This window comes from Flavobacterium shii (assembly GCF_025847235.1).
GTDB lineage: Bacteria > Bacteroidota > Bacteroidia > Flavobacteriales > Flavobacteriaceae > Flavobacterium > Flavobacterium shii.
In genome coordinates this window covers 57,672-115,342 of sequence record NZ_JAOZEW010000019.1, presented here as the reverse complement: position 1 = coordinate 115,342, position 57,671 = coordinate 57,672, and the positions used below count along the sequence as shown (strand labels likewise).

General features: G+C 32.6%; 49 protein-coding genes and 1 riboswitch (2 of these 50 cut by a window edge). Of the genes, 22 read left to right on the top strand and 27 right to left on the bottom strand.

The genetic code is table 11. From position 1 onward, the window contains the following. From OIU83_RS17345 to OIU83_RS17330, 4 genes are all read right to left on the bottom strand, one after another. Positions 1-188: the 5' end (the start) of a sulfate adenylyltransferase subunit 1 gene (locus OIU83_RS17345; RefSeq protein WP_264207523.1), read on the bottom strand. The gene continues 1,057 nt to the left of window position 1, outside the view; only the first 188 of its 1,245 coding nucleotides appear in the window; the start codon lies at positions 186-188; the stop codon falls past the left edge of the window. A gap of 122 nt (positions 189-310) precedes the next feature. After that, on the bottom strand, positions 311-1,210 hold the full coding sequence (gene cysD, locus OIU83_RS17340; protein WP_264207522.1) for a sulfate adenylyltransferase subunit CysD: 900 nt from the start codon (positions 1,208-1,210) through the stop codon (positions 311-313). 55 nt (positions 1,211-1,265) lie between these two features. Next, positions 1,266-1,973: a phosphoadenylyl-sulfate reductase gene (locus OIU83_RS17335; RefSeq protein ID WP_264207521.1), complete on the bottom strand. Its 708-nt coding sequence runs from the start codon at positions 1,971-1,973 to the stop codon at positions 1,266-1,268. Positions 1,974-1,997: 24 nt separating this feature from the next. Continuing rightward, a complete protein-coding gene (locus OIU83_RS17330; protein WP_264207520.1) occupies positions 1,998-2,900 on the bottom strand; it encodes a sulfite exporter TauE/SafE family protein in 903 nt (300 codons plus the stop codon). 311 nt (positions 2,901-3,211) lie between these two features. Here OIU83_RS17330 and OIU83_RS17325 point away from each other — a divergent pair, with 311 nt between their 5' ends. Beyond that, complete coding sequence (locus OIU83_RS17325) at positions 3,212-3,994, top strand: sulfite exporter TauE/SafE family protein (RefSeq protein ID WP_264207519.1); 783 nt, start codon at positions 3,212-3,214, stop codon at positions 3,992-3,994. Positions 3,995-4,105: 111 nt separating this feature from the next. Here OIU83_RS17325 and OIU83_RS17320 read toward each other — a convergent pair whose 3' ends face one another. The 11 genes from OIU83_RS17320 to OIU83_RS17270 all read right to left on the bottom strand — a co-directional run bounded on the left by OIU83_RS17320 (position 4,106) and on the right by OIU83_RS17270 (position 18,240). Beyond that, positions 4,106-4,516: an RrF2 family transcriptional regulator gene (locus OIU83_RS17320; protein ID WP_264207518.1), complete on the bottom strand. Its 411-nt coding sequence runs from the start codon at positions 4,514-4,516 to the stop codon at positions 4,106-4,108. A gap of 314 nt (positions 4,517-4,830) precedes the next feature. Further along, positions 4,831-6,003, bottom strand: coding sequence for a trans-sulfuration enzyme family protein (locus OIU83_RS17315; RefSeq protein ID WP_264207517.1), 1,173 nt, complete (start codon positions 6,001-6,003; stop codon positions 4,831-4,833). A 149-nt stretch (positions 6,004-6,152) separates the two neighbouring features. Beyond that, positions 6,153-6,584, bottom strand: a complete 432-nt coding sequence (locus OIU83_RS17310) for an OsmC family protein (RefSeq protein WP_264207516.1) — start codon at positions 6,582-6,584, stop codon at positions 6,153-6,155. Positions 6,585-6,600: 16 nt separating this feature from the next. After that, complete coding sequence (locus tag OIU83_RS17305) at positions 6,601-7,236, bottom strand: LysE family translocator (protein WP_264207515.1); 636 nt, start codon at positions 7,234-7,236, stop codon at positions 6,601-6,603. Positions 7,237-7,330: 94 nt separating this feature from the next. After that, complete coding sequence (gene thrA / locus OIU83_RS17300) at positions 7,331-9,745, bottom strand: bifunctional aspartate kinase/homoserine dehydrogenase I (RefSeq protein ID WP_264207514.1); 2,415 nt, start codon at positions 9,743-9,745, stop codon at positions 7,331-7,333. Positions 9,746-9,772: 27 nt separating this feature from the next. Beyond that, a complete protein-coding gene (locus OIU83_RS17295) occupies positions 9,773-10,735 on the bottom strand; it encodes an alpha/beta fold hydrolase (RefSeq protein ID WP_264207513.1) in 963 nt (320 codons plus the stop codon). Between the two features lie 80 nt (positions 10,736-10,815). Then, a riboswitch (SAM riboswitch) is annotated at positions 10,816-10,923 on the bottom strand. A gap of 188 nt (positions 10,924-11,111) precedes the next feature. After that, positions 11,112-11,315 carry a hypothetical protein gene (locus OIU83_RS17290; protein ID WP_264207512.1) on the bottom strand — a complete coding sequence of 68 codons (204 nt, stop codon included), beginning with the start codon at positions 11,313-11,315 and terminating at the stop codon, positions 11,112-11,114. Positions 11,316-11,962: 647 nt separating this feature from the next. Next, complete coding sequence (locus OIU83_RS17285) at positions 11,963-13,063, bottom strand: homoserine dehydrogenase family protein (protein WP_264207511.1); 1,101 nt, start codon at positions 13,061-13,063, stop codon at positions 11,963-11,965. A gap of 315 nt (positions 13,064-13,378) precedes the next feature. Beyond that, on the bottom strand, positions 13,379-14,671 hold the full coding sequence (locus OIU83_RS17280; protein WP_264207510.1) for an O-acetylhomoserine aminocarboxypropyltransferase/cysteine synthase family protein: 1,293 nt from the start codon (positions 14,669-14,671) through the stop codon (positions 13,379-13,381). A gap of 62 nt (positions 14,672-14,733) precedes the next feature. After that, entirely contained in the window at positions 14,734-14,922 is a 189-nt protein-coding gene (locus OIU83_RS17275; protein ID WP_264207509.1) for a hypothetical protein, read from the bottom strand. Between the two features lie 471 nt (positions 14,923-15,393). Then, the gene (locus OIU83_RS17270; RefSeq protein WP_264207508.1) at positions 15,394-18,240 is read right to left on the bottom strand and encodes a TonB-dependent receptor plug domain-containing protein; all 2,847 of its coding nucleotides are present in this window, start codon (positions 18,238-18,240) and stop codon (positions 15,394-15,396) included. 528 nt (positions 18,241-18,768) lie between these two features. On the opposite strand from OIU83_RS17270, the gene metK reads away from it, so the two are divergent. Further along, positions 18,769-20,019, top strand: a complete 1,251-nt coding sequence (gene metK, locus OIU83_RS17265; protein WP_264207507.1) for a methionine adenosyltransferase — start codon at positions 18,769-18,771, stop codon at positions 20,017-20,019. Between the two features lie 145 nt (positions 20,020-20,164). Further along, on the top strand, positions 20,165-21,934 hold the full coding sequence (locus OIU83_RS17260; RefSeq protein WP_264207506.1) for a DUF4153 domain-containing protein: 1,770 nt from the start codon (positions 20,165-20,167) through the stop codon (positions 21,932-21,934). 41 nt (positions 21,935-21,975) lie between these two features. Here the strand turns inward: OIU83_RS17260 and OIU83_RS17255 are convergent, their stop codons facing one another. The 3 genes from OIU83_RS17255 to OIU83_RS17245 form a co-directional block, all read right to left on the bottom strand. Then, on the bottom strand, positions 21,976-24,204 hold the full coding sequence (locus tag OIU83_RS17255) for a hypothetical protein (protein ID WP_264207505.1): 2,229 nt from the start codon (positions 24,202-24,204) through the stop codon (positions 21,976-21,978). A gap of 80 nt (positions 24,205-24,284) precedes the next feature. Then, a complete protein-coding gene (locus OIU83_RS17250; RefSeq protein ID WP_264207504.1) occupies positions 24,285-26,972 on the bottom strand; it encodes a carboxypeptidase-like regulatory domain-containing protein in 2,688 nt (895 codons plus the stop codon). Between the two features lie 37 nt (positions 26,973-27,009). Then, positions 27,010-27,921: a GLPGLI family protein gene (locus tag OIU83_RS17245; RefSeq protein ID WP_319005359.1), complete on the bottom strand. Its 912-nt coding sequence runs from the start codon at positions 27,919-27,921 to the stop codon at positions 27,010-27,012. A 253-nt stretch (positions 27,922-28,174) separates the two neighbouring features. Here OIU83_RS17245 and OIU83_RS17240 point away from each other — a divergent pair, with 253 nt between their 5' ends. Further along, positions 28,175-28,978, top strand: a complete 804-nt coding sequence (locus tag OIU83_RS17240) for a hypothetical protein (RefSeq protein ID WP_264207503.1) — start codon at positions 28,175-28,177, stop codon at positions 28,976-28,978. Continuing rightward, a complete protein-coding gene (locus OIU83_RS17235) occupies positions 28,978-29,592 on the top strand; it encodes a deoxynucleoside kinase (protein WP_264207502.1) in 615 nt (204 codons plus the stop codon). Before OIU83_RS17240 ends, OIU83_RS17235 begins: the two co-directional genes overlap by 1 nt. A 104-nt stretch (positions 29,593-29,696) precedes the next feature. On the opposite strand, the gene OIU83_RS17230 is transcribed toward OIU83_RS17235, so the two are convergent. The 6 genes from OIU83_RS17230 to OIU83_RS17205 all read right to left on the bottom strand — a co-directional run bounded on the left by OIU83_RS17230 (position 29,697) and on the right by OIU83_RS17205 (position 38,340). Then, positions 29,697-32,285 (bottom strand): sodium-translocating pyrophosphatase, encoded by a 2,589-nt coding sequence (locus tag OIU83_RS17230; protein ID WP_264207501.1) that lies wholly within the window; start codon positions 32,283-32,285, stop codon positions 29,697-29,699. A gap of 111 nt (positions 32,286-32,396) precedes the next feature. Further along, positions 32,397-32,927: an inorganic diphosphatase gene (locus OIU83_RS17225; protein WP_264207500.1), complete on the bottom strand. Its 531-nt coding sequence runs from the start codon at positions 32,925-32,927 to the stop codon at positions 32,397-32,399. 110 nt (positions 32,928-33,037) lie between these two features. Then, a complete protein-coding gene (locus OIU83_RS17220; RefSeq protein WP_264207499.1) occupies positions 33,038-33,637 on the bottom strand; it encodes a DNA-3-methyladenine glycosylase family protein in 600 nt (199 codons plus the stop codon). A 53-nt stretch (positions 33,638-33,690) separates the two neighbouring features. Next, a complete protein-coding gene (locus OIU83_RS17215; RefSeq protein ID WP_264207498.1) occupies positions 33,691-34,746 on the bottom strand; it encodes an acyltransferase in 1,056 nt (351 codons plus the stop codon). A 48-nt stretch (positions 34,747-34,794) separates the two neighbouring features. Beyond that, a complete protein-coding gene (locus OIU83_RS17210) occupies positions 34,795-37,296 on the bottom strand; it encodes a DUF5686 and carboxypeptidase-like regulatory domain-containing protein (protein WP_264207497.1) in 2,502 nt (833 codons plus the stop codon). Between the two features lie 63 nt (positions 37,297-37,359). Beyond that, entirely contained in the window at positions 37,360-38,340 is a 981-nt protein-coding gene (locus OIU83_RS17205) for a pyruvate dehydrogenase complex E1 component subunit beta (RefSeq protein ID WP_264207496.1), read from the bottom strand. A gap of 475 nt (positions 38,341-38,815) precedes the next feature. Between OIU83_RS17205 and OIU83_RS17200 the strand changes: the two genes are divergently transcribed. From OIU83_RS17200 to OIU83_RS17185, 4 genes are all read left to right on the top strand, one after another. After that, a complete protein-coding gene (locus OIU83_RS17200; protein WP_264207495.1) occupies positions 38,816-39,562 on the top strand; it encodes an electron transfer flavoprotein subunit beta/FixA family protein in 747 nt (248 codons plus the stop codon). A 117-nt stretch (positions 39,563-39,679) separates the two neighbouring features. Then, positions 39,680-40,645: an electron transfer flavoprotein subunit alpha/FixB family protein gene (locus tag OIU83_RS17195; protein WP_264207494.1), complete on the top strand. Its 966-nt coding sequence runs from the start codon at positions 39,680-39,682 to the stop codon at positions 40,643-40,645. Between the two features lie 170 nt (positions 40,646-40,815). Further along, positions 40,816-41,445, top strand: a complete 630-nt coding sequence (locus OIU83_RS17190) for a bifunctional nuclease family protein (protein WP_264207493.1) — start codon at positions 40,816-40,818, stop codon at positions 41,443-41,445. Between the two features lie 67 nt (positions 41,446-41,512). Further along, complete coding sequence (locus OIU83_RS17185) at positions 41,513-42,364, top strand: thymidylate synthase (RefSeq protein WP_264207492.1); 852 nt, start codon at positions 41,513-41,515, stop codon at positions 42,362-42,364. Between the two features lie 50 nt (positions 42,365-42,414). Here the strand turns inward: OIU83_RS17185 and OIU83_RS17180 are convergent, their stop codons facing one another. Further along, a complete protein-coding gene (locus OIU83_RS17180) occupies positions 42,415-42,711 on the bottom strand; it encodes an isoamylase early set domain-containing protein (RefSeq protein WP_264207491.1) in 297 nt (98 codons plus the stop codon). Between the two features lie 238 nt (positions 42,712-42,949). Between OIU83_RS17180 and OIU83_RS17175 the strand changes: the two genes are divergently transcribed. From OIU83_RS17175 to porT, 4 genes are all read left to right on the top strand, one after another. Continuing rightward, positions 42,950-43,288, top strand: coding sequence for a 2TM domain-containing protein (locus OIU83_RS17175; RefSeq protein ID WP_264207490.1), 339 nt, complete (start codon positions 42,950-42,952; stop codon positions 43,286-43,288). Between the two features lie 11 nt (positions 43,289-43,299). Then, complete coding sequence (locus OIU83_RS17170; RefSeq protein ID WP_264207489.1) at positions 43,300-43,782, top strand: dihydrofolate reductase; 483 nt, start codon at positions 43,300-43,302, stop codon at positions 43,780-43,782. A 576-nt stretch (positions 43,783-44,358) separates the two neighbouring features. Beyond that, positions 44,359-45,090 (top strand): bifunctional demethylmenaquinone methyltransferase/2-methoxy-6-polyprenyl-1,4-benzoquinol methylase UbiE, encoded by a 732-nt coding sequence (gene ubiE / locus OIU83_RS17165; RefSeq protein WP_264207488.1) that lies wholly within the window; start codon positions 44,359-44,361, stop codon positions 45,088-45,090. Position 45,091: 1 nt separating this feature from the next. Then, positions 45,092-45,802, top strand: coding sequence for a type IX secretion/gliding motility protein PorT/SprT (gene porT / locus OIU83_RS17160; RefSeq protein ID WP_264207487.1), 711 nt, complete (start codon positions 45,092-45,094; stop codon positions 45,800-45,802). Between the two features lie 5 nt (positions 45,803-45,807). Here the strand turns inward: porT and OIU83_RS17155 are convergent, their stop codons facing one another. Beyond that, positions 45,808-46,536, bottom strand: a complete 729-nt coding sequence (locus OIU83_RS17155) for an RNA methyltransferase (protein ID WP_264207486.1) — start codon at positions 46,534-46,536, stop codon at positions 45,808-45,810. 37 nt (positions 46,537-46,573) lie between these two features. On the opposite strand from OIU83_RS17155, the gene tamL reads away from it, so the two are divergent. From tamL to OIU83_RS17135, 4 genes are all read left to right on the top strand, one after another. Then, positions 46,574-49,132 (top strand): translocation and assembly module lipoprotein TamL, encoded by a 2,559-nt coding sequence (gene tamL, locus OIU83_RS17150; protein WP_264207485.1) that lies wholly within the window; start codon positions 46,574-46,576, stop codon positions 49,130-49,132. A gap of 61 nt (positions 49,133-49,193) precedes the next feature. Further along, positions 49,194-50,261 carry a class II fructose-bisphosphate aldolase gene (gene fbaA, locus OIU83_RS17145; protein ID WP_264207484.1) on the top strand — a complete coding sequence of 356 codons (1,068 nt, stop codon included), beginning with the start codon at positions 49,194-49,196 and terminating at the stop codon, positions 50,259-50,261. A 114-nt stretch (positions 50,262-50,375) separates the two neighbouring features. Then, positions 50,376-51,230: an acetyl-CoA carboxylase, carboxyltransferase subunit beta gene (gene accD / locus OIU83_RS17140; protein WP_264207483.1), complete on the top strand. Its 855-nt coding sequence runs from the start codon at positions 50,376-50,378 to the stop codon at positions 51,228-51,230. 80 nt (positions 51,231-51,310) lie between these two features. Further along, entirely contained in the window at positions 51,311-51,688 is a 378-nt protein-coding gene (locus OIU83_RS17135) for a hypothetical protein (protein ID WP_264207482.1), read from the top strand. A gap of 495 nt (positions 51,689-52,183) precedes the next feature. Here the strand turns inward: OIU83_RS17135 and OIU83_RS17130 are convergent, their stop codons facing one another. Next, on the bottom strand, positions 52,184-53,434 hold the full coding sequence (locus OIU83_RS17130) for an ABC transporter permease (RefSeq protein ID WP_264207481.1): 1,251 nt from the start codon (positions 53,432-53,434) through the stop codon (positions 52,184-52,186). A 164-nt stretch (positions 53,435-53,598) separates the two neighbouring features. Between OIU83_RS17130 and purH the strand changes: the two genes are divergently transcribed. The 5 genes from purH to mrdA form a co-directional block, all read left to right on the top strand. Then, entirely contained in the window at positions 53,599-55,125 is a 1,527-nt protein-coding gene (gene purH, locus OIU83_RS17125) for a bifunctional phosphoribosylaminoimidazolecarboxamide formyltransferase/IMP cyclohydrolase (protein ID WP_264207480.1), read from the top strand. Positions 55,126-55,179: 54 nt separating this feature from the next. Next, a complete protein-coding gene (locus OIU83_RS17120; protein ID WP_007804822.1) occupies positions 55,180-56,208 on the top strand; it encodes a rod shape-determining protein in 1,029 nt (342 codons plus the stop codon). A 105-nt stretch (positions 56,209-56,313) separates the two neighbouring features. After that, positions 56,314-57,138 (top strand): rod shape-determining protein MreC, encoded by an 825-nt coding sequence (mreC, locus tag OIU83_RS17115; RefSeq protein WP_264207479.1) that lies wholly within the window; start codon positions 56,314-56,316, stop codon positions 57,136-57,138. Further along, the gene (locus tag OIU83_RS17110; RefSeq protein ID WP_264207478.1) at positions 57,131-57,637 is read left to right on the top strand and encodes a rod shape-determining protein MreD; all 507 of its coding nucleotides are present in this window, start codon (positions 57,131-57,133) and stop codon (positions 57,635-57,637) included. The genes mreC and OIU83_RS17110 overlap by 8 nt, the downstream gene beginning before the upstream one ends. Next, positions 57,634-57,671: the 5' portion of a penicillin-binding protein 2 gene (gene mrdA, locus OIU83_RS17105; RefSeq protein WP_264207477.1), read on the top strand. It continues 1,909 nt past the right edge of the window; only the first 38 of its 1,947 coding nucleotides appear in the window; it begins with the start codon at positions 57,634-57,636; its stop codon lies off the right edge, out of view. Before OIU83_RS17110 ends, mrdA begins: the two co-directional genes overlap by 4 nt.

The following is a 57,671-nucleotide window of genomic DNA, read 5'->3' as shown; positions in this document are numbered from 1 at the left end:
CTTTCTGCTACTAATCCGTCAGTTGCCAATGAAAAATCTAAGTAATCGTATCCTTTTAATTTGCTGCTTTTTTCTATTGCTTCTATTTTATCTGTAGTCAATGACTTTGTATCGTACAATAATCTTCCGATTAAAGTACTCTTTCCATCATCTACACTTCCTGCTGTTGCTATTTTTAAAACTTCCATATTATTTTCCCCTCCCCGACCCTCCCCGAAGGGGAGGGAGCCGAGTTGTTATCTTTTATAAATTAATCTTATTTTTTTGTTCGCTTTTTCTCCCTCCCTTTCGGGGAGGGCTGGGGTGGGGATTAAAAGTACCCTTGTTGTTTTCTTTTCTCCATTGCTGCTTCAGAACGTTTGTCATCAATTCTGGCTCCTCTTTCAGAAATTGTCGATGTTCTAATTTCACCCACAACTTCTTTAATTGTTGCAGCATATGAATCAACAGCTGCAGTACATGTCATATCTCCAACGGTTCTAAAACGAACGATTCTTTCTTCAATTTGTTCGTCTTCTTCTTGATAAACAAATTCTGAATGCGACCATATTAATCCGTCTCTCAAGAAAACTTTACGTTTGTGTGAAAAATAAATAGATGGAATTTCAATTTTTTCTTGTTCGATATAACTCCATACATCTAGTTCTGTCCAGTTAGAAATTGGAAAAACACGTACGTTTTGTCCATTTTCTATTTTTCCGTTTAGTATATCAAATAACTCTGGACGTTGATTTTTTTCATCCCATTGACCGAAATCATCACGAACTGAAAAAATACGTTCTTTTGCTCTTGCTTTTTCTTCATCTCTACGTGCTCCACCAATACAAGCATCAAACTTAAATTCTTCGATAGCGTCTAAAAGTGTAATTGTCTGTAAGCTGTTTCTACTAGAATATTTTCCAGTTTCCTCTACAACTTTTCCTTCATCGATAGCATCCTGAACATTTCTCACGATTAATTCTAATCCTAACTCTGCAACTAATTTATCTCTAAATTCTATTGTTTCAGGAAAGTTATGTCCTGTATCAACATGCAATAGCGGAAAAGGTATTTTTGCAGGAAAGAATGCTTTTTGTGCTAAACGCACTAAAGTAATCGAATCTTTACCTCCTGAAAAAAGTAAAACCGGTTTATCAAACTGAGAAATTACTTCTCTAAAAATGTATATCGCTTCGCTTTCTAAAGCATTTGTTTTTAATACTGAACTCATTATCTGTTTATTTGATTGTCTGTTTATTCGTTTAACCGAATAAACGATTTAACTTTTATTTTTTACTTCCGTGCAAACCACATTCTTTATGGCTTGACTCCCACCACCATCTTCCGGCTCTAATATCTTCGTCTGGCAAAATTGCTCTTGTACATGGTGCACAACCTATACTTACAAATCCTTTTTTATGTAATGCGTTCTGAGGTACACTATGTTCTTGTAAATAATCCTCAACTTCTTGTAATGACCATTTTAATAATGGATTGAATTTTATTATTTCGAAGTTGGCATCGTATTCAAACAATTGTAAATCATTTCTGTTTTCCGATTGTTCGGCTCTTAAACCTGTTATCCAAACTGTATTTCCTGCCAAGGCTTTTCTTAACGGAACTACTTTACGGATAAAGCAGCATTCTTTTCTGTTCTCTACCGAATCATAAAAGCTATTCGGTCCTTTTTCTTTTAATAAATTTTCTACCGCTGTTGCTTCTGGAAAATAAACTTCGATTTGTTTTTTATACTTTTTTAATGTTCTATGAAAAACATCGTATGTTTCCTGAAACAATCTTCCAGTATCTAATGTAAAAATGGTAATTGCGATATTATTTTTAGCAATAAAATCGGTAATAACCTGGTCTTCCTGACCAAATGAGGTCGAGAAAACTACTTTGTCTTTGTATTCATTAGCCAAAAAAGTCAATGTTTCTTCTAAAGAAAAATCTTTTGTTTTAGCTAATAAAGATGTAATGTTTGTTGCACTCATATTCTTGATATTCCTAAATGATTATTACAATAATTTAGATAATGTTTTTAAACTCAAAAGGATAATTAATATTCCTACTGCCACCATCATTGGCTTTCTTTTAATTTTATTCACTAAAAAAGCAGCAAGAGGAGCAGCTATTACACCACCCAAAATTAAACCTACTATAACTTGCCATCCGTGAATTCCTCCAAAAAGCATAAATGTTATCCCACTTGCAAACGATACTGCAAACTCGGCTGCATTTACTGACCCAATTGTATAACGAGGATTTCTTCCTCTTCCTAACAATGTCGAAGTTACAATTGGTCCCCAACCTCCGCCACCAACAGAATCCATAAAACCTCCAAAGGTCGCTAAGATTCCTAATCGTTTCGTTTTCTTTTTAACGATGGTTTTGGCTAATGCTTTTCTGATGATTATTATCGCCAATACAATCATGTAAACTGCAATAAATGGCTTAATAACATCTCCGTCGATTACATCTGATAGTAAATAAGCTCCTGTAATTGACCCTAAAACTCCCGGTATTAATAAATTCTTAACCAATTTTTTATTGATATTCCCAAACTTGTGATGAGATATCGCCGATGCTCCCGTTGTAAACATTTCTGCTACGTGAACGCCTCCGCTACTAACAACCGGAGAAACTCCATAAGCTAACAAAAAGGATGTAGAAGTAGCTCCGTAACCCATTCCCAACGTTCCATCTACCAATTGTGCAAAAGCGCCAATTAAGAAAAATACTAAAAATTCCTGATTAAATCCATCCAAAAGAGCTTTCCAGGAAAATTCAGCATGATGATTATAAACTAATACCAAAATCAAACCCAACAATAACACAGCAGGAATTACAACCCATAATTTTTTCGAGAACGATTCCCCTTGCTTTATTGCTACAGTATTTAATTTCAGCTCTTTTTCCATATTCCTAAATGATACTTTGTTTCAAAAATCTATTACCCTATCGGGCTAATAGATTATTATGCAAAATTAATACTTATTTCTAAATATCAAAACAATATTAGATTTTTTTATACCTCTAATTCCCTTTAAGTTACACCATAACATACTTTTAACAATCTAACAAAATAATTCAATAAACAACAAAACGTATTTCGCTGTATTTCAGTAATATAAAATTACAACAATTTCAATTTTCAAAATACATTCTTAAAGTCTACCATATCCATAGGATAATTATGAAATAGTTGTTATTTTTACCCAAAAAATTATTTATGGATTTCCAAATAGGTCTCGTAATTGCAGGTTTAGTTGTTGGTTTTGTTGTCGGATTAACAGGCGTTGGAGGCGGTTCTTTAATGACTCCAATTTTATTATGGTTCGGCATCCCTCCTACAACAGCAGTTGGTACCGATTTATTATACGCCGCTTTTACCAAGATGGGAGGCGTATTTGTACATCATAAAAAAGGAAACATCAATTGGAAAATTACTGGCTGGCTTACTTTAGGTAGTGTTCCTGCTGCTTTATTGACTTTATGGGTATTAAACAGTATTAAAACTGATATTACAACCATAAATGCGGTTATAAAATATAGTTTAGGCTGGGCATTGCTTTTTACTTCGATTGCAATTTTATTCAAAAAAAAATTATTAATATACTCTCAAAAACACGCTGGCGATAAATTTCACAGTGAAAGCCATACGCAAAATATGCTAACCATTGGGATTGGCGTATTACTTGGAGCAACCGTAACACTTACGTCAATAGGAGCTGGGGCTTTGGGTACGGTTACTTTATTTTTCCTCTATCCGCTTTTACCAACACCTCGCTTGGTAGGAACTGAGATTGCTCACGCTGTTCCTTTAACTTTGGTTGCAGGAATAGGACATGCCTCAATGGGAAATTTGGATTTAACTCTACTAGCACAATTATTAATGGGATCACTTCCCGGGATTTTCATAGGAAGTATGTTAAGCGGAAAAGTGCCTGATTTATTCCTTAGAAATGCTATTGCAGTAATGCTTTTTTTAGCTGGATATAAATTGATTTTTTAATTTCTCCACAATATAAGTGACATAAGTTCATTTAATAAAAGCTTACAAAATTTATATTTTTAAAGCAACACTTGTATTGCCTTACATAGTTTATATAGTTCAAAATTTTCTTTAAAATGCGATATCAGCCAGTGAATTATTCTCCAAAACCTTTAGTGTATTATCTCTAATCTCGGTCATTAAACGTCTTGCTGCACAAGTAGTTTCGTCTGCACAATCATCGCATTTTTCATAAAAATTATGACTGGCACAAGGAAGCAAAGCAATTGGACCTTCGAGGATGCGATATACTTTAGCCATGCTAATATCTTTGGGATCTTTAATCAAGTAGTAACCACCGCCTTTTCCTTTTTTTGCCCCAAGAAAACCAGAGTTACGAAGTAACAATAAAATACTCTCCAAAAATTTTATCGAAATATTTTCACTTCTGGCAATTTCAGCTATTTGCACAGGAGTTTGATCTTCCTGTCTGGCCAAAAAAGTAAGTGCCTTAATTCCGTATTTTGTTTTCTTTGAAAGCATTTATATAAATTTTAGATTGCAAAATGCAAATTCAAGATTTCTATCTAAAATTTACAAGCTGTATGTTTTTCTGCAACAAAAATAGGTTTTTTGTACGAGAAAAATAACAGAATGAACGACTAAGTTCTACGGGACAAGTATAGTTTAATTAATTTAGTCCCAATTTCAGTATTAACAAAAGTAGATTTTTTACCAAAACAACAATTCAAAAAAAATGACGATTTTTAACCGTAATAAATCTACAGTCAAAAATCGTCAATATATTATAATCTATCCCGTCCCGATATTTCAGGATCGGGACTTAAATCTATAATCTAAGAAAGCGCTTGCTCTAAATCGGCAATTACATCTTTTACTGTTTCTAAACCTACCGAAACACGAACTAGACCTTGTGTAATACCAACTGCTAATTGATCTTCTTCAGACAATTTACTGTGTGTAGTCGAAGCTGGATGTGTTACAATTGTTCTGGTATCTCCAATATTAGCAGATAATGAACATAATTTTATTTTATCCAAAAATTTTCTACCAGCTTCTATTCCGCCTTTTATTTCAAAAGCTATAATATTGCCACCTAAAAGCATTTGTTTTTTGGCAATTTCATATTGCGGATGTGACTTTAAGAACGGATATTTAATGCTGTTCACATTTGGGTGCGCTTCTAGAAACTCAGCAACTTTAAGCGCATTCTCGCAATGTTTCTCTACACGTACAGCCAATGTCTCTAAACTTTTTGACAAAATCCAAGCATTAAATGGAGATAAAGCTGGTCCTGTATTTCTCGAGAACAAGTAAATTTGTCTAATTAAATCCGCATTTCCAACTGTTACCCCTCCCAAAACACGACCTTGACCATCGACTAATTTAGTAGCTGAATGTACTACCAAATGAGCACCGTATTTTATAGGCTGCTGAATGTATGGCGTTGCAAAACAGTTATCAATAATTAAAATCAAATTGTGTTTTTTAGCAATCGTTCCTAGCAATTCCAAATCAATTACATCGACACCAGGATTTGTAGGCGACTCGGCATATAATATTTTTGTATTCGGTTTAATAAAACTCTCAATTGTTTCTGGTTTATTAATATCAAAATAAGAAGTTTCAATATTCCATTTTGGAAAATAAGTCACAAACAAAGCATGAGTTGAACCAAAAACACTACTAGCAGATACAATATGATCTCCAGCATTTAATAAAGCTGCAAAAGTAGAATACACTGCAGCCATTCCTGTTGCAAAAGCATAACCAGCTTCTGCTCCTTCCATTTTGCAAATTTTATCTACAAATTCGGTTGTGTTTGGATTACTAAAACGGCTATAAATATTTCTGTCTTTCTCTTCTGTAAATGAAGCACGCATATCTTCGGCATCCTCAAATACAAAACTTGACGATAAGTACAATGGCACTGAGTGTTCTAAATACTGTGTTCTTTCTAATTGTGTTCTTATGGCTTTAGTTTCAAAACCAAATTCTTGATCATTCATTTTGTTTTTTATTTTATTCTTAAAGAGCTATTATGCAAATATTCTCAAACGAAGCACAGAGATTTGCAAAGAAATTTGATATAATCTTAACCAAAACAGTTCTTTTATTTTAATAGTAAAGTCCGAGAGTTATTTAATTATCTCATTGCTTACTTTCCTAATTCTTCATTATTTAAAACCACTTTATATTTTATTGTGGCTGTTGGTTCAACAGTTTTACCAACTGAGCAGTATTTTTCAAAAGAAAGCTGTGCTGCTCGTTGTGCTTTCTCAGGATTAATATCACCCTCTAAATAAAAAACCACAAAGATTTCTTTAAAAGGTTTTGCCTCTCCAACTTGCACACGCTCTCCTTCAACCTCAGCTTTAAATGAGGTTATTTCCTGACGTTGTTTCTTTAAAATCGAAATCATATCAATAGCGCTGCATCCTGCAACTCCCATCAATACTAATTCCATTGGACTTGCACCTAAATCGCTTCCGCCAAATTCGGCTCTGCTATCCACATCAACTACATGACCACGTTCATTTTTGAGCTTAAAATGAAACGCATCGTTTACTCTGTCTAAGGTTACTTTCATGTTTTTTGTTTTTATTTTATTTTGCTTTCGAAAAAGCTATTTTTATTGCCATTGAGGTCAAAACTCCAGCCATAAACCATTTCTGAATTTTTAACCATGTAGGCTTTGTTGCAAAAAATACTGCCATTCTTGATGCTGTTAATACAATTACAAAATTTACAGTAAAACTTATGGTTGCCTGAGTAATTCCTAATTGCAAACTTTGCATCATTATTGAGCCATGTTCTGGTTTTATAAACTGTGGGAAAAATGACAAATAAAACATTGCTATTTTAGGATTTAGAACACTTGTTAAAAAACCAATACCAAACAACTTACCAGGTTTATCGATTGTTAATTTATCATTTACTTCAAACATGTTTTTCCCATTTGGGTTAACTGCCTGAAAAGCCAGATACAAAAGATAGACAACTCCTAACGTTTTTAAAATTAGATATGCAAAAGGAACAGCAAATAAAAGAGCCGTTATTCCAAATGATACTAAAACAATATGAAATAAAAACCCAAAGACTATTCCGGTTAACGAAATTATTCCAGCCTTTTTACCTTGGGTAATAGACCTTGAAATCAAATAAAGCATGTTCGGTCCCGGGGTTAATACCAGAAGAAATGCTGCTAACATAAAACCTATAAGTTCATTAAATGGTACCATTTTTTTTAATTTTAAACTTAAATATTTCGAGTACTATTACTCTATAGTAAAAATAATAAACTTTGGGAAATACGCTTTCAGAAATCTAAAATATCTATTCTTTATCAGACAATCTCAATATATCTCCAAATACACCTCTCGCAGTTACTGCCGAACCAGCACCAGCACCTTGTATTACGATTGGTCTGTCTCCGTAAGATTCTGTGTAAATCTCGAAGAAAGAATCAGATCCTTTTAATCCGCCTAATGCTGTATCTGAAGGCACTGAAACTAATTTCACTTCGAGAACTCCTTTATCATTTTGCAAATCTCCAGATAACTCACCAATATATCTTAAGACGTGATTTGGTTTTTGTTCTTTTTTTATCTTATCATAAATTGGATCAAATTCTTTTAATTTAGTCAAGAAATCAGAAACGTTACCTTCACGTAAATGCTCTGGAATTAAATTCTGAATAGAGATTTCTTCGAATTCATTTTGTAAATCTAGTTCTCTAGCTAAAATCAATAATTTTCTACCAACATCATTACCACATAAATCCTCACGAGGATCTGGTTCTGTATATCCGTTATCAATAGCTTCTTGTAAAATCTGACTAAACGGAGCATCTTTGGCAGAGAAATTATTAAATAAATAGCTCAACGTTCCTGAGAAAACTCCTTTTATCTTAGTGATATTTTCACCCGAAAGGTGTAATAATTTTATTGTATCAATTAATGGCAATCCTGCTCCAACATTGGTTTCATACAAATAGTTCTTTTGATTGTCTGCCAATGCTTTTCTTAGTTCTTTATAAAAGCCATAACTAAGTGTATTTGCCACTTTATTAGATGAAATCAAATCAAAACTACTTTCTATCAATGAAATGTAATTTTCAACAAAAGCTGCACTTGCGGTATTATCAATCGCAATTAAATTCTCCAGATGATGCTCATTTGCATAAGCAATAACATCCTTGATTGTATAAGCAACTCCATTGTTTTCGATATCTTTTTTCCAATCTGTAGTAACGCCTTTCTTATTTAAAAGTACCTTTTTAGAATTGGCAATTGCAAAAACATTCAGCTTAATATCTTTACGTTTTTCGATACTTGCTGCTGAAGCTAAAATTTGATTAATCAAAGTTCCGCCAACCAAACCGTGACCAAAAATGGCAATATTAATTTTCTTAGAAACTCCAAATATCTCACCGTGAATTACATTTAAGGCTTTATGAAGTTCTGATTTTTTAACTACCAAACTCACGTTTTTACCTGTGACGGTATTATTAAACAAAATCGGAACAATTTTATTCTTGATTAAAGCAGTATATGGTTTGTGGAAAGTACTCAAATCTTGTCCGATTATAGAGATAACCGAAACATTATCGGTAACAGTAATTTGGTTAACATCTTTAGAATAAAAGTCATTTTCAAATTCTTTTTCTAATTCTATCATTGCTGTTGTCGCTTTATCTGTAGCAACAACAAGCCCAATTCCTCTTTCAGACGAACCTTGTGAGATAATACTAACACTAATATCATTATCCCCCATTACTTTAAAAATACGGGCATCTACACCAGCTTTACCAAGTAATCCACGACCTTCTAGATTAACCAATGATAAGTTTTCTAATACCGAAAGTGTTTTAATTCCTTCTTTGGCAGAATCTGAAGTGATTAATGTTCCGCGATTTTCGTGATTGAATGTATTTAAAATACGAAGCGGAATATTTTTTTCGATTAATGGAATAATCGTTTTTGCATGTAAAATGGTTGCTCCAAAATTGGCTAACTCATTTGCTTCATTGAATGATAAAAATTCTATTTTTTTAGCATCTCTTACTAAATCCGGGTTTGCAGTATAAATCCCATCTACGTGAGTAAAATTCTGAAGCTCTTCTGCATCAAGATAATTAGCCAATAAAGAAGCAGTATAATTACTACCGTTTCTTCCTAAAGTGGTCGTATCATTATTATTGTTTGAGCCAATAAAACCTGTAACCACATTAACTGTAGAACCGTTATGTTGCTTAAAATAGTTAATTACATTTTTCTTAGATAATTGCTCAAGAAGTTGTGCATCGCCAAATTTAGAATCAGTTTTAAGCAGCTCTCTGGAATCGGCAAAATTTGCAGGAACTCCCTTTTCGATTAAGATTGCAGTCAATAATTTAGCCGAAAGTAACTCTCCTTTTGAAAGAATCTGATCTTTTATCTTCTTACTATAATCACCAATTAAACTAACACCTTCAAAAAGTTTATCTAGAACATTAAACTCTTCAGAAAAATCAACCTCTTTATATTCAGAAACCTGGTATGTTTTAAAACTCTCCAATAATGGTTTGTAATTTCCATTTTTGGAGGCAATAGTTAATATATCTTCTAGTTCATCTGTTGCGTTCCCACGGGCAGAAACAACTACGGCAATTTTCTCGCCTTGGTTTATTTTATCAATAATTATAGAAACTACTTTATTAAGTCCTTCTCCGTTTGATAGAGATTTACCTCCAAATTTTAATATTTTCATTTTATTTGTCTTGTATTTTATGTTGCTCTAAAAAATAGATGCAAGCAATTTATCTAATTGTTTGTACTCGATTAAAAAAGCATCATGTCCGTGAACAGAATCTATTTCATTATAAGAAACATTTTCTTTGAACTTTTTTAATTCCTGATAGGTCTCCTGATTTTCTTTTGCTGTAAAAAACAAGTCCGAATTAATTCCTATGATATGGATATCGGCAGTTGTTTTTGATAATAGCGTTTTAAAATCGGCTGTATTCCTTGTAATATCAATTGTTTTAAGCAACTGATTCATTAATTTATATGATGAAATTTGATACCTTTTTTGCAACTTTTTTCCGTGATGACCCAACCAGCTTTCTACGTTAAAAATAGCTAGTTCTTCATTTTTGGTTCGCTGAAATTTCTCTTTGAAAGAATCTGGCGAGCGATAGCATAACATCGCATGAACACGCGCATCTTCTATTGGCTTCGAAGAATTATTAAGGATTAGCTCTTGCAAATAGCAGTTTGCAATTAACCAATCGGTTGCTTTCCAATCGGTTGCAATCGGTATTAAATGTTTAGTGATTTTAGGCTCTAATGCTAGTATTTCCCATGCAATTCCGCCACCTACAGAACCGCCTATAATTGCATATAATTGATTGATCTTTAAAAACTCAATCCCTTTTATAAAAATTCGGGCAATATCTCTGGCGGTAAAATCTGTATGATTTTCAATCGAGGTTCCGTTATGTCCATTTCCTGGAACATTAAAGGCTAGAATTGTATATTTTGTAGTATTGATGGTTTTATTATCACCAATTAAATCATTCCACCAACCATTTTCGCCCGTAACCTGGGCATTTCCTGTTAATGCATGATTTACCAAAACAATAGGCGCGGTGTGTAACGGTAAACCAAAAAGTTCATAACTTAGGTTAATCGCAGCATACGAAGCGCCACTTTCGGTGACAAAATTGTTTAATATAATCGGGTTGGTTTTATTTTCCAATTTCAAATCTTTTGTAATTTTTGATTTGTACATGGAAATATTAAAAAGAAAAAACTAGGACGAAGCTAGAAAAATTCTTTGTGTTATCTTTCCACGTTGGGCGTGGTAGAATGCAGCACCTTCTTCGATTTATCGAAGGGTTGCTAAGGATTCATCGGGTCTAATCCCTCGTCCTTTCTTTATAACATTTCAATACGTTTTTGAACTTAATGGCACAAATTAACTACTATTTTCTTAAACGACCAAATTTTTTATTCATTTGATTTTGGTTCGTTTACAAAATAGCTCAAACAAAACAATCACGTACAAACAATCGCTGGACACGTATATCCAGAAAATTTCTATTGTTGGCTTGTATTTTATTTAAGGTTTTAATTTAAATAAATAATGTTTCATTCTCTTTTGAATACATCAAGAAAAGCAAAGAATTAGGTACTTTCTTTTCTGTTGTTTCATCTGTTGTTTCCATTCCAAATCTTGGATGTACCAACTCATTTGTAGTTTGGATGATGATCGTTTTTTTGGTTCTAAAAAATTTGAAGAATCCGAACCTTTTTGCGAAGTAGCTTTGTGTTTTCATAACGTGTGTTTTTTATAATTGTTTATTCGTGTTTGTTTTGTTCTTATTAAATGAATCTCGATTCCATAAAAAAACCCTTTTGGATTATGATACCAAAAGGGTTAAGTTATTTAAACTTATTATACTTTTGGAAATCAATAGACGCGTACGCAAATAAGCGCGACATTCTGCATCATCTTAAACTTCGAGTTGTTATTCATTTGTATATTATTATTTATCATTTTAAAAAAAATTTCAATATTTGTAATGTTCAAAAAAAAGCCCCCCAAGATTATTGGGAGGCTTTGCTATATTATTGTATAGATATAATTTTAAGCAATAGACTTCCCTGCGGATTTCTCCGACATGACCTTATTAATTTTACAAATATTAAAATTCATTTTTGGTATCTTTTTGGTTTAACAAATATGCAACCTATTTTCGAATTATCCAAGCTATGACCCGTTTTTTAATGATAAAGTCATGTTAAATTTGCATTTAAAAACAAAAAAACGACGAAATGTTATTTTTTTACGACGAAATGTTACAGAAGTGATTATTATTTTAAAAATCAACTACTTAAAACTTCCTCACTAAACATAAATTTCAAAGAACATCACACATTAAATCAAAAAAAAATTGAATATAAAATTCAATTTCAAAAATTTCTAAGCCCAAATAGCTTCTTTATTTTTCATCTTTTCGGCAACCTTGAGAATATCTGTTATAACTCCTCTTGCTATAGCTTGTTTTCCTGCAGCTGCACTTTGAATAACTATCGGAATGTTTCCGTAAGATTGTGTATAGATTTCAAAAATAGTATCTGATCCTTTTAATTGTCCAATTGCAGTTTTAGTAGATTCAGAAACCAATTTAACTTCTAGTTTGTTTTCCAAAACATTATACTCACCGATATGACGTAAGACATGATTATCAGACTGGGTTATTTTAGCGATTTTAAAAGCTCTGTCCAATATCTCTTTATTGAGTACTCGTTTTGATTTGGCATTAACTTCGTATTGATTATGATCTAAAAGTGGTGTCGTTTTTATGTCTGAGAGTTCAAAATCCTTTCCAATCTCTCTTATCAGAATAAGCAGCTTCTCTGCAGCATCACTTCCCGACAAATCCCCTTCATAATCTGATGTTATTAACTGAAGTTTTTCGGCATCTTTTAAAATAGTAGAGAAACAAGTATCTTCCGATGAAAATCGATTAAAAACATAACTTAATGAATCTGAGAATACACCTCTTATCTTCGTGATTTTCTCTCCCGAGTTATACAAATCCCTAATTGTTTGCAATACTGGAAATCCAGTATCTACAGAGGTTTCATATAAAAACTCCTTATCGTGTTTTTTAAGATTCTCTCGTAATTCCTTATAAAAATCTATTGGCAATGTATTTGCTTTTTTATTTACTGCTACGATATTAAATCCATTTTGGATTAACGGAATATAATGATCCACCAATTCATCACTTGCCGTTGCATCAACCGCTATTAGGTTTTCGAAAGCATTTTCTTTTGCAAAAGCAATAATATCTTCTACTTTAAAAGGAATTGCAAGATGTACAAAATTGGCTTCCCAAGCATTCTCGGCTCCTTCTTTTTCAAAAAAAGCTAACGTAGAATTGGTTATAATTGGAAATCTCAAGTCAATACTTTTGTTTTCACTAAAAAACGTTTGACTTTCAATTATCTGATTTATTAAAGTGCTGCCAATATTTCCTATTCCAAAAAGGATGATATTTATTTTAAGCTTTGACATAATTTTTATTTTTTTAAAACAAATCCAAGAAATTACATTCTACATACAAATATTATAAATCAATTTAAACACGAATTTACTTCGTCTGTTCGACTTTCAGTCTCGAGTCACGAATTCACACAAATCTTAATGGTTAAGTTAGTTTGCGAAATTTGTGTTTATTTTTTTATACTTATGCTGCGAAGTAAACTCAAGAAATATTGTTTTGATTTTTTACTTTGTGCGATTGTTTTTGATACTTTTTATGAAAATCACCTTTAACCGTGCTCACGTGGTTAAAGGCAATTTTTCTAACAAAAAACAAAAAAACCAATCTTAAGCCAATTGAGTACTTTTAATACTCTTAAATACTGATTGTAAATCGGCTATTAAATCATCTATATCTTCGATTCCAACAGAAAGTCGGATCAAATCTTTTGAAACTCCTGTCGAGAATTGTTCCTCTTCTGATAGTTGTTGGTGCGTTGTACTTGCGGGATGAATAATCAATGATTTTGTATCACCGATATTAGCAAGAAGCGAGAATAATTTAGTTTCATCTGCCACTTTTTTTGCAGCTTCAAAGCCTCCTTTTAATCCAAAAGTTATAATTCCGCTTTGTCCTTTTGGCAAATATTTCTGCCCTAAATCATAATATTTATTCGATTTTAAACCCGGATAATTTACCCAAACTACCTCATCTTGTAATTCTAACCATGAAGCTAGTGCCAATGCATTCTCACTATGTTTCTTAATACGGATTGGTAATGTTTCCAATCCCTGAATGATTTGAAAAGCATTAAACGGACTCAATGCCGAGCCAAAATCACGCAATCCTTCTATACGTGCTTTGGCGATAAATGCTGCACTACCTAATGCATCATTATAGATTAAGCCGTGATAACCTGCAGATGGTTCTGTAAATTCAGGGAATTTCCCGTTTGCCCAGTCAAAAGTTCCAGCATCGATAATTGCTCCTCCTAGCGAAGTCCCATTTCCAGAGATATATTTAGTCAAGGAATGAATGACAATATTTGCTCCATACTCAATTGGGTTTAGTAAATACGGTGTTGGAACAGTATTATCTACTATAAATGGTACTTTGAATGCTTTGGCTTCTGCCGAAATTGCTTTCAAATCCAATACATCTAATTTTGGATTCCCTAATGATTCTACAAAAAATACTCTCGTATTTTCCTTAGCAGCTTTAGTGAAATTTTCAGCATTTGATGGATCTACAAATGTGGTTGTGATTCCTAATCTTGGTAAAGTAACTTTTAATAAATTATAGGTTCCTCCATATAAACTATTCGAAGCTACAATATGATCTCCGGCTTTAAGCAAGGTTAACAAGGTTGTTGCAATTGCCGAAGCGCCAGATGCAGTAACAACTGCTCCAATACCACCTTCCAGTGCTGCCAGACGTTGCTCCAGGACATCATTTGTAGGATTATTTAATCGTGTGTAAATAAAACCTGCCTCGGCCAGACCAAATAAATTGGCTGCATGATCGGAATTATTAAATACATAAGAAGACGTTTGGTAAATAGGAACTGCTCTTGTTCCACCATTTTTAGTTACGTCGTGTCCTGCGTGTAATGCGTTTGTTGCGAATTTTTGTGTGCTCATGATATTGTTATTTTTTAGTTAGTTAAAAGATTGTAGGTTTATATTTCTTGATTAATTTTTACTTATATAAAAAGATCTTCGTCTTCGTGTGCATACATTTGAAACAATAATGAATTTGATTCATTGGAATATAATTTCCCTTTTATTTCGGCAGTACTAACACTTTCTTCTTGTATTACTTCTAAGATTCTTTTGGAATCCGTTTTCAATAATGACTGAATTTCTTTTGAAATTTTATTTTGCGTTTTCATGATTTTAATTTTTGTTATAGAATAAAAAAAAGCCCTTTCGGATGGCTACCAAAAGGGCTTATAGTTCTAACTATAACAAAGATTTAATCTTTCACTTTTGGCAATAGCAAATTTGGATGCAGGCGCGCATCATACAACATATCATCATTTTATTTGCTATTGTATTCATTTTTATAAAATTTGTTTTATCTTTTTTTATTAGTTCTACTAATTTGATAGAGTAAATATAATAACTATTATTTTAACCACCAAACTTAAAATCAACTTTTAACACATAAAAGATTTTCTAACTGTATAATCCTTTATAATTGCTACCTAAACACTTGTTTTTTGAATCATATAAGTAATTTAAGAAGATATACCTTTTTCCAGAGTTACTTAAATGTACTTACATTACTTAAATGGTTAGTTTTTTAACAAAATTGCTGGGTGCATCTTTTTTAAATTTCAAAATGGCACCCAGCAATTAAATTATATTTTAAAGCTTAAACGTGCAAAACCAAATCTTCCGTTTAATCCAAATTGTGATACCGCTCTAGAGTAAGCAAACTGATTTGCGTTTGTTAAATCTGTGCTTGGTGCAGGAGATAAAGTTGGTGTTGTATTTGTAAAAGCCGGAGTAGCCGGATTATTTCTATCTGGATAAACATCTCCGATATTGTTAACACCAAGCGTTACTCTTAAATGCTCATTTATCTGATATCCTAAAGATAAATCGGTTACTATTTTTGCGCTATATACCGGATGTTCGTAAACAGAAGAAAAACCATCTAAGTTTACATCTGTTGCTCCTGGATCTGTAACTTTACCAAAGTAGCTGTTTCTTAAATAAATATCCAACTTCTTAATATTGAAAGTTGTCATTAAATTAGCTTTCAACTTAGGAATAGCTTCTTCCAGATAAATTCTGCTTGATTCTGGAAAAAATGAATATACATATGGATCTCCACCAGCATTAATAATAGACTGAGGAACATTTAATTCTCCAACTCTTTTGGTTGTATTATAGCTTAAAGCAAAATCATTTCTGATTGTAAAATCCTGAATAACATTATATTTTTGAGAAATAACTACATCAATACCTTTTGTTTCAGAGTTAATTCCATTTGTCCAGAAAGAAGCTCTCTCAACACCTTTTAAATCAAAAGCTTGTTGAAACAATGTTAATGCATCTTTTTGTTCTGGAGACGTTGCTGCATTTATTTGTGCATCTGTAGGTCTTGCATATTGTCCTGTTAAAACAATTCTGTCGTTTATTCTTGTAAAATAAGCATCTGTTGCAATTGTAATATTTGCTTCAGGAATTTTAAATGTAAATCCTGTACTTATACTTTTAGATTTCTCTGGTTTCAAGTTTTCAACTCCAATACTTTTTGCAGCTTGTGAGTCATTTGTAAAATAACCAACTTGGTACGGCGAACCATTGATAAATTGTGTAGAGCTACTTTCAAAATATTTTTGTTGTAATGATGGCGCTCTAAAACCTGTTTGTCCAGAAATTCTCCAGTTTATAAAATCATTCAATTTTAAAAGAGAAGCTAGTTTAAAAATAACTGTACTTCCAAAATCTGAATAGTTCTCATAACGAACAGCACCATTTATAAGCCAGTTTTTGGTTGCATTTAATTCTAAATCGACATAAGCAGCACCACTTTTTCTATCTTTTTCTTTAGCATCCGAAGGCTGGAATCCAGAGAACCCCTGTGCTCCTGCTCCACGCTTATTACCAAAAAAGTCGGTAACAATTAATGGTGAATTACTTGGCAAAATTCCTGGCACTAGATTTCCATTTACATCGTATAATCCATAAGATTCTACATCTCCTTGTTTTATTTGATAGTTTTCATATCTAAATTCTCCACCAAAAGCAACGTTCAATCCTTCCAGAACATCATACTTTTTACTTAAATCTAAGTTTGTTGTACTTTGCAAAAACGAAACTTTACCAGCATAAAAATTAGTTGCAGAGTCTGTTCCCAAAGTAGCATTGATAGTATTGTTCACATCATATTTAAAAGAGTTTGATCCAAGATTTGTACTGATGTCTGTATCAAAACCAAATAATTGCGTTGTAACTCCTACTGCAGAAGAAAGATCTAAAATATCAGACTGAATTTCTGGTAAAAATCCATTTGCATATACTTGTGTAAATGTTCCGGATCCATTAGGAAGTCTGTTAAAAGCATATGATTTTCCATTTCTATAGGAAGCTCCACCAAAAGAATATAATGATGTAATTTCAGTCAATGGATATTTGGCATTATAATAAAGCTGTCCCGAAGCCAATTCCGATTGACCTACACTCATATTATAATCGCTTCTTTCCTGTCCTCTATAGTTAATCTCGTTATTGGTTACATCAAAATTTAAAGCAGTTTGTAATTGAGTAATATTCGTTGCCGATGAAATTGCTGTTTGTTGTGCTGCTGTAAAATAACCAACTTGTGGTGCATATTGTTGTAACGAACTAATAATCTGTGATGAATTTGGAGTCGTATTAATATTACTGAACAAAGAATTAATACTCACACCATTTTGAGCCGCTCTATACTCCACAGCATTGTAAGCATTAAAAATAGCATTATTTCTAATTCCTGCTCTACTAGTTGCTTGTCTTGTAACTGCACTACCAGTAATATTCAAGAAACTACCTTCTTTACCCAAAGATGTTCCGTAATTCAAATCCACCTGTAAAGCCTGACCATCGGTTCCTCCTTTAAAGTTATTAGATCCCGAAGACATATTTGCACCATATTGCACATCTCCCGAAAAGAAATTAGCATTCTTTTTCAATACTATATTAATTACTCCTGCAATTGCATCCGAACCATATTGAGCTGCAGCACCATCTCTTAAAACCTCAATTCTTTCGATCGCAAATGATGGAATTGCATTTAAATCTGTTCCAACAGAACCTCTACCCGGAGCTCCATTAATATTTACCAAAGCACTTGTATGTCTTCTTTTTCCATTTACAAGTATTAAAACCTGATCTGGTCCTAATCCTCTTAACTGTGCTGGATCGACATGATCTGTTCCATCGGCAGTAGAAGTTGGATTACTTGTAAAAGAAGGCGCTACATAATTTAATATCTGGGTTACACTAGTTTGTGGGGAACCCTTTGTAATTTCAGAAATATTAAATACATCAATTGGAACTGGCACATCGGTTTTTACTCTGTTTTTACTTCTAGAACCAATTATCGTAACCTCTGATAATTCATTATTCTTTAAAGTATCTTTCTCTTTTTTATTTTCCTGGGCATAAATGCCAGAAAATGTCAAAAGACCTAAAGCTAATACTACATTTTTTTTCATCTCTTTTTCTGATTAGTTGTTATTTGGTTAAAAAACGACATTAAATTATGCTTTTCTTTTTAAATAAAAAAACCCCTGCGATTTGCAGAGGTTCTATTTATATATTTTTGAAAAAAAACTACAATAGTATCTCTGCGGAACACTCCGACATCATACAAGACATATTGTTAATTGCTAATTTCATTTTTCTTTTATTTTGGTGAGGCAAATTTGCAAACTATTTTTTAGTCTACCAAACAAAATTCGATTTATTTTCCAAACCCTATAGGACAAGTCGAATATGTTAAATTTCTCATTATTAAATTAAAAAAACGAAAGATTAATTTGCAATTCAAAATGGTTTTATACCTTTGCAACCGAATACAGAGGAAAAATTTGAACTGATTGCAACCTCTTCATAATGAAAACATTCATTATGGGTGCTGAAAGATTTTCATTTCAGTATTTAAAAAATGCTAAAGCAGGAATCCTCCTTTAGCATTTCCAGCAATTATTTTTCCTCGCTTAATTTTTAATTTAATAAATATTATGGCTTATTTATTTACGTCAGAATCTGTTAGCGAAGGACATCCGGACAAAGTTGCGGATCAAATCTCAGACGCATTAATTGATAATTTTTTGGCATTTGATGCTGATTCTAAGGTAGCATGTGAAACTTTAGTAACAACTGGACAAGTAATATTGGCTGGTGAAGTTAAGTCAAATACTTACTTAGATGTTCAGCAAATTGCTCGTGAGGTAATCAGAAAAATTGGTTACACAAAAAGCGAGTATATGTTTGAAGCAAACTCTTGTGGTATTTTATCTGCTATTCACGAACAATCTGCAGATATTAATCAAGGAGTTGACAGAGCTAATCCTGAAGAACAAGGAGCTGGTGATCAAGGTATGATGTTTGGTTATGCAACTAACGAAACAGAAAATTACATGCCATTGGCACTTGATTTATCTCATAAATTATTACAAGAATTAGCGATCTTAAGACGCGAAAATAAGGAGATTACTTATTTACGTCCTGATGCTAAGTCTCAAGTAACATTAGAATACAGTGATGACAACAAGCCTACACGTATTGATGCTATTGTAATATCTACTCAACACGACGATTTTGACGAAGAAGCTACAATGCTTGCTAAAATCAAAAAAGATATTATCGAGATTCTTATCCCAAGAATTATCGCTAAAAACCCAACACACGCACACTTATTCAACGATAAAATTCAATATCATATTAACCCAACAGGAAAATTCGTAATTGGAGGACCTCACGGAGATACTGGATTAACAGGAAGAAAAATCATTGTAGATACTTACGGTGGTAAAGGTGCTCACGGTGGTGGTGCATTCTCTGGAAAAGATCCAAGTAAAGTAGATAGAAGTGCTGCTTATGCTACACGTCATATCGCTAAAAACTTGGTTGCTGCAGGAATTGCCGATGAAATCCTGGTACAAGTTTCTTATGCAATTGGTGTTGCAAAACCAATGGGTATTTTTATTGATACTTACGGAACTTCAAAAGTAAACTTAACAAATGGAGAAATTGCTAAGAAAGTAGAAGCTTTATTTGATATGCGTCCTTACTTTATCGAGCAACGTTTAAAATTAAGAAATCCTATCTATAGCGAAACTGCTGCTTACGGACACATGGGACGTAAACCAGAAGTTGTAACTAAAACTTTTTTCGCTCCAGGCGGAAATGAGAAAACTGTTACTGTAGAATTGTTTACTTGGGAAAAACTTGATTTTGTTGACCAGGTAAAAGCTGCATTTGGAATATAATTGTAACTCTTGGTTCTTTTTAGAATCTTAGAATTAAATCTTACTTATATATTAAACCCCGAAGTTTGTACATTCATACTTCGGGGTTTTTCTTTGGCTATGTCCTGCAATTTTCTTTCCTTCGTAAAATAAACCCTACCAAAACATGGCCAAATTTCCCTCATTACAAAACGTACTTCAAGCAGCATTAAAAACCATTTCCAGATTCCCTCTGGAAACCATAACTACGATTTTCGGGACTATCGTAGCAATTATACTTTCGGAACAGGAATATAATTCACAAAACATATATGAGAAAATGCTCTTGTGTTGCACTTTGTGTTTGGTGTTATTTTTATCTGTGAGTTTATATTTTGCAGCAGCAGAAAAAAAGAACTGGGTACGCTATTCTATAAGTATACTATTAGGAGGGATAGTAACAGCATTTGTATTTAATTTTTCCAAAAGCATAACCTATATTGAAACCTTACAATTTCTGGTACTCAATATTGCTTTACACTTATTGGTTTCGTTTGCCGGATTTATTCCAAAAACTTACCATCAAGATGAATTTTGGGAATTCAACAAGCAACTATTCTTGCGTATTCTAACAGCTGGTTTATACAGCGTTGTTCTTTACTCAGGTTTAGCCTTAGCGATTCTAGCAGTAGATAATTTATTTAATGTGGAGTTTTATAGAAATATCTACATCCATCTATTCTTTATTATTGCAGGCGTTTTTAATACTATTTTCTTCTTGGCTGGTGTTCCCGAAACCAACAATAAAGAAATACCGCTCACGTTAAGTTATCCAAAAGGACTTAAAAACTTTACTCAATATGTTTTATTACCATTAATAAGCCTATATCTGGCGATTCTTATATGTTATGAAGCCAAAATACTAATCAAACTTTCATTACCTGCTGGATGGGTTTCTTATTTGGTTTTGGTATTTGCCATTTTTGGTATTCTTTCTTTTTTATTGATCTTACCAATTGCCAAAGAGACAGGAAATCTCTGGATACGAACTTTTAATCGTTGGTTTTATTATTTGTTAATCCCACTTTTAGGATTATTATTCTGGGCTATTTTATACAGAGTTCATCTTTATGGCTTTACCCATGAACGCTATTACGTTTTATTATTGGCAATCTGGTTAAGCATTATAGTAGGTTACTTTTTAATCTGGAAACAACCCAAGATAAAATTCATCCCTATTAGTATGTGCATTGCTGCATTGCTTTCGCTGGTTGGACCACAAAGCGCAAATACAGTTTCTAGAAACAGCCAACTTTCAAGATTTGAAACCTATATAAAACAGATCGAAAAAGAAAAACTGACTTTTAAACAGGAACAAGATTTAAGTAGTATTGTAGATTTTTTAAAAGATAATTATAGTGTAACTGTATTAGTACCCTATACAAAGAACAAATTAAGTAATCTTCTTAAAAAAGAAAAAACACCAAGTTCTTATCAAATCATGGAAGCCTTAGGTGTGCAATACCAGAATAAATATGACCGAAAAGAAAAAAATGATGGTAGTTTTTACTATTACTATTATCAAGATCAATCACAATCTGTTGAGGATATTCACGGATATGATATGTCTCTTTTAATCTGGAACAATGACAAACTAAAATGTGACGGTTGCATAAAAATCGACAACATAACTTATTCTATTAATACTGTAGAGAAAGAATATGGTTTGGATTTAAACATCAATCAAGATATAATTCCCTTAAAAATCACCAATTTCATAGATAATAACCCTCTTTTCTACAAGAACGGAAGTTCAAAAGAAAAGATTATTCAAAAAATAGAATCACCAAAATATTCTATTTTGCTTACTTATCTCAGTGCAAACGGGAATAAAAAAGAACAGAAACTAACTTTAAACAATTACCAGATTAAAGTAATGATCAAAGTTAAAAACTAAAAAAATGCCTTTGAAGAAAAGACTTCAAAGGCATTTTTTATTTAATACGTTCCGTTTTGCATTTTGATTAACGTCTCTTTAATTTCGGTAGCAGTTTCTTCTTCTACATCAGCGTTTAAATATTTTACAGCCAAGGTTTGTGTTTCAATTGCTTTCTGCTTTTGGCCATCTTTATAATACAACTGTGCCAAGGTGTCTAAATAATAAGGATTATTTTTGGTTACTATCAAACTATATTCCGACCACTTAATTGCTTTTTTTATAAAATCAGGATCATTAGAGTGTAATACAGTAAACCAAGCCAATTCGTTACATAAATTGGTATGATATTCTTTAAACGCTTTCCAATCATAATAAGCCGTAGAACCATCCGAATCAATAAACAATTCGTCTAATCTCTGGATTGGGTTCTCCTGAGTTCCTAATGTTTTATCAAAATAAGCATCAAATTCTTTTAAATAAGTGTTATTCGCATCTCCTTTTTCGGCAGATACAGATAAATAATCGAAATAATTTCTATAAACATCAAAATTAGCTTTACCAATAGAAATTAACTTATTATACGTATCAATTTTTCTTTTATCATTCGGGTTATTAGCAATGCCTGTTACTACACTACTATCATTGTTTTGCAAAGCATTCGAGATTTCGGTACTTATGTTACCTATTGTCACTGCGTGTGTATTATCTTCTGCATTATAATCTATACGCAGCGCTTCAATAGCATCATAATGTTTTATCAGATAATCAATCGATTTAAAATCGGTATCATTCAAAACTTTATCTTCATTAAAAACCAATTTACTAAATCCTGCATTTTTTATTTCACCCAAAATTGATTCTACCAACATCATATTTGGTTTGGTATCTTTTTGATGTGCTGTAACAATCTTTTCCCAGATTTGTTCGACTTGTTTTTTATCCAAAGCAGCTTTAGTAAATTTAAAATCTCCTTCACTAGGTTCATCACTAATATAATCATAATCTAATGAAGCAACAGCTATAGAAACTGTATTAAATGCTTTTACCAATTCGGAATCACTGGACTTTTTATTTGTAATTATTTTGCTGAAATTATTCAAAGCACTAATCTTTTTTAGCTTATTATAAAGAGCATCATAATACGTAAACTGATATTGTTTATCAATTAAATTTGATTTTGCAGTTGCCAAAATAGCATCATTTTCGTCCAATATGATTATACTTGGCGAATCGGTAATTTTGTTTTTCTTTAACCAGCTTTTATCATTTTTAGTCGTCAAATAATAATTATACACATCGTATTTAGGATCATAAACATCATAGAAATTATATCCTAAACTCAATTCCTGGCTTTTAATAAATGCATCAAAATCTGCTTGAGCCGATTTATTATTGGCATCATTATAAACAATTAAATATTTACCAGCTGTTTTATTAGTTACTTTTATCGCTTCCGCTAAAGAACTCTCTACTTTAAGTTTAAAATCTACTCTTGGTCCAACATCATAAACTTCTGGTGCTACACCATCAACAGTAATACCTCGATTATCTATAACTCCTGCATCTTTCCCTGGATAAGTCCAATTCGTAATGTTCTTATTTTCCAAAGGAACCAACTTTGTTTTAGCAGATTTACTAACTAATTTTTCATTTTCAAAAGCCAATGGATTTTTACCTGATATTTGAGAAATCTTTAACTCATTTGTTTTCTTATCAAAAAAACCTTTTAAATCTGGATTATCAGAATAGGGCTGATACTTTATCGCAACTCCAGTAGCTTTCTCTGGAATCGCGTATTTCAATACTTTACTTGGTGTATTGCTATCATATCCTTCATAAACAAGGTATAAAAATTGAGCATGATCTATTTCAAAATTTAGAGCGGAGTCTGCACTTGGTTCTCCAACAACTTCTATGTCAGACAATTTTTGATACTGTACTGGATCAGTCCCATTTTGAGTCCCGATATAGAAACCATAATATAATGATTCAGCAAATTTAACCTTGATTTTACCAGCACTCGCAGGTTCATCGTAAGAATAATCAACATCAAAAACAACTCCATCTCTATTTTTCCCTTTCAGTAATAATGAATCATTTTTTATTTCATAATCACCTTCAAGAAACACAAGTTCATATTTGTTGTTTTCGAGTAAATTCAATTTTATTTTTAATCCCTGATCATTATCTTTTGATAAATAAGAACCCTTTTCGATGGTTTGGGCTTGAGCAAATGAAAATGATAATACAAAAATGAGCACAAGAGTACTCGATAAAATATTTCGCATACAAATTATAATTAGTTACTAATAAGCTACACAAAGATATTTCTTTTAAAGAATTAAACATTCGCTTTATACGTAAAATACTATAGATTATATTTCATCGAGAATATTATATATCGAGGTTGCACAGTATATTGTGATACTCTGGTAGAGAACTGCGAGAAACTATCATCGTTTAAATATTTAGTATTTAATAAATTTGTAGTAGATACTCTATATTCCCATTTACTATCTTTTTTTTGATAAACTAAACTCGCGTTTAAAAAATCATATTCATTATCGATTACTTTTCCCTTATTGTAATAATGATAAAATTCATAATCGGCAACAAAAGAAAAACGCTCCAAAAAATAGTAATCCAACTTGGCAAATGGCTTATCGGTATAATAGGTAGAGCCACTATATTGATTCACCAAGAAAGTATATCCAAATTCGATATTGGGCAAATTTTTATAATTTGTTGCTGCTTTCACAGTATAATTTTGGCTAAAACTCTCTGTTGTAAAAGGTGAGTCATTTTGGATATTATTAAACTTAGACCAATCCAAACTGGCATTTACCGAGGCTTTATAATTCTTTAAAAAGGAACGTCCATAATTTCCCATTGCCGAAAAAGTTTCATCGGCAAGATTCGAATTGTATGGCATCGAAGATTGATTTATTCCTTCAAAATCCGATTTAGTTTTTACAGCATTTACCTTTTTCGTATACGTTGCATTCGCAAAGATATTTTCGAAATTAAACATATTGTATTTAAAATAACGCAAAGAATGAACTTGAGATGTTGCATTCTCCAAGAATCTATTTCCTTGAAACAAATTACTATAATTGGACAAAACATAACCCGAAGCCAACTGATTAATATCTGTAAAATTATTGGTTAGCGAAAAATTATAAGTCAACGTCTCTGCTTTTTTTATCTGATACAATGCAAAAAAATCAGGTAAAACTCTAACGAAATTCTGCGCATAACCAGACCCCAGTTGCTTATTTTCCATCGCATAAGAATGCACACTTACACCTGGAGTAAAAGTAAATTTACCCGCCAAAAATTTATAATGTAATCCCAGGAACACATCGTTAAAATTATATCTTACTTGGTTATTATTTTCAGCAGCATTCAAATCATTGGTTGTACCATCATCCAGAATTTGAAATATATGAGAATTAAAATTCTGATAAGAATACGTATTCCCTATTGTTACATTAATATTGCTTTTGGACGTTAGCATATAATAGTAATCAAATTTGGCATCGAGTTTATTCGTTTTCACAAACCGATTCTGGTTTAAATCATTTCGATCTTGCCCAGAGATATAACCCGATAAATCGAATGGCTGACTATGTAAATTGGCATTATAAAATGGGTTTTCATCCTGATATAAATACTGGGCTTCAAAAGCAAATATATTCTTCTCATTTTTGGTATAATACAAACTCAAATTTTGATTGATAGAAGTAGGATCTTGCTTTTTATTGGTAAATATATTTTCTGTTGCAGTTGCATTATTTACAATCGACTCTCGTAATAGATTACTATTCTCGTCTTGTTTGGACAACTTGGTTAATACATCGTAATCAAACTGAAATTTTGAATTTGGTTTATAAGTTGAACTTAGTTTAAGAAGTCCTAAATTATTTTTTTGATGTGTCTGCTCATCGCTTTTTTGCTGATCACCAGATTCAAGTATAGTTGTCTGCGATTTGGTTTCGAGATCGGTCGTGGCCGAAGAAATAATTCCAAAACCGCTTAAACTCCAAATTTTAGTAACATTGTAAGAAAAATTGGCAGCACCAAATTGTGTCTCGATTTCTTTTGCGCGGTTATTTCGCAAAAGCGAAATCCCAAGATCATTAGAAGAAACATCAAAGCTACTCCCGCCCTTTCCCATCATATTTCTAAACCCTCCGGTAAACTTAAAATAATCCTGAATTGTAAGAGGCAATTCTCCAATATTATTAAAATTGGTAATCACATTAATACTATACTTTGGACTATAATAAAACACTTTAGGATTAATTATATAACGACTGTCGAGTTCTCCAACACCTACTCCTGCCGTTACATCACCAAACCAAAAATCTTTTTTTCCTTTCTTAAGTTTAATATTCATTGCCACATTATCCTGATCATTCCCCAAGCCTTTTAATGCTCCAATTTCATTATAATTTCTTAATACTTGTATTTTATCAATTGCATCGGCTGGAATATTTTTGACTCCTAGTTTTGTATCTCCATCAAAAAAGTCTTTTCCTTCTACCATAAGTTTAGAAACTTTTTTTCCTTCTACTTCTATTTGTCCGTCGGCATTTACCTCAACTCCTGGTAGTTTCTTCAAGACATCTTCCAGCTTTTTTTCTGTTCCTGATTTAAATGAATCCGCATTATATACAATTGTATCTCCTTTTATAGAAACTGGCATTTCACGTACAATCTCAACGCCTTCGAGTTCTATTCCTACATCATCCATAACAATATTCTCAGTGATATTTACAGTTTGTGTTATAACTACTATCTCTTTGGATTTCATTCCGAGATAACTAATCTTTATACTATAAGATGAATTAGACTTTAAACTCAACTGAAATTTTCCTTTATCATTAGTAATTCCATACGAATCCATAGCTTTTGTCACCGTATTTACAGCCATTATATTGGCCATTTCTAAAGGTTTTTTTTGCCCATCCAAAATAAACCCATCGTATTTAATGCTCTGAGAAAATGCTGAAGTTGTAACCAGAAGAGTTAAAAAAAGAAGTATATTTTTCATTATTATTGTTTGCAATTAAGGAATATCTCAAAGCTGATTATCGAACCATTAAAGTTGCCGAACCAGCATTTGCTCTACCTCGATTAGGGTGCATTTCACGTAATTCTTTCATTTTTTTCACAACAATTTCGTCATATGCTTTTTGAGAAGTTACTTTTCCGTTTGTAGGTGCTTTAATAGTTACTTTATCTTTGGCATTCAAAACAATTTTGGAACACAAAACAATAGTTCTTCCATCATTAATCTCCAATATTAAACCAGGCAAACCCCAATAATTCTCGGGACCTTGATTAATAGGAATATCTGGTGTGTACCAAGCAACTACTATTATTTCCTTAGGAATATCAAAGCTTTCTGTAAAATTTATTCCTTTCGCTACCTTATTTATATCTCCAGTTTTTTTTACTTCATCTTTCTCACCATTATCATTTCCAGGTCTCGGATTTTTAAAATCCGGTTCCATAACCATTTTAACCATAGTCGCTTTATAACAAATATAACTTCCTATTTTCTTGGTTTCTTTCTCAAGTTTCCATTTTAATTTTGGTAACGAATCAACAACCAGAAACTCTTTCCCCATAAATTCTTTATCAACAGTATAGGATTTAGTTTTTACATTTTTATAGAAAGTTCCACCGCCGCCCATCATTGGATCCGCCATTCTAAAACCGCCATTTTGTGATCCTCCCATATCGAGTTTTTCTTGTTCTTTATAAATTGAAGCCGACTGATCGAAATTGAGTATAAAAGTTTTTTCAAGCATTTTTTTCATATGCTCTTCCATATCCTTTTGCATCTCGGGAGTAATATCTCGATTGCCCGGCATTCCATTAAATTTTGGCGCCTTTGTTTTTGATTCATAAATTGCCATTCCCTGAAAATCTTTTTGTGCTTGTGCTTGATAAAATCCAAGCATCACAATAAGCGTAAAAAATATTTTATTCATCATAGCTTTATTTTTAAAATGGTTCAGTCTAATTTTTAGATTATTAGATCAAAACTATTACTAATTTCAAAGCTTAAAAAAACTAATATATCAACTGCTCAAATCGATAGACAGATGTGTCTTTAAATAAGATAGTTCTAAAAAAACCTGTTCTGTATTCGTTTATAATCCAAATAATTATGCTAAAGCAAATAGCAATTGAGTTTTTTTGTAATTTGGTCAGTTCAAAATCAGAGCTATTAAAACTAAAACAACAATGTATAAAAAATTAATATTTTTGATTATTATCAGCTCATTTTCAACTGTTTTATCTCAAAACAATAAGTTACCAATCACAACGATAAACAGTATAACTCTTGATGCCGATCAGTTTTTAGGGACCGATTCTTTTGGTTTTGCCTATTTGATAAAAAACAACATTATCATTAAAACAAACGGGAAAGATGCCTATGAATATAAAAACATCTCATTAGGAAAAATTGCAAAAGTTGACTTAGAAAACCCTCTAAAAATTGTTTTATTTTACGAAGATTTCAATACTGTAATTCTGCTCGATAATCAATTTAATGAAGTAAACAGAATTAATTTTTCAAAAAACACAACACCGATTCTTGCATCAGGAATTGGCATTGCTTCCCAGAATCAGCTTTGGGTTTACAATACATTAAACCTACAAATCGGGCTTTATGATTACTTAAAAAATGAGTACAAAACTGTCTCAACACCTATTTCCGGAAACATCAAATACTATCAATCCAATTTCAACGTTTTTTATTGGATAGATGATAAAAACAACTGGTTCTCTTGTGACATTTTTGGAAAAATAAGTACACTGGGAAAAGTATTGGATTTTGATACCATAACGTTACTTAACAATCATATGTATGTTTTCAAGAAAGGTAATTTGTTGTTTTTTAAAGACATCAGTAAACCGGAATCGGGAGATCCATCACAAATTGAAGTTTCAGAAAAAACGTTTACCAATTTCTATTACAAAGACCAAATTTTATCTATTTTTACATCAGGAGGAATTACAAATTATAAAATCATAATACCGTAATGCACATAGCAATAGCAGGAAACATAGGCGCAGGGAAAACTACTTTAACCAAATTACTGGCTAAACATTTCAAGTGGGAACCCCATTTTGAAGATGTAGTCGACAATCCATATTTGGATGATTTTTACCATCAAATGGAACGTTGGTCATTTAATTTGCAGATTTATTTCTTAAACAGCAGGTTTCGTCAAGTGCAACAAATTCGCGAAAGTGGTAAAAAAGTTATTCAGGATAGAACCATTTATGAAGATGCTTATATTTTTGCTCCCAACTTATATTCTATGGGTTTAATGACAAGTCGTGATTTCCAAAATTACACGTCTTTATTTGAACTAATGGAAACATTGGTAAAACCACCCGATTTATTAATTTACTTACGTAGTTCTATTCCAAACTTGGTAGGACAAATCCATAAACGCGGTCGCGAATACGAAAACACTATTTCTATTGATTATTTAAGCCGTTTGAATGAACGTTATGAAGCTTGGGTTCAAACATACACGAAGGGAAAATTATTAATTATTGATGTTGATAATATAAACTTTGTAGATAATCCTGAAGATTTAGGAGAGATTATTAATAGAATTGATGCCGAACTAAACGGATTATTTTAAACACGAATTCCACAAATTTACACGAATAAAAAAATGCCTCTAAATATTTTAGAGGCATTTTTGTTTCTATCATTAAAACTTTGTGAAGTTGTTAAATTATTTACTTATTTCAAAGCTTCAATTTGAGCATTAACCTCATCTGCTGTGCCTTTAAAAATTTTGGTATCTACTTTACCATTTGTAGTAGTTGTAACCGTTCCTACAACCTGACCATTCACGTTTATAATTTCTACACGCACTGCTTCTGCTTTGGTATATTTGGTTGTATCAAAACAATCTGTTTTTTTATGAAGGTACTTCCCGTTTACATCATAATTTGCTAAACATTTTGCGGTCTCTTCTGGACTACACCCTTTATCTTTACACATTTGTGCACATTCCTCTCTTGTCATAGTTGCCATTTTGGACATATCACATTTAGAATGTCCTCCATGCATTTCGGTTTTAGCACAACAAGAACCACCTTCGTTCATTCCTCCCGAGGCTGAATGTCCTTCGCCTAATATTGGCGCAATAACCAACCCAATTAAGCAAGTTAGTTTTATTAAAATATTCATCGATGGTCCGGATGTATCCTTAAACGGATCTCCAACCGTATCTCCTGTCACCGCTGCTTTATGCGCATCTGAGCCTTTATAGGTCATTTCTCCATTAATAAGCACTCCTGCCTCAAAAGATTTTTTTGCATTGTCCCAAGCTCCTCCTGCATTATTCTGGAAAACAGCCCAAAGAACACCCGAAACAGTAACTCCTGCCATATAACCACCCAACATTTCGGCGATTAACTGGTTGTTACTTCCGTAAACCAATTTTCCAAGAAGTACAATAGCAATAGGAAAACCTATGGTTAAGATCCCTGGAAGCATCATTTCGCGTAAAGCGGCTTTCGTAGAAATATCTACACATTTTGCATATTCCGGCTTTCCTGTTCCTTCCATAATTCCCGGAATTTCTCTAAACTGGCGACGTACTTCATAAACCATATCCATCGCAGCTTTCCCTACAGAATTCATAGCCAAGGCAGAGAAAACTACAGGAATCATTCCTCCCACAAAAAGCATTGCTAAAACCGGTGCTTTAAAAATATTGATTCCGTCAATTCCTGTAAAGGTTACATACGCTGCAAACAATGCCAATGAAGTTAATGCAGCCGAAGCAATCGCAAATCCTTTTCCTGTAGCTGCTGTAGTATTTCCTACTGAATCCAGAATATCTGTTCTAGTACGAACTTCTTTTGGTAATTCGCTCATTTCGGCAATTCCACCTGCATTATCGGATATTGGTCCAAAAGCATCAATTGCCAATTGCATTGCTGTTGTTGCCATCATTGCCGATGCTGCCAATGCTACTCCGTAAAATCCAGCTAATGCATAAGAAATCCAAATTGCAGCAGCAAATAAAAGCACAGTTGGAAATGTAGAAATCATCCCTGTTGCCAATCCTGCAATCACGTTAGTTCCGGCACCAGTACTTGATTTTTGTACAATTGCCATTACTGGTTTTGTTCCCAATCCTGTATAATATTCGGTAACTGAAGAAATAGCTCCACCTACAATTAATCCAACTATAGTAGCATAAAATACACGGATTGAAGAAATATCCTTAGAACCTTCTCCAAAGAAATTCATTGTCATCGTTTCCGGCAACATATAACGTACTAAAAAGAAACATGCAATTGCTGTTAAAACAATCGAAACCCAGTTTCCTATATTCAATGCTTTTTGCACTTGTGCTTCCTTTGCATTATCATCAGAAATTTTTACTAATGTTGTTCCTATAATAGAGAATAAAATTCCGAAACCAGCAATTGCCATTGGTAACAAAATAGGTCCAATTCCGCCAAAAGCATCCTGAATGTTTCCACCCATATCTTTTATAACATAATTCCCAAGAACCATTGCTGCCAAAACTGTTGCAACATACGACCCAAATAAATCGGCTCCCATACCCGCAACATCTCCAACATTATCTCCAACATTATCGGCAATTGTAGCTGGATTACGCGGATCATCTTCTGGGATTCCTGCTTCGACTTTACCAACTAAATCGGCACCTACATCGGCGGCTTTAGTATATATACCTCCACCAACTCTTGCAAACAATGCGATTGATTCTGCGCCAAGTGAAAACCCCGCTAAAGTTTCTAAAACAATTGTCATTAATTCTGATGGAGTTCTAGAAACACCATCTATAATTGCTCCTTGCCAAACCCCATTCATAAATACATGAAAAAATACTATAAAAAAACCGGTCAACCCTAAAACGGCTAATCCGGCTACTCCTAATCCCATAACGGTTCCACCGCCGAAAGATACTTTTAATGCTTGTGGCAAACTGGTTCTTGCCGCTTGCGTTGTTCTAACATTTGTTTTTGTTGCTATTTTCATTCCCATATTTCCTGCTAATGCCGAGAAAAATGCTCCGAAAATAAAAGCTACAACTATTAATATATGTGTAGTGGGAACTATAAATGAAATTCCCGCCAAAACAATACTTGCTCCAATTACAAAAAAGGTAAGCAATCGATACTCGGCTTTCAGGAAAGCTAATGCTCCTTCGTAAATATAGTCTGAAATGGCTTTCATCTTGCCATCACCAGCGTCTTGTTTTAACACCCAAGTCCTTTTTATTGCCATGAAAAGTAATCCTATAATTGCCATAACAATTGGCAAATAAATCATAAATGCATTCATAATTTTTAATGGTATTTTGGTTAATATTAATACTGTAACAAAACGAATTTAAACAAAAAAGCAATACTCTTAACAGAATATTGCTTTTTTTATAAAATATACAGGGTAAAATTATTTAATACTAAATAATCCTTCTGGTTTATTCTCGATATCGTTGAAACGTTTTGTACATTCTGCTATAATAGCAAATGCTTCTGTTACATCTCCCCAACCACCAACATCTACTTTCTTGTTTTCTAAATCTTTATAAACTTGAAAGAAATGCTCGATTTCTTTTAGTAAGTGTGGATTAATATCCGAAAGGTTTTCTAATGAATTCCAAATTGGATCAGAAACTGGTACACAAATAATTTTTTCATCTGGTCCTTTATCATCTGCCATATGGAAAACACCGATTGGTTTTACTTCCATAACACATCCAGGAAAAGTTGGTTCATTTACCAAAACCAATACATCCAATGGATCACCATCAAGAGCCAAAGTTTCAGGAATAAATCCGTAATCGGCAGGATACATCATTGAAGAGAACAACATTCTGTCGAAACGCATTCTTTTTATTTCAAAATCGTACTCGTATTTATTTCTGCTTCCTCTTGGTATTTCGATTAATACATCGAAAGTTGTTAGTTTGTCTGCGGTCATTTTTATTGTTTATTATTTTTCTTAATTTCGATTGCAAAAGTAGTTAAACAATCCCTTTTTACAATAAAAAAACACTGTTATATCATCATTAAGTTTTAAGAAACAAGCAATTAATATGTAATAGTTCTTTTTCTTTTCTTTAAATAATAATGCCAGAGCAAATATGTAGCATAAGAACGATATGGACTCCATTGTGAAGTATGAATTTCCATCTCTTGTTTGTCGTGAATATTAAGTAATTCTTTGATTGTATTCACAACTGCAATATCTCCCAAAGGGATCAAATCAGGTTCTTGCAAACAGAACATTAAATAAATATCGATAGTCCAATTCCCAATCCCTTTTAATTTTATGAGTTCTTCCCTAACTTGTTTTGCCGATTTCGTAGCCAGGCTCTCAATATTGATTTCATCATTTAATATTGCTAAAGCTAGTACTTTAATATATTTTGTTTTTTGTCGGCTTACGCCTAATGCGCGAAAATCTTCATCAGACAAAACTGCTAATGTTTCGGGATTGCAAATAGTATGTGCTTTGATTTTTAAAAATGTAGCCTTCGCCGAATCTATAGATACTTGTTGCTCCAGAATAAGTAATACTAAAGTTTCGAAGCCTTGTGGACGTTTCGGAATTGGCGGTAATCCATATTCCTTAATGATAGCCATAAAAATTGGATTTTTCTCCGAAAGATAATCGATCGCTTCCTGCATAACCTGATTTTTTTAGCTTAAACAAAACAATTTACATTTTACTTTTAAGTACTTTATCCTGATATATATTTACCATAAGGCAATCTATTAATCCAATATATGATCAAAGTAGAAATCAATAAACAAACTAAAGTTGCTAAAGGAATTGCAAATATAGGGTGTATAAAATCATAATCTATCCCCATTATTTTTTCCATAAAACGCAAGATTAAAATATGAACGAGATAAATCCCATAACTATATTTACTAATTAAATTATTGATTTTTATTACTATTGAATTAGAGATTTCTAAGTTCTTAAAAAAGAGAAATACCCCGATAGAAACCATCAAAACATTTAAAGTGCTATAATTATAAAAATACTCATTAAAATTATTATCTATAATTGCTAAATAATAAGTCCCAAATATTGTAACACTAACACCTATAAATATAAGAAGGACAGAAATAATTCTAAGCATTCTTTTACTATATGTAAATGATTTAATCGATAAATAATACCCTAAGACTACATATCCTATAAATCCCGAAAAATAGGCTAGATCGATCCTAATTCTAAATTCAGAGAAAATTGGCTCATTAATAAGTAGGGTAAGTCCCCAAATGAATATAAAATATAGAATTTCTTTTTCGGTAGCATTCTGAGCCCATTTACTTATAATTGGAATAAAGAGATATATGCCAATAATCATATAAATATACCATAAGTGGAACGAGCTCCCGTTTCTTAATAAATCAAATACCCATTTAATAATTTCTCCGAAAGACATTTCCTGACCTCCTGAAATTTTATCATTTAATGAGAACATTGCGTAAATAAAACTCCAAAATAAGAAAGGTAAAACTATTCGTGAAAATCTTTTCTTTAAGAAATCATTTAGCTCATACGTTCTGCTTAACATTAATACTCCTGTGAGCATTACAAATATTGGCACACAAAAACGCACTAAGCTATCATAAACATTTGCAGTCCACCAAACAAAATTGGAAACACAGCCATACTGGTATAAAATCTCTGATGCAACATGCAAAAAAATCACGCTAATTGTTGCGACAACTCTCAGATTAGTTGTCCAAATCATCTTATTCCCATCCTGGCTTCCACTCATAGATTATTATTCGTTAATTATAATTATGAAAGTAGCGAATCTAAATGATTAAAAATAAAATCCGAAAGATCCTTTTACTGCAAATTTATTAGCATCCAGAGTATTTAAGTAACTTCCTCTCCAAGAAAAATCGATACGGAATACTTTGAATATATTTCCGATTCCAGCACTATATTCCCAGTATACGTTTTCGGGTGCATTGTATGGTAAACCCGAAGCATTGATCGCTCTATTTGCATTCGAGATTGTTCCATAAACAGCTTTTGCACCAATAATTTCTCTCCAATTAAGTTTACGCATAAATGGAATTCGGGCAAAAAGTCGCCCTCCAAAATTATGATCCCATTGTAAAGTAGTATATTGATCGGTTACAAACTCATAAAAATTCAAGTTACTAAATGTATTCTCGATTGTAAAATAAGTCTGGTTACCTGGGATTACACTCATTAATCCTAATGGGATTGTTCCGAATGTTTTCCCAGTTTCCAAGATAAGATTGGTACGTCCCAGAGGCCCAATAATTATAGGTTGCTTATAATATAACTGAATCTTTTCGTATTTAAAATCGCTATCCAGCACGCCTTTAAATCCGTGGCTATAATTAATAAAGAACCTACTAAACGGACTATCTACATTATTTCTTTCAACACCAAAACCTATTGTTTTACGATTTGGCGTGTATTCAATCTGGATATTTGCTTCGGATTGTTTTACTGCATCCGCAACAACTCCTGCAGGATTTGCAACAGTAGGCATTGTAGTATAATAATCCAAGCTAAAGGTACTTGAAGCCGACTCTAATGTACGATACGATAATCCTACCTGAAATGTCAGGTTTTTTATCGGTTCGATTTCGGCAGCAACATTGGTTAAATTAATATTGGTTAATTTCCCATTGCTTCCCGTTGTAAATAAAGCCGATGAAGCAAAACTTCGCCCTAAAACATCATTTGTAGTTGTTAAACTAGCTCCAATTTGTTCTACATCTCGCCTATTTCCCCCAGAGATAATAATACGATTCTTTTTATCGATCATCCATTTTCCAGAAACACCATATTTAAATTTGTTATCGTCAAAACCATATGCGGTATATGCTTGTAAACGCCATGGATCATTCGGTCCAAAATAAGTTCTTCCTCCTACTCGAATTCGGACTCCTTCGACCTCATTATATCCAAATGTAGAAAATATAGGTCCGTAATCAAACTTTGGAAATCCTACATAACCACTACCAAGAATCGAAACCAAGTTATACAGTTGCTTAAATTTCTTGACCGTTTGTAGCGTATCAAGCATTTTATAAACCCCTTGCTCATCTTTGGTAAGTTTCTCGAATCGGTTTTCTTCCCAATATTCATCGGGTCTATTATAAACCTCGTTATCTATATAATTAACTTCTTCTTTATAAAAAGCAGCTGGCTTGGTTATATTAAACTTATGATCTCTATAGGATGTGGTTCGTTTTCCATAAACACCTTTGGAACTTTCCTTTTTATTTAAAGCAAAATCCGACATCATATAATCTCGGGTAAGAAGAAAAACAGAATCACTTACTACATCAAATTCCTGCTCGATATAAACATCTTTCACCCAGTTAATATTGGCACTTTTTGTAACTGCCATATTAATTTTCTTGATTGCAAATGTGGTATCGTTTACCCAAAAATCTCCTTTAAAAGTCAATTCGTTTTTACGTCTTGGATAAAACACAATATTATAACACCATTTATTATCTATAAATGTACTGTCTTTTAAAACATAATTATAGACATCGATTCCTGTTGTAGATAAAGGACTTGTAAAACTTTTATCAAAGAATGTAAGGTGATTATCATAAATATTATACTCAGAATACAAGTCTTTTACAAAAGCTAATATTTGCTGATTATTATTAAATCCAGAAGTTTTACTTCCTTTTATTATTTCTTTTACTTTCTTTAAATTATTATCTCCATATACATCATACAAAGCTTCATTTATAAAAATAGGCAAATATGTTTTCCCTGTAATTTTAGAAGTATCTACCTGTTTAAAGATGAACTCCATTCCTTTGAAAATCTTATTTTTCATGAAAGCACTGTCAATGGTATTCATATCAAATTCCACTTTTTCGTACTTCTCCATCTGATATTGCTTGAACTGATATAATCCATTTTTACGTTTTCTTTCCCAGATTTTTCTAAGAATGTCAAGTGCAGGATTATTCTTTTTGGAAGTTTTACCGGTATAAATTACTACTTCATTTAAACTTTCGGCTTCGTTTAGGACCACTTTAAAATTGTAACTAACTGATTTTTCCAAAGTAATTTCTCTCTCTGAAAAACCTGCCGATGCAACAATAATTGTAGTATATGTGTTTGGTGATTCCAGATAAAAACGTCCGTCTTCATTAGAAACTATTCCGATATTGGTTCCTTTAAAAACTACGTTTGCAAACGGAATCGGTTGATTGGATTTATCTAAGACGATTCCACTCACTTTTGTTTGCGCAAAATTGCTATTCACAAATGCGAATAAGAAAAACAGACTGAGTACAATTATTCTTTTCATAATCCAAAAAAAAACTTCATCAATTAAGAAAATGATGAAGTTTTATTAGCATTGTTAATTTTCTTATTTTTTATACATCACTTTCTTTACTGCTTTTATAACATCACCAGAATTTGGCAACCAGTCTTTAAGCAATACAGGAGAGTAAGGTGCAGGAGTATCTGCTGTTGTAATACGTTGAATTGGCGCATCAAGAAAATCAAAAGCTTGTTCTTGTACAATATAAGTAATCTCCGAAGATATACTTGCAAATGGCCAGGCTTCCTCAAGAATTACTAAACGGTTTGTTTTTTTAACAGAAGCTAAGATTGCATCTTTATCCATTGGACGAACTGTTCTTAAATCGATAATCTCACAAGAGATACCTTCTTTAGCCAATTCATCTGCAGCAATAAATGCTTCTTTGATGATTTTTCCAAAAGATACGATGGTTACATCTGTTCCTTCACGTTTTACATCAGCAACTCCTAGAGGAATTGTATATTCTCCGTCTGGAACTTCACCTTTATCACCATACATTTGCTCAGACTCCATAAAAATTACAGGGTCATTATCACGAATTGCTGATTTTAAAAGTCCTTTGGCATCATAAGGAGTAGATGGAACTACAACTTTAAGTCCTGGTGTATTTGCAAACCAATTTTCCAAAGCTTGAGAGTGAGTTGCTCCCAATTGTCCTGCTGAAGCAGTTGGCCCACGAAAAACAATAGGTACATTAAATTGTCCTCCTGTCATCTGACGCATTTTGGCAGCATTATTTATAATTTGATCAATACCAACTAAACAGAAGTTGAAAGTCATATATTCTACAATTGGACGACAACCGTTCATTGCAGATCCAACTGCAATTCCAGTAAAACCAAGTTCTGCAATTGGAGTATCGATTACTCTTTTTTCTCCAAACTCAGCAAGCATTCCTTTTGATGCTTTATACGCACCATTGTATTCTGCAACTTCTTCGCCCATTAAATATATGGATTCATCGTGACGCATTTCTTCGCTCATCGCTTCGCAAATGGCCTCTCTAAATTGTATTGTTCTCATATTTTATATTGTATGTTGTATTTTTCTGAAAAGCAAAAATAAATATTTTAAATTACTTAAAAGCATAAATTTAGTTTAAAAAACAAGAAGTCCTTTCTATATTTATGTTTTACTAGGGTTTTAACTTTTCAGCAATTGAAACTTATCGATTACGAAATCGATATAATAGTCCGTAAAATAGTTATACAGATCTTAATTTAATTTTTATTTTGTTAGAAATTCTGATTTAAAGAAATTAAAATTCTATAAACCGTCCCAATAATTACCGTTTTTATTAATTATTATTTCTTTTCCAGACATAAATACTTGCTTAATCACCACTTTTTCAACCATAAAAACCAACATTCTTCAAAATCTAAGTCCTATATTACGAAAACGTAATAGTTTTTAAAAATATTATGCATGCATAGTAAATTATTCGGATTATATTTCTAAATTTGTGGAAACGTATTTAGAAATAATAAAATCTATACTTATGAAAATATTAGTTTGCATCAGTCATGTACCTGATACTACTTCAAAAATCAACTTTACCAATGGTGATTCAGAATTTGATACCAACGGCGTACAATATGTAATTAATCCTAACGACGAATTCGGTTTAACACGTGCAATTTGGTTTCAAGAGCAACAAGGCGCTACAGTTACTATAGTAAATGTTGGTGGCCCGGAAACAGAACCAACTTTACGTAAAGCACTAGCAATTGGAGCAAACGAAGCAATTCGTATCAATGCAAACCCTACTGATGGTTTCTTCGTAGCAAAACAACTTGCAGAAGTTATTAAAAACGGTGGTTACGATTTAATTATTGCAGGAAAAGAATCATTAGACTATAATGGTGGAATGGTTCCTGGAATGATTTCTGGAATCTTAGGATATAACTTTTTAAACTCATGTACAAACATAACTGTAGATGGAACTAATGTAAAAGCTGTTCGTGAGATAGACGGAGGAAAAGAAACTGTAAGCACTTCTTTACCATTAATTATTGGTGGTCAAAAAGGATTAGTTGAAGAAAAAGATTTACGTATTCCAAACATGAGAGGAATTATGACTGCAAGAACAAAAGCCTTGGCAATTGTTGAACCAGTTAATGCTCCTGCAAATACTAAAGCAGTTAAATTTGAAAAACCAGCTCCAAGATCTGCAGTAAAACTAGTTTCTCCAGACAATTTAGATGAGTTAATCAATTTATTACACAACGAAGCGAAAGTAATCTAGTAATCTAGTAATCAGTATTCAGTCTCGGTTTTCAGTCTCAGTTTATGAACTTTAAACCTGACCCGAGAGCTTCGCTCGAACAGGCGAAGCAAACTTTAAACTTCAAAACAAAAAACTATGTCAATATTAATATATGCAGAATCTGCAGAAGGAAAATTTAAAAAGGTAGCTTTTGAATTGGCTTCATACGCTAAAAAAATTGCCGAAACATTAGGAACAACCGTTACCGCATTAACAATAAACACAAGCGACGTAAGCGAATTATCGAAATATGGAGTTGATAAAGTTCTTAAAGTAACCAACGACAAATTAGCTGGTTTTACCGCTAAAGCTTATGCTGATGTTATTAAACAAGCGGCTCAAAAAGAAGGGACAAAAGTAGTTTTACTATCTTCAAGTACAGACAGTATTTATATTTCACCATTGGTTGCTGTAGCTCTGGAAGCTGGATTTGCATCAAATGTTGTAGGATTACCCGTGAGTACATCTCCTTTTCAGGTAAAAAGAAATGCTTTTTCAAACAAAGCTTTCAATATTACAGAAATCAATACTGATGTAAAAGTTCTTGGTCTTGCCAAAAACTCTTATGGTATTTACGAAAGCGCAGGTGCTGCAACTCCAGAAGATTTCAACCCAACTATTGGTGACAATGACTTTGGAGTAAAATTAGAATCTGTAGAAAAAGTAACTGGTAAAGTATCTATCGCCGATGCTGATATAGTAGTTTCTGGAGGACGTGGATTAAAGGGACCTGAAAACTGGGGATTAGTAGAAGATTTAGCTGCTGTACTTGGTGCTGCAACTGCATGCTCTAAACCAGTTTCGGATTTAGGATGGAGACCTCATAGCGAACACGTAGGTCAAACAGGAAAACCAGTTGCAACAAATTTATATATTGCAATCGGAATTTCTGGAGCAATACAACACATTGCAGGTATCAACTCATCAAAAGTAAAATTAGTAATTAACAATGATCCGGAAGCCCCTTTCTTTAAAGTTGCAGACTACGGAGTTGTTGGTGATGCCTTTGAGGTTGTTCCTAAATTAATTGAAAAACTGAAGGCTTTTAAAGCACAACATTAATAGAATTAAAAAAATTCTATACACAAATATTGCTACCTAAAAATAAGATAATCGTATCTTTGCTTTAGGTAGCTTTTTTGTTCCATATTTTTTGATTAAAATTGCACTTTTATTTTTTACACAAAATTCTAATTAAATTGAGGTAGTAATACCTTTTACGTCTGCAACTTATGAGCTTAGTTAAATTATCTATAAAAGGAATTTCATACAGTCAAACTCAAAATGGCGCCTATGCTTTGATTTTGAATGAAGTTGATGGCGAACGAAAGTTACCAATTGTAATTGGTGCATTTGAAGCGCAATCAATCGCTATTGCTTTAGAAAAAGAGATAAAACCACCTCGCCCATTAACACATGATTTATTCAAGAACTTTGCAGAACGATTTGATATCGTTGTAAAACAAGTTATTATTCATAAACTGGTTGATGGCGTATTTTACTCTAGCTTAATTTGCGAGAGAGACAAAATCGAAGAAATCATCGACGCAAGAACTTCTGATGCCATCGCTTTGGCGTTACGTTTTAATGCGCCGATATTTACTTATAAAAACATTCTGGACAAAGCAGGAATCTATTTGAAATCAAATTCAATGGAAACTGATAAAGACTCCCAGGAAATAGATGATGTTCTTTCTAACCCTGAAACATTTGGTCGTGAGGAAGAAAGCAATCAATCTGGCGAAACCTACTCTAAACATACCATTCAAGAACTGAATGAATTATTAGAACAAGCTGTTACACAGGAAGATTACGAAAAAGCCGCCAAAATTCGCGACGAAATTTCTAAAAGAGAAGCATAATCTTAAGCAATAAGCTCTAGGCTACAAGCTTAAAGCCTACAGCATAAGGCATAAAGCCAAATGAAAAATGAAACAATATTTAGACTTAGTACAACACGTTCTTGAGAATGGTTGTCAAAAAGGAGATAGAACAGGAACAGGAACAAAGAGTGTTTTTGGATACCAAATGCGTTTTGATCTAAGTGAAGGTTTCCCGATGGTTACTACCAAAAAATTACACTTAAAATCGATTATATACGAATTACTTTGGTTTTTAAAAGGCGACACAAATATTAAATATCTTCAGGAAAACGGGGTTAAAATTTGGGATGCATGGGCAGATAGTAATGGGGATCTAGGTCCTATTTACGGTCACCAATGGCGTAATTGGAATAGTGAAGAAATCGACCAAATTTCGGAACTAATTACAGAACTAAAAACTAATCCAAACAGTCGACGCATGCTGGTTTCTGCTTGGAACCCATCGGTATTGCCAGATACAAAAAAATCATTTGAAGAAAATGTAGCCAATAATAAAGCTGCATTACCTCCATGTCATGCTTTTTTTCAATTCTACGTAGCAAGTCCTAACCTTGAAAAAGGGGAAACAAAAGGAAAACTTTCATGTCAATTATACCAACGAAGTGCCGATATATTTTTAGGTGTTCCCTTTAACATTGCATCTTATGCCTTATTAACTATGATGATTGCACAAGTATGTGATCTTGAAGCTGGAGAATTCATTCACACTTTTGGTGATGCACATATATACAATAATCATTTCGAACAACTGGAATTACAATTAAAACGTGAACCAAAACCATTACCAAAAATGGTACTGAATCCCGAAATAAAAAACATTTTCGATTTTGATTATAATGACTTTACACTTTTAGATTATGAACCGCATGCAGGTATAAAAGGAAGCGTTGCCGTATAACATAATAAATTAAAGAATATAAAATCTGCTTTATCAAGCAGATTTTTTTTTTACACAATTAAAACGCTATTCTCTCCTCCGGCATAATCATTCCACTTAAAAGAATCAGCTTCAGGTTCATTAATATAAGTTCCATCGACAATGTACTTAAACTCATATGAAGCATCTTTCCCCAAATCATACGTAGCTTTAAAAGTTCCATTTTTTAATTTACTTAAAACTCCTTCTTCACTATTCCAATTATTGAAATCGCCAACAACTGCTGCCGAATTAGCATCTTTGGCATCTATAAGGAAAGTCACTTTACAAACTGGTTTCGTTTTTACAAATTGTTTTTTCAAAGACATAACTGTTTAATTTTTAGAATTATAACTAAAATTAAACAAATTCATTCAACGTAACATCATATCAAACAAAGATTTAGCACAATGATAAAAATAGCACTCAAATTAAATTGAATTAATAATTTAACATCACATAAATTTCATATTTAAAACCTTTATCCATTTTAAAAATAAATAACCAACAATCAAAACAGTCCTGTTTCAAAATAAATTTTATCTTTATAATCTAATTATATAACTCATGGAAAAGGAATTACACGAGCAGTATGAATACGCAAGAAGAAGACTAAGACAAAAAAAGGCTCTTTATTTTCATTTTGTTTTATTCCTCTTGGGAAGTTTGTTTTTATTTATTGCCAATCGGTTTTTTAACATCTCAAATGGCCAAAACTGGTACATTTGGATAATTACTGCATGGTGTTTTATTTTTATTTTACATTTCATAAAAGTATACATCACTGATCGCTTTATGAATAAAAACTGGGAAAGAGAACAAATAGACCGCCTTGTAGCTTTACAACAAAAAAGGATCGCTCAATTGGACTCATCTTTAAATGACAATACCGAAAACAAACTTTAGTTCTAAACAAAATGATAATAATGATTGCGGCAGTAGCCGAAAACAATGCCCTTGGGAAAAACAATGAATTAGTCTGGCATCTTCCTAATGATTTCAAACGATTTAAAGCTCTTACCACCGGACATCATATTATAATGGGAAGAAAAACATTCGAAAGTTTTCCTAAACCTCTCCCAAACAGAACACACATTATAATAACACGCCAAGACAATTACCAACCAGAAGGTTGCATTATAGTAAAAAGTATTGAAGAGGCAATTGCGAAATGCCCCAAAGAAGAAGATTCGTTTATTATTGGTGGTGGAGAAATTTACACTTTAGGAATACCTTTTGCAGATGCTCTCGAAATTACAAGAGTTCATCATAGCTTTGAAGCCGACACTTACTTTCCTGAAATTAATAAAAAAGAATGGAAGTTGATAGAATCTGAGCCTAACAAAAGAGATGTGAAGCATCTTTACGACTACACTTACGAAACATATATCCGTTTTTAATAAAACAAAAAAAGATCCTTAATTAAGGATCTTTTTTTTGTAAACAATGATTAGAGAAATGACCTACTCTAGAAAGAGTATTTGATAACATAAAATAAAAATTACAAATATTAAAAATACACCAGAAAAGAATATTATAATATTTGAAGTTTTTTGAGAGTACATCTCAAAAAAGCCTTTAATACCAAATACCACGAAGGTACTAAAGACAAAGAAAATTAAAATTTCCAAAAACAAATTTAATCCTAAGAACGTATTTTGCGCTTTAAAAAGTATACTGCTCTCAAAAACAGTACTTTCAAAACAACTAACTAGAACAAACGAGATGATAAGCGCAAGAAGCACCCATTTGATTTGGGTCATTAATTCTCTATTAATCATTGGAAAAATATTTCCATTTTTACAAAGTAAATTTCCATAATAAATAAGTCTCCTGCAATACCCACTTTTAGTGATTTTATCAAATCATTAAAAGTGGGTATATAATTAAAATAAAAACGGAATTATTTCCTTTTCTAATTAAAGAAACTGAATTACAGTTAATCAGTTTGTATTATATTTGTACAAATAAAAAAAATGGCAGAGAAGATAACACCCTATAAAAATTCGACCCTTGGAAAGAAGGAACAAGTCGAGCAAATGTTTGATAATATATCTGGAAATTACGACAATTTAAATCGTGTTATTTCATTTGGTATCGATATAAAATGGCGTAAAAAAGTTTTAAAAATAGTATCTGACACGAAACCAAAAAGAATCCTTGATATTGCAACCGGAACCGGAGATTTAGCTATTCTACTAGCACAAACCAATGCCGAAAAAATTATCGGTTTGGATATATCATCTGGAATGCTTGAGGTAGGAAAGAAAAAAATTGCTGCAAAAAACCTTTCTCAAACTATAGATATGGTTTTGGGTGATTCTGAAAAAATTCCATTTGAAGATAATCATTTTGATGCCATTACTGTAGCTTTTGGCGTTAGGAATTTTGAAAATCTGGAGAAAGGATTATCAGAAATTTTAAGGGTATTAAGACCTAATGGTGTTTTTGTAATTTTGGAAACTTCTGTACCAGAAAAAACTCCTTACAAACAAGGTTACACTTTTTATACTAAAAACATACTTCCACTTATTGGAAAAATGTTTTCAAAAGACGATTCGGCTTATGGATATTTATCAGAATCTGCTGCTGCATTTCCACATGGAGAAGCGTTAAACAATATTTTGAGAAAAATTGGGTTTATAAGTGTGGTGGCCATGCCACAAACACTTGGTGTAGCAACAATTTATTCAGCTTCTAAAAAATAGTATGAGAAAAACTATAATCTTAATCTTACTTACCTTAACAACAACAGGGTATTCACAATTTACTAAAAGCATGTTTAGTAAAGATCCTATAATCAATTTGGAGACTTGGCAAAAACAACGTCTTTATTTTGGATATTACCTGGGATTCAACAGTTATGATTTTAAGATCGATTACAAAACCGTTGGGCCAGATATTCAGGTAAAAAAAACAACGGGATTTAATGTTGGGGTTGTCGCCGATTTAAGATTGCATGAATACATTAACTTGCGTTTTGAACCAGGATTATATTATACAAAGAGAGATTTGTATTATCCTAATCCCGAATTTACGTCAAAGACAGATTATCTAAGGGAAGTAAATAGTACATACATAAACTTCCCTTTACTCTTAAAGTTCTCTTCTTTAAGAACAGGAAATGTTCGTCCTTATTTATTAGGTGGAGTATCGAGCACATTAAACCTTTCCAGTAATTCAAAATCCATAGATGATAATTTAGAGCAACGCTTTAGAGTAAAACCCTGGACTATGAATTATGAATTAGGTTTTGGGATTGATTTCTTCTCAGAATATTTTATTTTCTCTCCTTCTATTAGAGGTTCATTTGGAATCAATGATGAATTAATTCGAGACAAAGACCCAAATAGCCCATGGACCAGCAACATTGAATCTATAAAATCAAGAGCAATCCTAATTAACTTCACGTTTCACTAGACTGCCTAACTATTTCGTTTAAATTCACTAAGTATAATAGCAGTTGCGGTAGCAACATTTAAACTTTCCGTTTTTTGCAGCTCCCCAAATCTAGGGATAGTAAGCCTGTTTTTAATTGTTTTTTCGATTTCATCGGAAATACCATTGGCTTCATTTCCCATTATAATAATCCCTTCTTGTGGTAAGTCGGTTTTATAGATATTAGATCCATCCATAAAAGTCCCAAAAACAGGAAGTGAAGTTTGTGCAAGAAAAACATTTAAATCAACATAGTTTACATTAACTCTGGCAATTGAACCCATTGTAGCCTGAACCACTTTTGGATTATAAATATCAACAGACTCTTTGGAACAAAGTAATTGTTTGATCCCAAACCAATCACAAAGTCTTAAAATAGTTCCTAGATTTCCAGGATCACGAATATCATCGAGAGCCAGGATTAAGCCAGATTCTATGATTTCTTTATCTGCAGGAATTTTAAAAACTGCCAAACAAGTATTAGGAGTTGACAATGCACTGATTTTTTTTAAATCTTGAGCATTAATTAACGTTTTCTTAGAGACTAAAACAGACTCAAAATCGTTTTGAGTAGTATATAGGTGTTCTAACTCAAAATTGGATTGTAACAATTCTTGAATTACTTTTACCCCTTCGGCAAAAAACAATTGATTAGCAAAACGCTGTTTTTTTTGGACTAAACCCGATATAAGCTTGATTTGGTTTTTACTAACCATAAAATAATGTACTTTTGAATTAAATATTTTAGAACACTTGAGAAAGAATTCCACAAAAATAGCAGCATTTATTCTAATAGCAATATTTATTTCGGCTTGTAATGCTGTAAAAAGAGTTCCTAATGGCAAAAAGTTACTTACTAAAAATGAAATTATAGTAAATGACAAGCCTATTAAGGATGAAAATATATTTAACCAATTATACCAAAAACCCAATAGTACGCTTATTGGCGGGTACAAGCTACGCCTAAATTTATACAACTTAGCCAATCCAAATCCAGATTCTACGTTTGCGGCAAAATTTAAAAACAACCCTAAAAAATATGAAAGATTATCCAAACTATTATCTGCAAAACAGGTAGATCGTCTTGGTCAATCATTTTTATACAAAGGAATAAATGATTTTTTTAAAACTACGGGAGAACCGCCCGTAATTATCGATACCAGCAAAACAAAAAAATCGTCTATGCGATTAAAATACCACTATTTCCACAATGGTTATTTTAATGTAAAAACCGCATTTACTATTGATAGTATAAGTGCTAAAAAAGCAAAAATACGCTACACAGTAACAACAGGACAACCTTACCTTTTAGATACGATAACCACTAGTATATCTTCCCCTGATCTGGATTCTTTATATAACAAAAGCGTTGAAAACACCCTATTAAAAACCGGAAAGCAATATAGAACTAGCGATCTTGAAGACGAAAAAAACCGCATTACTACCTATTTTAGAAATCATGGTATATATTATTTCCAATCGAATAATGTAACATACGATATCGACACAATAAACAAAAAGAACAAAGCAAATCTAGACCTTATTATAAAAGACTATAGCTACCAGGATAAAGATTCCACTAGAACTATGCCTTTTAAGATTTACAAAATTAGCGACGTTAATATCTACACCGATTATTCTGCTGCCAATGCAAAATTACAAATTACAGATAGTACCACTTATAAAAACTTCAATTTATACAGTTACAAAAAATTAAAATATAAGCCATATGCAATAACTGATGCAATTTTCATTACAAAAGGAAGTTTATTTGCAGACTTTAAAACAACACTTACAACTCGATATTTAAACAACTTAAAGATATTTAATTATCCGTCTATACATTATGAATTAGACAAGAGAGACTCAACTGCACAATCATTGATTGCCAAAATATACTTAACACCCAGAAAAAAATATAGTTTCCAAACAACATTAGATGTTACCCACTCAAATATCCAGGATTTCGGAATTGGGTTTAGTCTTTCTGAAACAATAAGAAATGTTTTTAATGGTGCCGAAACATTAGAGATATCAGGTCGTGTGAATGTTGGTTCATCACAGGATTTAGCAAATCCAAACGGAACTTTCTTTAATGCCTCCGAATACGGACTAGATATTAAGCTAAATGTACCTAGGATCCTAATGCCTTTTGGAACTGAAAAAATCATTCCCAAGAGCATGATTCCGTCGACAATAATGACTGCCGGTTTTGCAAAACAGCGGAACATAGGTCTCGACAAAGAAAATTTCACAGGTGCATTTACCTATAACTGGACTCCTAAAAGGAACAATACCGCACGTGTAGACTTACTGAATATACAATATGTACGAAATTTAAATCCGCAAAATTATTTTAAAGTATATCGATCATCATACAATGCTTTAAATAGCATCTCGCAAGGGTACAATTATCCTCAAAAACCTGGATTTGTTGACTCCAACGACAATTTAATAATAGAATCCGGTACAACTGGATTTACTCAAGACGTATTGAATAACACAATACCCGTTTCGAGTAACGACTACCAATCGGTTGAAAGCATAGAAGAAAGACGAATGAGGCTAACCGAAAATGATTTCATTCTGGCCTCAAACTACACTTTTACTAAAACCACCAAGAAAGATTTACTAGACAACACATTTTATCTCTTTAAAGCTAAAATTGAAAGTGCAGGATCATTATTAACACTAATTTCCAAAGCTGCTGATTTGCAAAAAAACACAAATGGCAACTATCGAATTTTTAATTTAGAATACTCTGAATACATAAAAACCGAATTTGATTACATCAAACACTGGGACTTAACAAAAGAAAAGGTACTTGCTGTACGTACATTTTTTGGTATTGCTATACCATTTGGCAATTCAAACTATGTTCCATTTTCAAGAAGTTACTATTCTGGAGGATCCAATGACAACAGAGCTTGGCAGCCTTATTCATTAGGACCTGGTAGTACAGGAGCTGTAAATGATTTTAATGAAGCCAACATGAAAATCGCATTAAGTGCAGAATTTAGATATAAAATTTTAGGTAAATTAAAAGGAGCTATATTTGCAGATGCAGGTAATATCTGGAATGTCCTGGATAATGTAACCGATGATAAAGCGACATTTAAAAACTTTAGCGATCTTAAAGATATTGCTTTAGGAACAGGAATAGGCTTTCGCTACGATTTAAGTTTCTTCGTAATTCGTTTTGACTTAGGTTTTAAAACCTACAATCCGGCTTATGAATTAGGCAATCGCTGGTTCAAAGAATACAATTTCGGACACTCGGTTTTAAATTTTGGAATAAATTATCCTTTCTAATGCTAATTAATTCTTATTTTTGCAACCTAAAAACTAAAAAACAACTAAAAAAAAGATTACAATGGCACACAATATTAAAGCAGGAGTAGCGACGGGGGATCAAGTACAAGAGATTTTTAATTATGCGAAAGAAAAAGGATTTGCACTTCCTGCAGTAAATGTTACTGGATCAAGCACAATCAATGGAGTTCTTGAAACTGCAGCAAAACTGAATGCGCCAGTTATTATTCAATTTTCAAACGGTGGAGCACAATTTAACGCTGGAAAAGGATTATCTAATGCTAACGAAAAATCGGCAATCGCTGGTGGAATAGCTGGAGCAAAACACATTCATACTTTGGCAGAAGCTTACGGTGCTACCGTAATTTTACATACTGACCACTGTGCAAAAAAATTATTACCTTGGATTGATGGTCTATTAGATGCATCTGAAAAACATTTTGCAGAAACAGGAAAGCCTTTATTCAGTTCTCATATGATCGATTTGTCTGAGGAGCCAATCGAAGAAAACATCGAGATCTGTAAAGGATATTTAGCTAGAATGAGCAAAATGGGAATGACACTTGAAATCGAACTTGGAATTACAGGTGGAGAAGAAGATGGTGTTGACAACTCTGATGTTGATAGCTCTAAATTATACACACAACCAGAAGAGGTAGCTTATGCTTACGAAGAATTATCTAAAATAAGTCCTAAATTTACAATTGCAGCAGCTTTTGGAAACGTTCACGGTGTTTACAAACCAGGAAACGTAAAATTAACTCCAAAAATCTTAAAAAACTCTCAAGATTTCGTTCAAGACAAATTTAAAACTGGTACTAATCCAGTAGATTTCGTTTTCCACGGAGGTTCTGGTTCTACACTTGAAGAAATTAGAGAAGCTATTGGATACGGAGTTATCAAAATGAACATCGATACTGACTTACAGTTTGCATATACTGAAGGTATCCGTGATTATATGGTTAAAAATATTGATTATTTAAAAACACAAATTGGTAACCCAGAAGGTGCTGATGTTCCTAATAAAAAATATTACGACCCAAGAAGATGGGTACGTGAAAGCGAAGTTACATTCAACGCAAGACTTGAACAAGCCTTTGCTGACTTGAATAACGTAAATACACTATAAAAGTATTCAGTTTTTAGTTCAAGTGTTCCGTTCTAAACATACAGAACACTTGAAACTAAACTATTAAAGAACTGAACACTGAAATTTGATTACTGAACACTGAATACTAAACAAATGGCTTGGTTTAAAAGACACGAAAAAGGGATTACAACTGCTACCGAAGACAAGATGGATGTCCCAAAAGGACTTTGGTACAAATCTCCAACAGGAAAAATTATTGATGCTGATGAGTTGGCTCGTAACTTATTTGTAAGCCCGGAAGATGATTTCCATGTTAGAATTGGAAGCGCAATCTATTTTGAGATTTTATTTGACAACAATGAGTTTGTTGAATTAGATAAAAACATGACATCAAAAGATCCTTTGCATTTTGTAGATACAAAAAAATATGCAGAACGATTGAAAGATGTAATGGAAAAAACTCAACTTAAAGACGCTGTGCGTACTGGAGTTGGAAAATCAAAAGGAAAAGAACTTGTAATCTGCTGTATGGATTTTGCTTTTATTGGTGGTTCTATGGGAGCTGTTGTTGGCGAAAAAATAGCAAGAGGAATTAATCATGCTATCAAAAACCAAATGCCTTTTGTAATGATTTCAAAATCAGGAGGAGCACGTATGATGGAAGCTGCTTATTCATTAATGCAATTAGCAAAAACATCTGTAAAACTAGCTCAACTTGCCGAAGCTGGATTGCCATACATTTCATTATGTACAGATCCAACAACTGGAGGAACAACCGCTTCTTATGCCATGTTAGGAGATATTAATATCTCTGAGCCAGGTGCATTAATAGGATTTGCAGGACCGAGAGTTGTAAGAGACACGACTGGTAAAGATTTACCGGAAGGTTTTCAAACAGCTGAATTTCTTCTAGAACATGGTTTTTTAGATTTTATCACGCCAAGAAAAGAATTAAAAGACAAGATAAACTTATATATCGATTTGATTCAAAACAACCCGATTAGATAGGTTTTCAACCTCTATATTATAAAAATCCCAAGAAATATTTCTTGGGATTTTTTTATATCTTTATTTCAAATCTTCAGTTTATGAAAAGAGTATTTATTGGCCTTATTATTTGTTTGTTGCTTTTTAATTGTGCCAAAAAAGAAGAAAAGACCGTTCCAAGAAATATTCCCTATATAATTTCAGAAGAAAATATTAAAATTTCAAACGAATTAAAAAAAAATAAAATCCCACCACCGCCAAAGGGTTTTTATGCCGAAAACCAGCTCATAATAGACAAAAAAGGAAGTTTGTTTTATTACCAAAAAGAATACATTCAAATTCTATGTAACTACAAAAATGAGAACGACACACTACCTCATTTTACAAACTTAAAACCAAAGGATATTATAAGGATTCCACAAAAAAGTTTGAATGATTTTATTTCAGAAAATATCATGACTAAAGAAAAAAGAAGATGAATACTAATAATCGCTTCGCAAAATGATACAATTACAAATACCTATTTTTTAAATTTCATAAAAAACTCCCATTTACAAGCATATCTTATCAGGAGAACTACGCAAGAAGAAGATACTGTAATGACATACAAGAAAAATAACGAGTATTATGATTCGAATGACATAAAATAGGACAAAACAAAAATCAAAATTCCTAAATACCAAATGAAAGACTAAAACAAGGCTCTGAAGTCTCCTGACTTCGTAGCAATAACGATGATCCAAAAATCATAAATAACTATTGGCGTGGGTACGAAGTCGGGAGACTTCGCACAACATTCGAGACAAAACGAAACCCGCTCTGCAAAGTCCCCCGCTCTGCGAAGTCTCCCGACTTCGTAGCGACAACGAGATGAAAAAAAACATAATAACTATTGGTATGGGTTCGAAGTCGGGAGACTTCGAACAACATTCGTTAAATTTCGTAAATAGAAAATCTCAGAACCTCAAGAACAACTACATCCCCGTTCTAATAGCCTCAACAGGGTCTAATTTAGAAGCTGAAATTGCAGGAAGAATACCCGCTATCAATCCGATTAATGCAGCAAGTCCTGTTCCAAGAAGAATATTTCCCATTCCGAGAACAAATTCAAAATCGAGTGCCTTGGTAAGAATTACAGATATTATCCAAACAAGGACTAACCCAATTGCCCCACCTATTACAGAAAGGATAATTGCTTCAAACAAAAATTGAAATAAGATAAATTTATTTTTAGCACCTAATGATTTCTGTATTCCAATAAGGTGAGTTCGTTCTTTTACAGAAACAAACATAATATTGGCAATCCCGAATCCACCTACAAGAAGAGAAAATCCGCTTATCACCCACCCCATTAAATTCATCTGTCCTATTATACCATCAATAAAATCGGTAAAACCAGAAAACACATTAACAAAGAAATTATCAATCTGTCCAGCTTTCAATCCGCGAAAAGTTCTTAATTTTTGAGATACTTCTGCTCTATAAGCATCCATATCGATTCCTTTTTCCGGCTTTAAAACAATAACCGGAGTTATGCCATCATTATTATCACCATACATACGGCGTAAAAAATTTGCCGGAAAAAATACCGATGTATCATTACTATCTCCAAACAAACCAGCTCCCTGTTTTTTCACAACACCAATAACAGTGAAACGTTGCCCATACAAACGAATATTTTTACCAATAGGTTCGGCATCTCCAAAAAGCCCATCGGCAATATCATGCCCCAAAACTATAACTGGCGTACCCGAATTTGATTCTGACTCATTATAGAAACGTCCTTTCTCAAAATCCAAACCTTCAATTTCCATAAACTCATAAGAAACGGGAACTACATTTACATCACTTACCGTTTTGGAATCATATTTTAAACTTTCTCGTTTAACAAAAAGTTGATATCCGACCTGATTAGTATTGGTAAGTGAATTTTTAAGATAGGTGTATTCGTCGTATTTAACATTTGGAAATTGTTCTCTCTTCCATTGTGGAATATCCGAAGGTCCAAAAGAAAACTTCATTAGATAAATTGTATTTTTATCCAAGCTACTCAAATCTTTAGTAATTTTTCTATTCAAAGAATCAACTGCTGCAAGTACTGCTATTATCGAAAAAATACCAATTGTAACTCCCAACAACGACAATAACGTTCTTAGTTTGTTACTACGTAAAGCATTCATCGCAAAACCAAAACTTTCTTTTAATAATCGAAGATAAAGCAGCATAGATTATAAATTTACATTAAAGTAAAATTCAATAAATTTTAGTCAAAAACCTAATAAAAATTCACTTACGCATAGGTAGGCTTTTTTAAGATAATGTTACATAAAATGATGATTTTTATAATCAAAAAAAAACTATTTTTGCACTTTATAACTATAACAACACAATGAGCACAACAAAAACTATTCAATCTGCATTAATTTCAGTCTTTTCGAAAGAAGGCCTTGAACCAATTGTAAGAAAACTACATGAACAAAAAGTAACTCTTTACTCAACTGGAGGAACAGAAGATTTTATTAAAAACTTAGGAATTCCTGTAGTACCTGTTGAAGATGTAACTTCTTTTCCTGAAATTCTTGGTGGGAGAGTAAAAACATTACACCCGAAAATTTTTGGTGGAATTTTAAACCGTCAAGACAACGAAAGTGATGTTCAACAAATGCAGGAATTTGATATTCCTCAAATTGATTTAGTAATTGTTGATTTATACCCATTTGAAAAAACAGTTGCATCCGGAGCTAGCGAACAAGATATTATCGAAAAAATTGACATTGGCGGAATTTCATTAATTCGTGCTGCTGCAAAAAACTTTAAAGACACTGTTATTGTGGCATCGGTAAATGAATACAGCTTAATACTGGATTTAATTACAGAACAAAACGGAGCGACAACTCTAGAGAACAGAAAATTACTTGCTACAAAAGCATTTCATGTATCATCTCATTATGACGGTGCTATTTTTAACTATTTCAATACTGACGAAACTATCTATAAAGAAAGTATTACTGGTGGACAAATATTGAGATATGGAGAAAACCCACATCAAAAAGGATTCTTCTTTGGTGATTTTGATGCAATGTTCAAAAAACTACACGGAAAAGAATTATCATACAACAACTTGCTTGACGTAGATGCTGCCGTGAACTTAATTGCCGAATTTAAAAATGACGGACCTACGTTTGCAATTTTAAAACATAACAATGCTTGTGGTTTGGCTACAAGAAAAACAATCAGCGAAGCTTATTTGGCAGCTTTAGCTTGTGATCCGACATCAGCATTTGGTGGAGTTTTAATTTCAAATACAAAAATTGATTTAGCTACAGCTCAGGAAATAAACAAACTATTTTGTGAAGTTCTGATTGCTCCAAGCTATGACAATGAAGCTATTACAGTTTTAGAAGAAAAGAAAAACAGAATCATTCTAGTTCAAAACGAAGTTGAATTACCTACAAGACAAGTAAGAACTTGCCTTAACGGACTTTTAGTTCAAGATAAAAACAACATCACTGACAATAAAGAGCATTTAAGAACCGTTACAATTACAACACCTACAGAACAAGAAATTGAAGATTTAATCTTTGCTTCAAAAATTTGTAAGAACACAAAATCGAATACAATCGTATTTGCTAAAAACGGAACTTTAATTTCATCTGGCACGGGACAAACCTCTCGAGTTGACGCTTTAGTTCAAGCAATTGACAAAGCAAAAGCATTTGGATTTGACTTAAATGGCGCTTCAATGGCAAGCGATGCATTTTTCCCATTTCCGGATTGTGTAGAATTAGCCAAAAAAGCAGGAATTACAGCTGTAATTCAGCCAGGTGGCTCAATAAAAGACGAATTAAGCATAAATTATTGCAATGAAAATAAAGTTGCAATGGTATTTACAGGAACTCGTCATTTTAAACATTAATTTGTTTAACTTTGTACGTTACTAATTTATAACTTTTAAACCCCTAAAAAACTTATGGGATTTTTTGATTTCATGACCGAGGATATTGCGATAGACCTTGGTACCGCAAACACTTTAATCATTCACAATGATAAAGTAGTTATTGACAGTCCTTCGATAGTGGCACGTGACAGAATATCAGGCAAAATCATTGCTGTTGGTAAGGAAGCCAATATGATGCAAGGTAAAACCCATGAAAACATAAAGACCATAAGGCCACTTAAAGACGGGGTTATAGCCGATTTTGATGCATCTGAGAAAATGATCAATATGTTCATCAAAAGTATTCCTGCATTAAAGAAAAGAATGTTTACTCCTGCATTGCGTATGGTAGTATGTATTCCTTCTGGAATTACCGAAGTTGAGATGCGTGCAGTAAAAGAATCGTGCGAAAGAGTAAACGGTAAAGAAGTTTATTTAATTCATGAACCAATGGCTGCTGCAATTGGTATTGGTATTGACATTATGCAACCAAAAGGAAACATGATTGTTGACATTGGTGGTGGTACAACCGAAATTGCGGTAATTGCACTAGGTGGAATTGTATGTGATAAATCGGTAAAAATTGCCGGTGACGTTTTCACAAATGATATTGTTTATTACATGCGTACACAACACAACCTTTTTGTTGGAGAAAGTACTGCAGAAAAAATAAAAATTCAAATTGGAGCTGCCATAGAAGATTTAGATGGACCTCCAGAAGATATGTCTGTTCAAGGTAGAGATTTACTTACTGGAAAACCAAAACAAGTAGATGTTTCTTACCGTGAAATTGCCAAAGCATTAGATAAATCTATACAACGTATTGAAGATGCTGTAATGGAAACATTATCTCAAACACCTCCAGAATTAGCAGCCGATATTTACAATACAGGTATTTATCTTGCAGGTGGAGGATCTATGTTAAGAGGTCTTGATAAAAGAATTTCGCAAAAAACAGATTTACCTGTTTACATTGCCGAAGATCCATTAAGAGCAGTAGTACGCGGAACCGGAATGGCACTTAAAAACATAGCAAAATTTAAAAGTATCTTAATTAAATAAGATACTTTATTAATACATTTCTTCAGAGCTAAAACATACAAAACTTAGTTCTGAAGAAATTTTGAAACTTAAAGCATATCCTGAAACAAAATAACCAAGCAAGAAATGCAGCAAATATTTAATTTTATTATAAGAAACAGTAATCGACTACTGTTTTTGCTGCTTTTAGGTATTTCATTAGGTCTCTCCATTCAATCTCATTCTTTTCATAGAAGCAGAGTTATTAGTTCTGCTAATTTCTTGAGCGGTGGTGTTTATGAAAAAATAAGCCGCGTAAATGAGTATTTGAACTTAAGAAAAGAAAATGATGAATTGGTACTTGAAAACGCAAGATTAAAAAGTCTTTTATTTAACGCTGAAGACACTGTAAAACTTCCTCTTCCAGACACTATAAAAGGCGTTAAACCTGCCGATATAATTGTTTCGAAAGTAATACACAACTCTTACAACGTACATGAAAACTACATTACAATAAACTCTGGTTCGAACGAAGGGGTTAAACCTGATATGGGTGTAATTAATAGTTTAGGGATTATAGGTATTGTAGACAACACTTCACCAAGATATGCAACAGTTGTAAGCATACTGAATATCAAATCACAGATTAATGCCAAAATAAAGAAATCAAATCATTTTGGTTCGTTAATATGGGATGGAAAAAGCACAGGTTTTGTTCAGTTAATAGATGTTCCTAGACTAGCTTCCGTTAGAAAAGGAGATACAATTGTAACTGGTGGCCAATCGGTAATTTTCCCAGAGAATATCGGAATTGGTACAATTGACAAAATATTTACATCAAAAGAAACAAATTACTATACAATCAACGTTAAATTATTCAACGACATGACTAATCTAGGTCACGTATATGTAATTAAAAGTAGAGATAGAGAAGAGCTTATTAAATTAGAAAAAAGAGAAAAAGATGAATAGCGCTTTGTTAGTCAATATCTCTCGATTTATTCTGCTATTGGCAGTTCAGATTATTATATTCAATAATATGAACTTCCTTGGCTACATAAGTCCGTTTCCGTACATCCTTTACATTATTCTATTCCCAGTAAACGGAAATAAATCCGGACTATTGGTATCGAGTTTTCTACTTGGTCTTGCAATGGACATGTTTTGTAATTCGGGTGGAATACATGCAACTGCCTGTTTGATTCTCGCTTATTACAGACCTTATATTTTCAAATTTTCATTTGGATTGAGTTATGAGTACCAAACCATAAAACTAAATGATTCATTAACCCCAGAACGGTTTTCATTTATATTGATTTCGGTATTACTCCACCATATCATACTATTTACTCTGGAAGCTTTTCAGTTTAACTTTATTTTAGACGTTTTACTAAGGACACTATTCAGTACCATATTTACAATTATAACCTGTATCATAATAATATATCTTATTAAGCCCAACAGAAGATGAGAAAAGTTCTGCTGCCCTCTTTAATTATCATTGC

Excerpts from the sequence above, each read along its gene's own strand:
- cysD (WP_264207522.1), bottom strand. The coding sequence starts at position 1,210 with ATGAGTTCAGTATTAAAAACAAATGCTTTAGAAAGCGAAGCGATATAC.
- OIU83_RS17335 (WP_264207521.1), bottom strand. The coding sequence starts at position 1,973 with ATGAGTGCAACAAACATTACATCTTTATTAGCTAAAACAAAAGATTTT.
- OIU83_RS17330 (WP_264207520.1), bottom strand. The coding sequence starts at position 2,900 with ATGGAAAAAGAGCTGAAATTAAATACTGTAGCAATAAAGCAAGGGGAA.
- OIU83_RS17325 (WP_264207519.1), top strand. The coding sequence starts at position 3,212 with ATGGATTTCCAAATAGGTCTCGTAATTGCAGGTTTAGTTGTTGGTTTT.
- OIU83_RS17320 (WP_264207518.1), bottom strand. The coding sequence starts at position 4,516 with ATGCTTTCAAAGAAAACAAAATACGGAATTAAGGCACTTACTTTTTTG.
- OIU83_RS17315 (WP_264207517.1), bottom strand. The coding sequence starts at position 6,003 with ATGAATGATCAAGAATTTGGTTTTGAAACTAAAGCCATAAGAACACAA.
- OIU83_RS17310 (WP_264207516.1), bottom strand. The coding sequence starts at position 6,584 with ATGAAAGTAACCTTAGACAGAGTAAACGATGCGTTTCATTTTAAGCTC.
- OIU83_RS17305 (WP_264207515.1), bottom strand. The coding sequence starts at position 7,236 with ATGGTACCATTTAATGAACTTATAGGTTTTATGTTAGCAGCATTTCTT.
- thrA (WP_264207514.1), bottom strand. The coding sequence starts at position 9,745 with ATGAAAATATTAAAATTTGGAGGTAAATCTCTATCAAACGGAGAAGGA.
- OIU83_RS17290 (WP_264207512.1), bottom strand. The coding sequence starts at position 11,315 with ATGAAAACACAAAGCTACTTCGCAAAAAGGTTCGGATTCTTCAAATTT.
- OIU83_RS17285 (WP_264207511.1), bottom strand. The coding sequence starts at position 13,063 with ATGTCAAAGCTTAAAATAAATATCATCCTTTTTGGAATAGGAAATATT.
- OIU83_RS17280 (WP_264207510.1), bottom strand. The coding sequence starts at position 14,671 with ATGAGCACACAAAAATTCGCAACAAACGCATTACACGCAGGACACGAC.
- OIU83_RS17275 (WP_264207509.1), bottom strand. The coding sequence starts at position 14,922 with ATGAAAACGCAAAATAAAATTTCAAAAGAAATTCAGTCATTATTGAAA.
- OIU83_RS17270 (WP_264207508.1), bottom strand. The coding sequence starts at position 18,240 with ATGAAAAAAAATGTAGTATTAGCTTTAGGTCTTTTGACATTTTCTGGC.
- metK (WP_264207507.1), top strand. The coding sequence starts at position 18,769 with ATGGCTTATTTATTTACGTCAGAATCTGTTAGCGAAGGACATCCGGAC.
- OIU83_RS17260 (WP_264207506.1), top strand. The coding sequence starts at position 20,165 with ATGGCCAAATTTCCCTCATTACAAAACGTACTTCAAGCAGCATTAAAA.
- OIU83_RS17255 (WP_264207505.1), bottom strand. The coding sequence starts at position 24,204 with ATGCGAAATATTTTATCGAGTACTCTTGTGCTCATTTTTGTATTATCA.
- OIU83_RS17250 (WP_264207504.1), bottom strand. The coding sequence starts at position 26,972 with ATGAAAAATATACTTCTTTTTTTAACTCTTCTGGTTACAACTTCAGCA.
- OIU83_RS17245 (WP_319005359.1), bottom strand. The coding sequence starts at position 27,921 with ATGATGAATAAAATATTTTTTACGCTTATTGTGATGCTTGGATTTTAT.
- OIU83_RS17240 (WP_264207503.1), top strand. The coding sequence starts at position 28,175 with ATGTATAAAAAATTAATATTTTTGATTATTATCAGCTCATTTTCAACT.
- OIU83_RS17235 (WP_264207502.1), top strand. The coding sequence starts at position 28,978 with ATGCACATAGCAATAGCAGGAAACATAGGCGCAGGGAAAACTACTTTA.
- OIU83_RS17230 (WP_264207501.1), bottom strand. The coding sequence starts at position 32,285 with ATGAATGCATTTATGATTTATTTGCCAATTGTTATGGCAATTATAGGA.
- OIU83_RS17225 (WP_264207500.1), bottom strand. The coding sequence starts at position 32,927 with ATGACCGCAGACAAACTAACAACTTTCGATGTATTAATCGAAATACCA.
- OIU83_RS17220 (WP_264207499.1), bottom strand. The coding sequence starts at position 33,637 with ATGCAGGAAGCGATCGATTATCTTTCGGAGAAAAATCCAATTTTTATG.
- OIU83_RS17215 (WP_264207498.1), bottom strand. The coding sequence starts at position 34,746 with ATGAGTGGAAGCCAGGATGGGAATAAGATGATTTGGACAACTAATCTG.
- OIU83_RS17210 (WP_264207497.1), bottom strand. The coding sequence starts at position 37,296 with ATGAAAAGAATAATTGTACTCAGTCTGTTTTTCTTATTCGCATTTGTG.
- OIU83_RS17205 (WP_264207496.1), bottom strand. The coding sequence starts at position 38,340 with ATGAGAACAATACAATTTAGAGAGGCCATTTGCGAAGCGATGAGCGAA.
- OIU83_RS17200 (WP_264207495.1), top strand. The coding sequence starts at position 38,816 with ATGAAAATATTAGTTTGCATCAGTCATGTACCTGATACTACTTCAAAA.
- OIU83_RS17195 (WP_264207494.1), top strand. The coding sequence starts at position 39,680 with ATGTCAATATTAATATATGCAGAATCTGCAGAAGGAAAATTTAAAAAG.
- OIU83_RS17190 (WP_264207493.1), top strand. The coding sequence starts at position 40,816 with ATGAGCTTAGTTAAATTATCTATAAAAGGAATTTCATACAGTCAAACT.
- OIU83_RS17185 (WP_264207492.1), top strand. The coding sequence starts at position 41,513 with ATGAAACAATATTTAGACTTAGTACAACACGTTCTTGAGAATGGTTGT.
- OIU83_RS17180 (WP_264207491.1), bottom strand. The coding sequence starts at position 42,711 with ATGTCTTTGAAAAAACAATTTGTAAAAACGAAACCAGTTTGTAAAGTG.
- OIU83_RS17175 (WP_264207490.1), top strand. The coding sequence starts at position 42,950 with ATGGAAAAGGAATTACACGAGCAGTATGAATACGCAAGAAGAAGACTA.
- OIU83_RS17170 (WP_264207489.1), top strand. The coding sequence starts at position 43,300 with ATGATAATAATGATTGCGGCAGTAGCCGAAAACAATGCCCTTGGGAAA.
- ubiE (WP_264207488.1), top strand. The coding sequence starts at position 44,359 with ATGGCAGAGAAGATAACACCCTATAAAAATTCGACCCTTGGAAAGAAG.
- porT (WP_264207487.1), top strand. The coding sequence starts at position 45,092 with ATGAGAAAAACTATAATCTTAATCTTACTTACCTTAACAACAACAGGG.
- OIU83_RS17155 (WP_264207486.1), bottom strand. The coding sequence starts at position 46,536 with ATGGTTAGTAAAAACCAAATCAAGCTTATATCGGGTTTAGTCCAAAAA.
- fbaA (WP_264207484.1), top strand. The coding sequence starts at position 49,194 with ATGGCACACAATATTAAAGCAGGAGTAGCGACGGGGGATCAAGTACAA.
- accD (WP_264207483.1), top strand. The coding sequence starts at position 50,376 with ATGGCTTGGTTTAAAAGACACGAAAAAGGGATTACAACTGCTACCGAA.
- OIU83_RS17135 (WP_264207482.1), top strand. The coding sequence starts at position 51,311 with ATGAAAAGAGTATTTATTGGCCTTATTATTTGTTTGTTGCTTTTTAAT.
- OIU83_RS17130 (WP_264207481.1), bottom strand. The coding sequence starts at position 53,434 with ATGCTGCTTTATCTTCGATTATTAAAAGAAAGTTTTGGTTTTGCGATG.
- purH (WP_264207480.1), top strand. The coding sequence starts at position 53,599 with ATGAGCACAACAAAAACTATTCAATCTGCATTAATTTCAGTCTTTTCG.
- OIU83_RS17120 (WP_007804822.1), top strand. The coding sequence starts at position 55,180 with ATGGGATTTTTTGATTTCATGACCGAGGATATTGCGATAGACCTTGGT.
- mreC (WP_264207479.1), top strand. The coding sequence starts at position 56,314 with ATGCAGCAAATATTTAATTTTATTATAAGAAACAGTAATCGACTACTG.
- OIU83_RS17110 (WP_264207478.1), top strand. The coding sequence starts at position 57,131 with ATGAATAGCGCTTTGTTAGTCAATATCTCTCGATTTATTCTGCTATTG.